This is a genomic window from Alistipes sp. An31A (genome assembly GCF_002159425.1).
Taxonomy (GTDB): Bacteria; Bacteroidota; Bacteroidia; order Bacteroidales; family Rikenellaceae; genus Alistipes; species Alistipes excrementigallinarum.
Genome location: NZ_NFIO01000013.1, coordinates 1 through 45,817 on the forward strand (window position 1 = coordinate 1; position 45,817 = coordinate 45,817).

35 protein-coding genes and 3 pseudogenes are annotated in these 45,817 nt (G+C 65.1%); 21 read left to right on the forward strand and 17 right to left on the reverse strand.

Annotation, left to right across the window (positions count from 1 at the left end):
- The first annotated feature begins 576 nt into the window (after positions 1 to 576).
- A complete protein-coding gene (locus B5F90_RS11240; protein ID WP_262481251.1) occupies positions 577 to 708 on the forward strand; it encodes a hypothetical protein in 132 nt (43 codons plus the stop codon).
- Positions 709 to 768: 60 nt separating this feature from the next.
- Positions 769 to 1,056: pseudogene (locus tag B5F90_RS09505) on the forward strand (lipocalin family protein); the annotation flags it as partial.
- Between the two features lie 24 nt (positions 1,057 to 1,080).
- Here the strand turns inward: B5F90_RS09505 and B5F90_RS09510 are convergent.
- The 4 genes from B5F90_RS09510 to B5F90_RS09525 all read right to left on the reverse strand — a co-directional run bounded on the left by B5F90_RS09510 (position 1,081) and on the right by B5F90_RS09525 (position 5,519).
- A complete protein-coding gene (locus tag B5F90_RS09510; RefSeq protein ID WP_087362569.1) occupies positions 1,081 to 2,028 on the reverse strand; it encodes a DMT family transporter in 948 nt (315 codons plus the stop codon).
- Between the two features lie 760 nt (positions 2,029 to 2,788).
- Entirely contained in the window at positions 2,789 to 3,442 is a 654-nt protein-coding gene (upp, locus tag B5F90_RS09515; RefSeq protein WP_087362570.1) for a uracil phosphoribosyltransferase, read from the reverse strand.
- 40 nt (positions 3,443 to 3,482) lie between these two features.
- Entirely contained in the window at positions 3,483 to 4,700 is a 1,218-nt protein-coding gene (gene hflX / locus B5F90_RS09520; RefSeq protein WP_087362571.1) for a GTPase HflX, read from the reverse strand.
- Between the two features lie 135 nt (positions 4,701 to 4,835).
- Entirely contained in the window at positions 4,836 to 5,519 is a 684-nt protein-coding gene (locus B5F90_RS09525; RefSeq protein ID WP_087362572.1) for an energy transducer TonB, read from the reverse strand.
- A 161-nt stretch (positions 5,520 to 5,680) separates the two neighbouring features.
- On the opposite strand from B5F90_RS09525, the gene rlmN reads away from it, so the two are divergent.
- Together rlmN and B5F90_RS09535 are read left to right on the forward strand one after the other, a co-directional pair.
- Positions 5,681 to 6,736 carry a 23S rRNA (adenine(2503)-C(2))-methyltransferase RlmN gene (gene rlmN, locus B5F90_RS09530; protein ID WP_087362573.1) on the forward strand — a complete coding sequence of 352 codons (1,056 nt, stop codon included), beginning with the start codon at positions 5,681 to 5,683 and terminating at the stop codon, positions 6,734 to 6,736.
- Positions 6,737 to 7,146: 410 nt separating this feature from the next.
- Positions 7,147 to 7,575, forward strand: coding sequence for a thioredoxin family protein (locus tag B5F90_RS09535; protein ID WP_087362574.1), 429 nt, complete (start codon positions 7,147 to 7,149; stop codon positions 7,573 to 7,575).
- A 288-nt stretch (positions 7,576 to 7,863) separates the two neighbouring features.
- Here the strand turns inward: B5F90_RS09535 and B5F90_RS09540 are convergent, their stop codons facing one another.
- Together B5F90_RS09540 and B5F90_RS09545 are read right to left on the reverse strand one after the other, a co-directional pair.
- Positions 7,864 to 9,894, reverse strand: a complete 2,031-nt coding sequence (locus B5F90_RS09540; protein ID WP_087362600.1) for a M13 family metallopeptidase — start codon at positions 9,892 to 9,894, stop codon at positions 7,864 to 7,866.
- A 202-nt stretch (positions 9,895 to 10,096) separates the two neighbouring features.
- On the reverse strand, positions 10,097 to 11,359 hold the full coding sequence (locus B5F90_RS09545; RefSeq protein WP_087362575.1) for a phosphoglycerate kinase: 1,263 nt from the start codon (positions 11,357 to 11,359) through the stop codon (positions 10,097 to 10,099).
- An 822-nt stretch (positions 11,360 to 12,181) separates the two neighbouring features.
- Between B5F90_RS09545 and kbl the strand changes: the two genes are divergently transcribed.
- A complete protein-coding gene (gene kbl / locus B5F90_RS09550) occupies positions 12,182 to 13,369 on the forward strand; it encodes a glycine C-acetyltransferase (RefSeq protein WP_087362576.1) in 1,188 nt (395 codons plus the stop codon).
- Between the two features lie 46 nt (positions 13,370 to 13,415).
- Positions 13,416 to 13,889, forward strand: coding sequence for an Lrp/AsnC ligand binding domain-containing protein (locus tag B5F90_RS09555; RefSeq protein ID WP_087362577.1), 474 nt, complete (start codon positions 13,416 to 13,418; stop codon positions 13,887 to 13,889).
- A 290-nt stretch (positions 13,890 to 14,179) separates the two neighbouring features.
- Here the strand turns inward: B5F90_RS09555 and B5F90_RS09560 are convergent, their stop codons facing one another.
- The 4 genes from B5F90_RS09560 to B5F90_RS09575 form a co-directional block, all read right to left on the reverse strand.
- Positions 14,180 to 14,734 carry an HXXEE domain-containing protein gene (locus B5F90_RS09560; RefSeq protein ID WP_162607775.1) on the reverse strand — a complete coding sequence of 185 codons (555 nt, stop codon included), beginning with the start codon at positions 14,732 to 14,734 and terminating at the stop codon, positions 14,180 to 14,182.
- Positions 14,735 to 14,751: 17 nt separating this feature from the next.
- Entirely contained in the window at positions 14,752 to 15,375 is a 624-nt protein-coding gene (rsmG, locus tag B5F90_RS09565) for a 16S rRNA (guanine(527)-N(7))-methyltransferase RsmG (protein ID WP_087362579.1), read from the reverse strand.
- Between the two features lie 301 nt (positions 15,376 to 15,676).
- Positions 15,677 to 16,234 (reverse strand): RNA polymerase sigma factor, encoded by a 558-nt coding sequence (locus B5F90_RS09570; RefSeq protein WP_087362580.1) that lies wholly within the window; start codon positions 16,232 to 16,234, stop codon positions 15,677 to 15,679.
- Positions 16,225 to 17,379, reverse strand: a complete 1,155-nt coding sequence (locus tag B5F90_RS09575) for a glycosyltransferase (protein WP_087362581.1) — start codon at positions 17,377 to 17,379, stop codon at positions 16,225 to 16,227. The genes B5F90_RS09570 and B5F90_RS09575 overlap by 10 nt, the downstream gene beginning before the upstream one ends.
- Before the next feature lie 363 nt (positions 17,380 to 17,742).
- Here B5F90_RS09575 and tgt point away from each other — a divergent pair, with 363 nt between their 5' ends.
- The 6 genes and pseudogenes from tgt to B5F90_RS09605 all read left to right on the forward strand — a co-directional run bounded on the left by tgt (position 17,743) and on the right by B5F90_RS09605 (position 25,357).
- Positions 17,743 to 18,873 carry a tRNA guanosine(34) transglycosylase Tgt gene (gene tgt / locus B5F90_RS09580; RefSeq protein WP_087362601.1) on the forward strand — a complete coding sequence of 377 codons (1,131 nt, stop codon included), beginning with the start codon at positions 17,743 to 17,745 and terminating at the stop codon, positions 18,871 to 18,873.
- Between the two features lie 71 nt (positions 18,874 to 18,944).
- Positions 18,945 to 20,048: an LptF/LptG family permease gene (locus tag B5F90_RS09585; protein ID WP_087362582.1), complete on the forward strand. Its 1,104-nt coding sequence runs from the start codon at positions 18,945 to 18,947 to the stop codon at positions 20,046 to 20,048.
- A gap of 13 nt (positions 20,049 to 20,061) precedes the next feature.
- Entirely contained in the window at positions 20,062 to 21,015 is a 954-nt protein-coding gene (locus B5F90_RS09590; RefSeq protein ID WP_087362583.1) for a PASTA domain-containing protein, read from the forward strand.
- A 371-nt stretch (positions 21,016 to 21,386) separates the two neighbouring features.
- A pseudogene (locus tag B5F90_RS09595) lies at positions 21,387 to 22,430 on the forward strand (RluA family pseudouridine synthase); the annotation flags it as partial.
- Between the two features lie 231 nt (positions 22,431 to 22,661).
- A pseudogene (locus B5F90_RS09600) lies at positions 22,662 to 24,353 on the forward strand (YgiQ family radical SAM protein); the annotation flags it as partial.
- A 434-nt stretch (positions 24,354 to 24,787) separates the two neighbouring features.
- Positions 24,788 to 25,357, forward strand: coding sequence for a GNAT family N-acetyltransferase (locus B5F90_RS09605; protein ID WP_087362584.1), 570 nt, complete (start codon positions 24,788 to 24,790; stop codon positions 25,355 to 25,357).
- A gap of 242 nt (positions 25,358 to 25,599) precedes the next feature.
- Here the strand turns inward: B5F90_RS09605 and B5F90_RS09610 are convergent, their stop codons facing one another.
- The 4 genes from B5F90_RS09610 to B5F90_RS09625 form a co-directional block, all read right to left on the reverse strand.
- Positions 25,600 to 26,313: an HAD family hydrolase gene (locus tag B5F90_RS09610; RefSeq protein WP_162607776.1), complete on the reverse strand. Its 714-nt coding sequence runs from the start codon at positions 26,311 to 26,313 to the stop codon at positions 25,600 to 25,602.
- 19 nt (positions 26,314 to 26,332) lie between these two features.
- A complete protein-coding gene (locus B5F90_RS09615; protein ID WP_087362586.1) occupies positions 26,333 to 27,424 on the reverse strand; it encodes a porin in 1,092 nt (363 codons plus the stop codon).
- A 1,275-nt stretch (positions 27,425 to 28,699) separates the two neighbouring features.
- Positions 28,700 to 29,698, reverse strand: a complete 999-nt coding sequence (locus B5F90_RS09620) for a GNAT family N-acetyltransferase (RefSeq protein ID WP_199792091.1) — start codon at positions 29,696 to 29,698, stop codon at positions 28,700 to 28,702.
- A 75-nt stretch (positions 29,699 to 29,773) separates the two neighbouring features.
- The gene (locus tag B5F90_RS09625) at positions 29,774 to 30,607 is read right to left on the reverse strand and encodes a 1-acyl-sn-glycerol-3-phosphate acyltransferase (protein WP_087362588.1); all 834 of its coding nucleotides are present in this window, start codon (positions 30,605 to 30,607) and stop codon (positions 29,774 to 29,776) included.
- 153 nt (positions 30,608 to 30,760) lie between these two features.
- Between B5F90_RS09625 and rsmH the strand changes: the two genes are divergently transcribed.
- The 9 genes from rsmH (at position 30,761) to B5F90_RS09670 (ending at position 42,014) form a co-directional block, all read left to right on the forward strand.
- Positions 30,761 to 31,711, forward strand: coding sequence for a 16S rRNA (cytosine(1402)-N(4))-methyltransferase RsmH (rsmH, locus tag B5F90_RS09630; RefSeq protein ID WP_087362589.1), 951 nt, complete (start codon positions 30,761 to 30,763; stop codon positions 31,709 to 31,711).
- A gap of 186 nt (positions 31,712 to 31,897) precedes the next feature.
- Positions 31,898 to 32,410, forward strand: a complete 513-nt coding sequence (locus tag B5F90_RS09635; protein WP_087362590.1) for an FtsL-like putative cell division protein — start codon at positions 31,898 to 31,900, stop codon at positions 32,408 to 32,410.
- Positions 32,411 to 32,416: 6 nt separating this feature from the next.
- On the forward strand, positions 32,417 to 34,678 hold the full coding sequence (locus B5F90_RS09640; RefSeq protein WP_087362591.1) for a penicillin-binding transpeptidase domain-containing protein: 2,262 nt from the start codon (positions 32,417 to 32,419) through the stop codon (positions 34,676 to 34,678).
- A gap of 333 nt (positions 34,679 to 35,011) precedes the next feature.
- Positions 35,012 to 36,481, forward strand: a complete 1,470-nt coding sequence (locus B5F90_RS09645) for a UDP-N-acetylmuramoyl-L-alanyl-D-glutamate--2,6-diaminopimelate ligase (RefSeq protein WP_087362592.1) — start codon at positions 35,012 to 35,014, stop codon at positions 36,479 to 36,481.
- Between the two features lie 118 nt (positions 36,482 to 36,599).
- On the forward strand, positions 36,600 to 37,844 hold the full coding sequence (mraY, locus tag B5F90_RS09650; RefSeq protein WP_087362593.1) for a phospho-N-acetylmuramoyl-pentapeptide-transferase: 1,245 nt from the start codon (positions 36,600 to 36,602) through the stop codon (positions 37,842 to 37,844).
- Positions 37,845 to 37,870: 26 nt separating this feature from the next.
- Positions 37,871 to 38,584: a hypothetical protein gene (locus B5F90_RS09655; RefSeq protein WP_087362594.1), complete on the forward strand. Its 714-nt coding sequence runs from the start codon at positions 37,871 to 37,873 to the stop codon at positions 38,582 to 38,584.
- Positions 38,581 to 39,930, forward strand: a complete 1,350-nt coding sequence (murD, locus tag B5F90_RS09660) for a UDP-N-acetylmuramoyl-L-alanine--D-glutamate ligase (RefSeq protein ID WP_087362595.1) — start codon at positions 38,581 to 38,583, stop codon at positions 39,928 to 39,930. Before B5F90_RS09655 ends, murD begins: the two co-directional genes overlap by 4 nt.
- 22 nt (positions 39,931 to 39,952) lie before the next feature.
- Positions 39,953 to 41,404 carry an FtsW/RodA/SpoVE family cell cycle protein gene (locus tag B5F90_RS09665; protein ID WP_239307788.1) on the forward strand — a complete coding sequence of 484 codons (1,452 nt, stop codon included), beginning with the start codon at positions 39,953 to 39,955 and terminating at the stop codon, positions 41,402 to 41,404.
- Positions 41,405 to 41,618: 214 nt separating this feature from the next.
- Positions 41,619 to 42,014: an RNA-binding S4 domain-containing protein gene (locus tag B5F90_RS09670; RefSeq protein WP_087362596.1), complete on the forward strand. Its 396-nt coding sequence runs from the start codon at positions 41,619 to 41,621 to the stop codon at positions 42,012 to 42,014.
- Between the two features lie 224 nt (positions 42,015 to 42,238).
- Here B5F90_RS09670 and B5F90_RS09675 read toward each other — a convergent pair whose 3' ends face one another.
- The 3 genes from B5F90_RS09675 to B5F90_RS09685 all read right to left on the reverse strand — a co-directional run bounded on the left by B5F90_RS09675 (position 42,239) and on the right by B5F90_RS09685 (position 45,258).
- Positions 42,239 to 43,744 carry a fibronectin type III domain-containing protein gene (locus B5F90_RS09675; RefSeq protein WP_143256157.1) on the reverse strand — a complete coding sequence of 502 codons (1,506 nt, stop codon included), beginning with the start codon at positions 43,742 to 43,744 and terminating at the stop codon, positions 42,239 to 42,241.
- Between the two features lie 368 nt (positions 43,745 to 44,112).
- A complete protein-coding gene (pth, locus tag B5F90_RS09680; protein WP_087362598.1) occupies positions 44,113 to 44,676 on the reverse strand; it encodes an aminoacyl-tRNA hydrolase in 564 nt (187 codons plus the stop codon).
- A gap of 12 nt (positions 44,677 to 44,688) precedes the next feature.
- A complete protein-coding gene (locus B5F90_RS09685) occupies positions 44,689 to 45,258 on the reverse strand; it encodes a 50S ribosomal protein L25/general stress protein Ctc (RefSeq protein WP_087362599.1) in 570 nt (189 codons plus the stop codon).
- Positions 45,259 to 45,817 lie beyond the last annotated feature (559 nt).

Genomic DNA, 45,817 nt, shown 5'->3' on the forward strand with positions numbered 1-45,817 from the left:
TGGTCAGAAAAAGAGCTGAAGAGGGGCCGGGAGTTTATACTCCGACAAGAGGCGAATGCCCCGGAGGCATCCCGGCGGCCCGCAACTCCGCAACACACATCAGCCGGCCGCACGACGCACCGGCGAACACATGGTCTGCCCCAAATCAGGACCAGCCAGCCTGGAAAACGACCGAACAAATCAGACATCGTAGCTCCGCCTCCGGACAAAAATTCTGTTACTCAGAGGCTGTCCCAACAAGACAGAACAGTCACAACGCCCGAATATGGGCCGGAAGTTTTGCATTCTTCTCCGAATGTGCTACTTTTGCAATAACTCAATGATTACACGGAAAGTGTAGCTTGTTCTCGTTGAACGAACGTAGGAAATTCGATTATAGCGGAGAATAGGCAGACATTTTGCCGCGTCATATCCATTCGTGGGTATAGGCGTGGGGCTGTTGCTTATTTATGCTATAAGGTTTCCTACGACCTGTTCAACCAAAATAAGTTTTCGGCACCACGCTTTCTGTTTTTTGAACCCCAACCTTTAACCGCCGTGCAGGTGCCGGCACGACAACCCAAACTTATTGCAACGATGAAAAAGTTGTTTTTTCTTGCAGCCGCCCTCTTTGCGGCCTGCTCGCTTTCAGCCTGCTCCGACGAAGAGGAGAACAGCACCCTTAACCCCGACCAAATCATCGGGACGTGGCAGATAACTCTTGACTAGGGCTGGGCAACCTACGCAGACGGGACGCGGGATGACTGGTCGGTCACCTACCCCGACGCTTCGGACGGCAACTACTATTGGACCTATACGTTCCGGGAGGAGGGAACCTGCGTGCGCGAAAGCCATGCCGACTATTACAACCCCGGCGAGAATCATACGGACGAATACTCCTACACCATCGCGGGCAACCGGCTTACGATGAAGTGCACGACGGACAGCGACCTCGACTTTGCCTGCGCGATTCAGAGCCTTTCGTCGGAGCAGCTGGTTCTCTACACCCACGACACGGAGGCCAGCATATCCCACGAGGAGTTTGAACAGACGGAAACCTACAAGAGGGTGAAATAGCCTCCTCTGCCCGTTGCGCCGCCTCTACTGCCGGCGGCGGTGGAGGTGCGGCAGCGGAATGCGGGGGAAGAGCTTGCGGAAGCGCACCAGCGTCGCCGAGATGCGGTTGCCCGCCACAATCAGGCTCACGGCCACGATGATGAGCAGCATGCCGCAGAGGATGCGCGGCGTGAGCTGCTCGCCGAAGATGGTCACCCCGAAGAAGACCGCCGTCACGGGCTCCAGCGCCCCGAGAATCGCCGTGGGCGTCGAGCCGATGTACTGAATCGCGCTCGTGGTGCAGAGGAACGAGATGGCCGTCGGGAAGAGGGCCAGCGCTACGAGGTTGCCCCACAGGTACCACCGTCCGGGAAGGGTGACCGCACTGCCGAAGTCGAGCCGCACCAGAAAGAGCGAGAGTCCGAAGAGGAGCACGTAGAAGGTCACCTTGAGCGTCGGCAGCTCGCGGAGCGAGGGTCGGTTGACCCCGACGATGTAGATGGCATAGGAGAGCGACGAGGTCATGACGAGCAGCGTTCCCGTGAGGCTCAGCGTCGCGCCGTCACCCGCGCGGTAGAGCAGGCCGATGCCCGCGACGGCCAGCAGGATGCAGAGCGCCGTCTGCAGCGTGAGCCGTTCGTGGAAGCCCACGGCCATGATGAGCGCCACCATGATGGGATAGACGAAGAGGAGTGTCGAGGCGATGCCGGCGTCCATGTAGTTGTAGCTCAGGAAGAGCGCCAGCGACGAGAGCGAGAGCAGAAGCCCCAGCACCACAAGGGCGGGAATCTGGCGCGCCCGGAGGCCGAAGTCCCAGCCGCGGCGGACGCGGAGCATGGCGCCGACGAGCGGGATGGCAAAGAGGTAGCGGAAGAAGAGGACCGAATCGGGGTCCATGCCCTCCTTGTAGAGCGGGAGGGCGAAGAGGGGGTTCATGCCGTAGGTTGCGGCGGCGACCGCACCCAGCAGGTAGCCTTTGGCTTTGGTGTTCATGCCTCGTCTCGAATTTCGCAGACAAAAATAGCATTTATTTCTCCCCGCTATTGCTTCCCGCCGCATCTTTTTCCCGAAAAATCAGCGTCCGACGGTACCCGAAGCTCCGAAAAAAACGGTGTCCTCGGGCGCATGTCGGGAGCAGAGGCGGAACGGCCGCCCAGCACACATACCGAAGAGGGGGCCTCCCCCACACCCCTCCAAGAGCTCCACGAGGCGGGGCTGCACTCTCCCCTGCGCACTACAAAAAAAGGGCGGCAACCGGTCGGTCCGGTTGTCGCCCTGTTGTTTCGGGATAATTCAGAGGTCCCGCCCCGGCGTGTGTCCCGACAGAGAGGGGCAGTATAGTCGCCCGGCCGTTTCGGAAAAGGCTCGGCCGGCACACCTCTGCCCGCCCTGCTACGCATGCGCCCCGAAGAAGAGGCCAAAGGAACCCTCCGGCCGTTTCGGGAAAACATCGGCCGACGGGCCTCTCCTGCCCCACGGGCTCCGGGAAAAAGTCCGGCGCAGGGAGAGACTCGGGAGGTGACTCGGAGGTCAACCCAAAAGCCAACTTAGAGTCTGCCCGGCAGGTCAATTCAGCGTCCAGCCCGGGGTCAATTCAAAGTCCGACCCGAAGGTCTGCCCGGCAGGCCAACTCTCAGCCCGGCAGGCCAATTCTGCTCCAGGCCCGGAATCAACGCTCGGCCTGGCCCGGGGGCTATTCAGCGTCCGGCCCGGGAACTGGCCCGGCTGGTCGGCCCGGGGCCGGCCGGCGCACTCAGATTTTCGAGCCGTAGGCCAAATCGCCCGCATCGCCGATGCCCGGCACGATGTAGGCGCGCGAGGTGAGCTCCTCGTCAACGGCCGAGGCCCAGATGGTGGTCGTCTGGCGCGGCATGTTCTTCTCGACGTAGTCGACACCCTGCTCGCTGGCGATGACCGCCGCCACGTGGGTATGCTTCGGCACGCCGCCCCGCTCGCAGAGCGCATTGTAGGCCAGCACGAGCGACGAACCCGTCGCCAGCATCGGGTCGACCAGCAACAGCACCTTGCCCTCCAGCTCGCCGCACGAGATGTACTCGACCTTCACCTTGAACTTGCCGTCCTTCGTACTCTTGCGATAGGCCGAGACAAAGGCGTTCTCCGCATCGTCGAAGTAGTTGAGAAAGCCCTGGTGGAAGGGAAGGCCCGCACGGAGGATGGTCGCCACCACCACGCGGTCGTCAATCGTCTGGACGGTAGCCTCGCCCAGCGGCGTCTCGACCACGCGCGGTACATACTCCAGCGTCTTCGAAATCTCGTAGGCCGTCACCTCGCCGATACGCTCCAGATTGCGGCGGAAGCGCATCGAGTCCTGCTGGACGGACTTGTCGCGGATTTGCGCGATGAACTTGTTGAGCACGGTGTTCTGCTCGCTCAGGATATGCAACATAGAATCGGGGTTTGATGTTCGGTTTGTCGGTGTGCGCGGTTCAATAGAGGAAGTTGTTGAACGGGTAGCGGCCGGCATGAATCTCGCGGACCATGCCGTAGAGGTCCGAGCGGAACTTCTCGATGTTGCTCCGCGTGAGGGCCGAGAGGAAGATGCAGGGGGTGTTGGCCCGGGCTATCCAGCTCCGGCGCAGGTCGTCGAGCGAGAGGTTCTCGCGCGTGGCCGGCGTGAGGTCGTCCTCCTCCTTCTTTACATAGGTATAGGCGTCGACCTTGTTGAAGACCAGGTAGACGGGTTTGTCGCCCGCACCAATCTCCTGCAGCGTCTGCTTGACCACCGCAATCTGCTCCTCGAACTGCGGGTGCGAGATATCGACCACGTGAATCAGCAGGTCGGCCTCGCGCACCTCGTCGAGCGTCGACTTGAAGGACTCGATGAGCTCGGTGGGGAGCTTGCGGATGAAGCCCACGGTATCGGAGAGCAGGAAGGGGAGGTTGTCGAAGACCACCTTGCGCACCGTTGTGTCGAGCGTGGCGAAGAGCTTGTTCTCAGCGAAGACGTCGCTCTTCGAGATGAGGTTCATGAGCGTCGACTTGCCGACGTTGGTGTAGCCCACCAGCGCCACGCGCACGAGCGACCCGCGGTTGGAGCGCTGGACGGCCATCTGGCGGTCAATCTTCTTGAGGTCCTCCTTGAGCTTGGCAATGCGGTTGCGGATGATGCGTCGGTCGGTCTCGATTTCGCGCTCGCCCGCACCGCCGCGCGTACCCGTACCGCCGCGCTGCCGCTCGAGGTGGGTCCAGAGGCCCGACAGCCGCGGCAGCATGTATTCGTAGTTGGCCAGCTGGACCTGCGTCTTGGCGTAGGCCGTCTGGGCGCGCGAGAGGAAGATGTCGAGAATCAGGCGCGTGCGGTCGAGGATGCGGCACGGCAGCGCCTTCTCGATGTTGCGGGTCTGCGACGGCGAGAGCTCGTCGTCGAAAATCACCACGTCGATTTCATGCTCGCCGCAATACTGGGCAATCTCCTCGAGCTTGCCCGGTCCCACGTAGATGCGCGCCGAGGGCTGCGGCAGGCGCTGCATGAAGCGGCGCACGCTCTCGATGTCGGCCGTCTCGGCCAGAAACTCCAGCTCGTCGAGGTACTCCTCGGCCTGGCGGACCTCCTGTCCTTCGCGGACGACGGAGACCAGCACGGCGCGCTCACGGCGCTGCTCCTCGACGGCGGGTTGCGTCTTGTTGTTGCTCTTTTCAGCCAAAATAAATCTCCTTTCCGAGCGGACCGGTTCCGCGGCGGAGCCCTTGCGCCCCGTCGTCCGGCACCGACCCGATGCTACAAATATAGGGTATCTGCACAATGCGGATACCCTATGGGATGAAACTCAGCTCCGGAATCAGTTCTGCACGCGGAAGTCTACCGGAAGCGTGTACTTGACACGTACCACCTGGTTGCGCTGCTTGCCGGGGCTCCACTTCGGCGACTTGCTCAGCACGCGGATGGCCTCGTCGGAGAGCGAGCGGTCGGGCGACTGCAGCACCTGGATATTGGTCAGACGGCCGTCCTTCTCGATGACGAACGAGAGAACCACGCGGCCCTGGATGCCGTTCTCGAGGGCAATCTGCGGGAAGCGGATATTCTGCTGAACCCAGGTGCGGAACTTGTTCAGGTCACCGCCCTGGAACGAAGGCATCGTCTCGGCAATCAGGAAGGGCTGGTCGTCCTCGATGACCTCCTCCTTGACCTCGACCTGCTGAATCACCTCGGTGTTCTCGTCAAACTCGGCGAAGTCGACATCCGTCGTAATCTTCGTATCGTTGGTCACCACCTCGAGCATGTCGGTAATCACCTTCACCTCCACCTTCTTGGGAGCCTCGGGCGGTTTCTGGTCCTGACGCGTCACCTCGGTAATCTCCTCCTCGACGGGCGCCACGTACTCCGTAGCTATCTCGATACGATACTCCTTGGGCGTGTAGGCGAAGGCGGCAATGACCAGCAGCAGCGACACGACCAGTCCGATTTCAAGCAGAAGACCTCGCTTGTTGTTGAGGTCCGCTTTGGGCGATTTCTTAAGTTCCATTTATCCGTAATTTTTAATTGTTTCAACCGGAGTACCCGCAGAACGGGTACGCTATGCACCACAAATATACGCACAAAAATCCAAAAAAGCGCAATTCCCCGCAAAAATATGCGGATTTTCCTTAATTTTGTCCCACAAACTCCCTTCGGGGGAGGCTTCGCATGACTGAAAACGAGACTTTGTTCGGGATGGACCTCGCACAGCTGACCGCGCTGTGCAACGAGCTGGGAATGCCGCGCTTCGCCGCACGGCAGCTCACCCGCTGGCTCTATGCGCGCCGCACGGAGGAGCCCGCGCTCATGAGCGACATCGCGCAGCGCTTCCGCGAGCAGCTGGCCACGCGCTTCACCACCGCCCTCACGCCGCCCCGGCGGGTCGACCGCTCGGCCGACGGCACGAAGAAGTACCTCTTCGCCACGGCGCAGGGGGCCTACATCGAGTCGGCCTACATCCCCGACGGCGAGCGGGCGACGCTCTGCGTCTCCTCGCAGGCGGGGTGCCGCATGGGGTGCGCCTTCTGCGCCACGGGGCGGCAGGGGCTCGTGCACTCGCTCTCGACGGCCGAAATCCTCAACCAGGTGGTCTCAATCCCCGAGTTCGAACGGCTCACGAACCTCGTCTTCATGGGGATGGGCGAGCCGCTCGACAACGCCGACAACGTACTGCGGGCGCTCGACATCCTGACCGCCGAGTGGGGCTTCGGGTGGTCGCCCACGCGCATCACCCTCTCGACGGCGGGCGTCGCGCCGCAGCTGCCGCGGCTGCTCGACCAGACGAAGGTCCATCTGGCGGTGAGCCTCCACAACCCCTTCCCGGAGGAGCGGGCGCAGATTATGCCCGTCGAGCGGGCATGGCCCATCCGCAGCGTGGTCGACATCCTGCGCCGCTACGACTTCACCCACCAGCGGCGCGTCTCGTTCGAATACATCGTGCTGAGCGGCATGAACGACTCGCCGCGCCACATCCGCGAGCTGGTGCGGCTGCTCAACGGCATCAAGTGCCGCATCAACCTCATCCGTTTCCACCGCATCCCCTCGTCGCCCTTCTTCTCGCCCGACGAGGAGACGATGCTCCGCTTCCGCGACGCGCTGACGGCCCGCGGCATCCACACCACCATCCGCGCCTCGCGCGGCGAGGACATCCAGGCCGCCTGCGGACTGCTGAGCACCGCCGAGCAGATGGCGCGCAGCGGGCTCTCCGCGCCGAAGGAGGAGTAGCGGGACGGAAGGACCGGCGGCGCGAAAGGACCGGCGGGGCAAAAAGAACCGGCGAGGCAAAAGAACCGGCGGCGCGAAAGGACCGGCGGGGCAAAAGAACCGGCGGGGCAAGAGAACCGGCGAGGCAAGAGAACCGGCGGGGCAAGAGAACCGGCAGAACGGAAGAACAGCCGCACTCCATTTCAGAGCGGCTTCCGCACGGTTCGAAACGATTTTGGAGCGATTCGGAGCGATTCCGCAGTGATTCCGGAGCAAATCCGGAGTGATTTTTGCCGATTGAGCTCCGCAACAGCAGAATATCGCCGCCTCCGGAACGGTGCAAACGCGGCAGGCGCCACGGCCTCAACTACATCTGAAACCGCAATCCTTATCACATCCGCAACCATTAACCACCCTAAAACACCACCTCCATGAAACGCATCCTTTTACTCTTCCTGCTGCTGCTCGGCGCCGTCGGGGCCGAAGCCCAGGTCCGCTTCATGACCCGCTCGACCGACGGCGTGCGCCGTCAGGCCGTCGAGCAGAACAAACTGGTCTTCATCGACCTCTTCGCCACCTGGTGCCCGCCCTGCCAAATGATGGAGCGCGAGGTCTTCTCGCGCAGCGACGTCGGCGCATTCATGGAGCAGCACTTCGTCTGCGCCAAGTACGACATCGACAAGACGACGGGCCGCGAGCTGCTGAAGCGCTACGGTAACCGCAGGGTGCCGCTCTATCTAATTTTCAATACCGAGGGCGAGCTGCTCGGCCGCATCCGCGGAGCCACCGACCCCGAGCGGTTCATGGCCGAGGTAAAGCGCATCCTCGACACCCTGCCCGCGGAGCCGGAGCAGCAATAGCCGCCGCGCACTTTCCCGCGCCATTGTCCGCTCCGCGCCTTCCACCGGCACGCCACACACAAAAAAGATTCCCGAACCCCTCATGAGGGATTCGGGAATCTTTCGTTTATGACGCTCGGGGCGGGATGCAAATGATGACCGGGATGCGGGCCAGAATCCCGGACCGAAGTCTCAGGCCGGAAATGCAGGCCGAAGTGCGGGCTGGAGTACGGACTGGAGTACGGGTCTAAAAACAGACTGTAATGCAGCCCCGACCGCTCTGCTCCGCCCCGGGTCGCGTTACCCGCGCTACCAGATAATCACGCGCTCGGACTCGGGCAGGAACATCGGGCCGTCGGTGATGCCGAAGGCGTCGTAGAAGCTCTGCAGGTTGCGCAGCGTGGCGTTGACGCGCCACTTGCCCAGCGAGTGCACGTCGAGCTTCGTCAGACGGGCAATCTCCTCGTCGCGGATGTTCTGTCCCCACAGCGTCGCATAGGCCAGGTAGAAGCGCTGGTCGGCCGTGAAGCCGTCGATGGGCGCCGGAGCCTCCTTGCCCTCGAGCGAGTTGTGGAAGGCCGTCCAGGCCACGCGCAGACCGCCCTGGTCGGCGATGTTCTCACCCAGGCAGAGCGAACCGTTGGCCATCAGTGCCGGCTGGCCGTCCTTGGCCGGAAGCACCTCGATGGCGTCGAACTGCTTGACCAGCACGGCGGCCTTCTCGTTGAAGGCGGCCGTATCCTCCTCGGTCCACCAGTTGTTCATGTTGCCGTCCTTGTCGAACTGACGGCCCTGGTCGTCGAATCCGTGGGTCATCTCGTGGCCGATTACCACGCCGATGGCGCCGTAGTTGACCGCATCATCCGCATCGGGATTGTAGAACGGCGGCTGAAGAATGGCGGCCGGGAAGCAGATTTCGTTGGTCGTCGGGTTGTAGTAGGCGTTGACCGTCTGCGGCGTCATGTGCCACTCGTCGCGGTCGACCGGCTTGCCCAGCTTCGTGATGTTGTCGGCCGTATACCAGGCGCTGGCGTTGACGATGTTCTCCCAGTAGCTCTTCGAGGGGTCAATCTCGAGCGTCGTGTAGTCCTTCCACTTGTCGGGGTAGCCGATTTTCACGGTGAAGGTCGAGAGCTTCTCCTGAGCCTTGGCCTTCGTGGCGTCGGACATCCAGTCGAGGGCGGCGATGTGCTCCGAGAGGGCCGTCTGGAGGTTCTTCACCAGTGCGAGCATGCGCTCCTTCTCCTTGGCCGGGAAGTAGCGGGCCACGTACATCTCGCCCACGGCCTCACCCAGCGTGTTGTTGGGCACCGACATGGCGCGCTTCCAGCGGGGCTTCATCTCCTGCTGGCCCGACATCACCTTGCCGAAGAAGTCGAACGACGCCTGCTGGAAATCGTCGCTCAGGTAGGGAGCGGCCGCCGTGACGTACTGCGCGGCCAGGTAGTAGCGCAGCTCGTCGAGCGTGGCGCTCTTGAGCAGCTCGTTGACGTTGGCGATGGCCGACGGCGTGGTCACGATGACCGTGTCGAAGGCGCCGACGCCCATCTTCTCGTAGTAGGCCGGCCAGTCGATGGCGTCGTAAGTCTTCTCGAAGTCGGCCTTCGACATGGGGTTGTACTGTGCGACGATGTTGCGCAGCTCGACGTTCGACCACATCTTCTCGGCCAGGCGCGTCTCGAGCGAGACGACGTCGGCTGCGGCCTGCTCGGCCTGCTCGAGGCCCGCCAGCTGGAACAGACGGGCGAGCATCTCACCGTAGGCCTTCTTGATGCCGGCATTCGACTCGTCGACGTAGTAGTCGCGCGTGCCCATGCCCAGACCGCTCTGCGAGACGTAGAGGGCGTTGACGTTGCTGTTCATCAGGTCGGCCTCGACGCCCATCGAGAAGAAGGGGTTGCCCACCGAACGGTGCAGGTCGGCAATGGCCCCCGTCAGCTGTGCGCGGTCCGTGATGGCGAGCAGCTCGCCGAGCTTGCTCTGGATGGGGGCGGCACCCTCGGCGTTGAGCCGTGCGGAGTCAAGTCCCATCTTGTAGAGGTCCGAGATTTTCTGCTCGACGCTCCCCTTGGCCGCCTCCATCTTCGTCATCTCCTGGAAGAGGTCGTTGATGCGCTTCTGGTTGTTCTCGCCGATTACGTCGAAGGCACCGTAGCGCGAATATTCGGGTTTGAGCGGGTTCTTGGCCTGCCACCCGCCGGTGGCGTACTGATAGAAGTCGACGTTGGGAGCCACCGTGAGGTCCATGTTCGACACGTCGATGGCCGGCGTCTTGGGCGCATTGTTCTGGCAGGCGGAAGCCATACAAGCCATAGCTGCAAGGAAAATGATTTTCTTCATGTGTTGGTTTTTGTTGTGCGGCATGCGGGCGGTCGCAGCTGCGGGCGGCGGGCGGTGGTGCACCCTGCCTCGGGCAGCAGAGGCGGAGGCATCCCCTTGCGGGGAGGCGCCGTTCCGGAGGCGGCCCGTGCCGTCGGGTTCCGAAGTTTTGAGGTCGGGGTAAAATCAAACAGGGGGCCGTCTCTTGCGGCCCCCTGCTTGTTTAGTCACGGATGGCCGCTACACCCGGCAGGTCACCGAACTCGATGTACTCGAGCAGCGCGCCGCCGCCCGTCGAGATGTAGGAAACCTGGTCGGCCAGACCGAACTTGTTGATGCAGGCAACCGAGTCGCCGCCGCCGATGAGCGAGTAGGCGCCCTTCTTGGTAGCCTCGGCGATGGCGAGCGCCACCTCCTTCGAACCCGTTGCGAACTTGTCGATTTCGAAGACACCCACGGGGCCGTTCCACAGAATGGTCTTGCAGCCGAGGATGTGCTCGCGGAAAATCTTCTTGCCCTCGTCGGCGATGTCGACGCCTTCCCATCCGTCGGGGATGTTGTTGGCGGGGGCCGTCGAGGTGTTGGCGTCGGCCGAGAAGGCGTCGGCAATCAGGGCGTCGGGCGACATGACGAGCTTGACACCCTTCTGCTTGGCCAGCTCGAGAATCTCGAGGGCCACGGGGAACATGTCGGGCTCGCAAATCGAGTTGCCGACCTTGCCGCCCTGGGCTGCGGCGAAGGTGTAGGTCATACCGCCGCCGATGACAATCGAATCAACCTTCTCGATGAGCGACTTGATGACGCCAATCTTGGTCGAAACCTTCGAACCTCCGATGATGGCGCAGAAGGGGTGTGCCGGGTGCTCCATGAGCGACGAGATGGCCTTGACCTCCTTCTCCATCAGGTAGCCGAACATCTTGTCATTGGGGAAGTACTTGGCAATCAGATAGGTCGAAGCGTGCTTGCGGTGAGCCGTACCGAAGGCGTCGTTGATGTAGCAGTCGGCATACGAAGCCAGCTTCTTGACGAACTCCTTCTGGGGACCCTCCTTGAGGGCCTTCTTGGCGGCATCCTTCTCCTCCTTGGTGGCATCCTCGGCCAGGCCGCGGGGCTTGCCCTCCTCCTCGGCGTAGAAGCGGAGGTTCTCGAGCAGTACGACTTCGCCCGGCTTAATCTCCTTGCACATCCGGGCAGCCTTCTCACCCATGCAGTCACCGGCGAACTGGACCTTCACGCCCAGGTTCTTCTCGATGGCGGGGATAATCTGCTCGAGCGAATATTTGGGGTCGGGATTCTTCTTGGGACGGCCCATGTGCGACATCAGAATCACGGCGCCGCCTTCGGCGAGCACCTTCTTGATGGTGGGGATGGCGGCACGGATGCGGGTATCGTCCGTCACCTCGCCCTTCTCGTTGAGGGGCACGTTGAAATCCACGCGGATAATCGCGCGTTTGCCTTTGAAATCGTAGTTGTCAATCGAAATCATAGCTGTTGATTTTTAAGTATTTTAGTTGAAACCTATTGCTTTGCGGATTTTTCCGTGACAAATTTACGGAAATATTTCGGATTCCGTTAGTCCGATAACAGAAAAATATGTTGCGAGGAGGCGGAAACGGGGCGCGGAAGGGGCACGGGCAAGGCGCGAGAGGGAAGAGGCGCGAGAGGGAAGAGGCGCGAGAGGGAAGAGGCGCGAGAGGGAAGAGGCGCGAGAGGGAAGAGGCGCGGGAGGGAAGAGGCGCGAGAGGGAAGAGGCGCGAGAGGGAAGAGGCGCGGGAGGGAAGAGGCGCGGGAGGGAAGAGGCGCGGGAGGGAAGAGGCGCGGGCGAGGCGAAGGACAGAACACGGAACGGCGCCGTTCCCGGAAGGGCGCACTTCGGAAGGGCGCACAATAATTATAATGAGCCGGAGCGGGAGGGCGCGCGGAAAAAGGGAAGAGGGGACGGCGGAGAAGACAGGAGGAGCGGTCGGCGGGGAAGACAGGAGGAGCGGTCGGCGGGGAAGACGGGAGGAGCGGACGGCGGGGAAGACAGGAGGAGCGGACGGCGGGGAAGGCGGGACGAAACGGCAAAAAAACGACAGAAAACGACAAAAAACGGCAGGATGCGGCCCGACAACCCGTAGGGCTTGCAACGTCTGGTTTACAGCGCATTACGCCCGAAAAACCGGCGTTTCCGCCCCGGCGGATAACAGATTGTAACCGCAAAAATGAAAATATTTCACCGAAAATACCTCTTTTCCAGAAAAATACCTATCTTTGCTAACAGATTGTCACCCCAAACAAGCCAAAAACCTTAAAACCATAACGAATCATGTACGGAAAAATCAAAGCCCATCTGCAACAGGAGCTCGCCGACATCAAGGCCGCGGGCCTCTACAAGAACGAACGCATCATCTGTTCGCCCCAGCGCGCCGAAATCGAGGTCGGCGGTCGCAAGGTACTGAATTTCTGTGCAAACAACTACCTCGGCCTCTCGGACAACCCCCGTCTGATTGAGGCGGCCAAGCGCGCGATGGACGCCCGCGGCTTCGGCATGTCCTCCGTCCGCTTCATCTGCGGCTGCCAGGACATCCACAAGGAGCTCGAAAAGGCCATCTCCGACTTCTTCGGCACCGAGGATACGATTCTCTACGCCGCCTGCTTCGACGCCAACGGCGGTGTCTTCGAGCCGCTCTTCACCGAGCAGGACGCCATCATCTCCGACGCCCTCAACCACGCCTCCATCATCGACGGCGTGCGTCTGTGCAAGGCCGTGCGCTACCGCTACGCCAACGCCGACATGGCCGAACTGGAGGAGTGCCTCAAGCGCGCCCAGGCGCAGCGCTTCCGCATCATCGTCACCGACGGCGTCTTCTCGATGGACGGCAACGCCGCTCCGCTCGACAAAATCTGCGCCCTGGCCGAGAAGTACGACGCGCTGGTGATGGTCGACGAGTGCCACTCGGCCGGCGTGCTGGGCAAGACGGGCCGCGGCATTACAGAGCTCTTCAACCTGCGCGGCCAGGTCGACATCCTCACCGGCACGCTGGGCAAGGCCTTCGGCGGCGCCGTGGGCGGCTTCACGACGGGCCGCCGCGAAATCATCGACCTGCTGCGCCAGCGCTCGCGTCCCTACCTCTTCTCCAACTCGCTGCCCCCCGCCGTGGTGGGTGCCGGCATCGAGCTCTTCCGCATGCTGGCCGAGAGCGACGAGATTCACGACCGTCTGGTGGCCAACGTCGAGCACTTCCGCAAGGGGATGATGGCTGCCGGATTCGACATCAAGCCCACGCAGTCGGCCATCTGCGCCGTGATGCTCTACGACGCCAAGCTCTCGCAGGACTTTGCCGCACGTCTGCAGGACGAAGGCATCTTCGTGACGGGCTTCTACTACCCCGTCGTGCCGAAGGGCCAGGCCCGCATCCGCGTGCAGGTATCGGCCGGACACACCTTCGAGCAGCTCGACCGCTGCATCGCAGCCTTCATCAAGGTGGGCAAGGAGCTCAACATCCTCAAGTAGGCTCCGCTGCCCCAATCCGTTCAACCTTAACCAACACGACACAGCCATGCCGAAAATCGCACTGGACGCCATCGACCGGAAAATTCTGAAGTTCCTGATTAAGAACGCCCGCATGCCGTTCCTCGAGATTGCCCGCGAATGCGGCATTTCGGGGGCCGCCATCCATCAGCGCATCCGCAAGCTGGACGAATCGGGGGTCATTCTGGGCAGCCGCCTCATCGTCGACCCCAAGATGCTGGGATTCGACGTGTGTGCCCACATCGGCATCATCATCAAGGACCCGCAGCAGCTCATGCAGACGATGGAGAAGCTGCGCGACGTGCCCGAGATTGTGGAGTGTCACTTCATCACGGGCAGCTACAACATCCTGGCAAAGCTCTACTGTCTGGACAACGAGCATCTGATGCGCACGATTTTCGACGGGATTCTCCGCATTCCGGGCGTCTCCACCACCGAGACCTTCATCTCGCTCCAGGAGGCGTTCCAGCGTCAGGTGAACGTCGACTTCATCGAGGAGTAGCACCCGGGGAGGGGCGATTGAGGGGCCGAAGAGACGAGGAACTTAGGAACCGAGGGGCCGGGAGCGTGCCGAGGAGCCGGAGAGCCGGAGAGCCGGAGGAGCTGAAGGGTCAGAGGCTGAGAAGCTGGAGGACCAAGGAGCCGAAGGCCAGCAACACCCGGACACGAGTCGCGGGCCCACGGACTGCAACACCCGGCCGCACGCTGCGGACCGCATCGACCCCCATTGACAGAGAGGGGCGGAAGCACAAATGCTTCCGCCCCTGCTGTTTTCATCCGGCAGGACTTCCCTCACCGGCACGATTTGCCGCGCCCCGCCCTTCGGTCTGCCGCTGCATGTTCCGCCAGACGATGCATCACCGCCAGATTAAATCCGGCAAAGAGCGCTCCGCCGATGCTCCAGCAGAACACCTCCCCAACGGACAAGCCGCTGCGCGCAACCGCCACGCCCCAAATCAGGGCGCCCGCCGGCAAAGCCACGACTGCCGAGACCATTCCGGGAAACATGCACCCTACGACGAGCGCTTGAAGTCCGTGAAGAAGCAGATGCAGCAGAAAAGCCGCAAACAGAGCCAGCCAGGGGCGCAAATCACACGAAAGGGTCGCAGCAACCACCAAAAGGCTCTCTTCGAGCGCAATGGCCGCAAACCAGCCTCGGGAAATCCGCCCCAATCGGGCAAAGAGCGCCCCCAGACGGGGATGACGGGCCGTCAACATCCTGCGGTTCCGGAGCGTCCATTCGGGAAGTCCGCCGCCACGGCCCAAAAGACCGAAACACTCCTCGGCCTCGTGCAGCAGAAAGCAGCAGGGAAAGAGCCAGAGCAGCCACCCCGCCGGCAAGAGCATCGAAGGGGCCGCAGACATCACACCTTGGGGGTATAGACCACGCGCTTGGTGGCGAAGAACTCCTCGTCGAAGAAGTCGGAGATGTTGAAAAGCTGCCACTTGAGGTGCGTGGCGGCCAGCTCCTCGGCCAGGTCGCCCCCCTTCAGGTAGAGGATTCCGTTGGGCAGCGTGCCGTGCTGTCCCCGCTCGATGCGGTTCCAAATCCACCCCACGAAGGTCGCCATCTCGGTCACGGCGCGCGAAACGACGTAGTCGAAGCGCTCGGTGAGCTGCTCGACCCGCACGCAGCGCGCCTCGAGGTTGGTCAGTCCGAGCGACGAGCGGACCCCCTCGACCACCGTGATTTTCTTGCGGATGGAGTCGGCCGCCACGAAGTGCGCCTCGGGGAAGAGGACCGCCAGCGGCACCGACGGGAAGCCGCCGCCGCACCCCACGTCGAGGATGCGCGCCCCGGCATCGAAGCGGCAGACCCGCGCGATGGCCAGCGAGTGGAGCACGTGGCGCAGGTAGAGCTGGTCGAAGTCCTTGCGCGAGACGACGTTGATTTTGGCGTTCCAGTCGGCGTAGAGGTCGTACATGGCGGCAAAGCGGTCGCACTGCTCGGGGCTCAGGTCGGGAAAGTATTTCAGTATCAGTTCCATGGCCGGGATATGTTTCGGTGTGTGGTTCGGTTGCGTGGTGTCCGGGCTCTATGTTCGCATTTTTCCGGGGTCTTCCGGGGATTTTCCAGAATTTTCCAGATATTCGGGGGTTATCCGGTTTTTCGGGGATTCGGGCGCTGTTTCGCGGCGGGTTCCGTGGCAGTCGGCGGCCGAAGCAGGCTTTCCGGTTTTTTCGGGCTCTGTCTCGTTGCAGGTTGTCGCGGCAGTCGGCGGCCGAAGCTGGTTTTCCAACTGCCCGCGTCCCCGGATTATTTGCTCCCCCGAACGGCTCGCGCCCCGCCTACTCGCCCCGGGCGATAAGACGGCACATCTGCTCGCGGGCGCGGTGAATCTGCGTCTTGACCGTCCCGAGCGGGAGCCCCAGCTTGGTGGCTATCTCCTCGTAGGAGTACTCGTCGAAGAAGCGCATCCGTATCAGCTCGCGGTAGCGCGGCGTAAGCTGCTCAAGGTAGTGTTCGAGCTGCGTCCGCTGCTGCAGGTTGATGAAGCGCTCCTCGGGGGTCGGCGTCGGCGACGGCGGCGAGGCGAAGCGCTCGTCGATGGGGAGCTCCTCCTGACGCTTGCGCACGTAGTCGATGAAGGTGTTGCGGGCGATGGTGTAGAGCCACTGCCCGAAGGTGTAGTCGGGACGGTAGCGGTGGAGGTTGATGTAGACCTTGATGAAGGTCTCCTGCAGCAGGTCGTCGGCGCCGTCGGTGCCTCCGAGCCGCTGCACGAAGAGGCGGTGGATGGCCTCGCGGTAGCGGTCGAAGAGGTATTCGAAGGCGACGTCGTCCCCTCCGAGCGCCAGCCGCACCAGTTCGCGGTCCTCGGCAACGATGTAGTCGGCTATCTCCATACGCGTTCGTCTTTGCGGCGGAGCATGAGGCTCAGCACCGCGGCATAGAAGGGGCTCAGCAGGTCATAGAGGAAGTAGGTGCGCACCAGTCCCTCCTCGCCCAGACGCCGGGCGATGCGCCGCACCTCGAGCGCCACGACCACGTAGCGAGCGAGGAGCAGGAAGACCACCGCCAGCTTGTATTCGAGCGGCATGAGCACCAGCGCCGCAACGGCCGCCACCCAGAAGAGCAGCCGCGAGAGGAGCTCGAAGCGGATGAAGCGCTTGACCGCACCCGGGTAGAAGCGGAACGACGAGCCGTAGTAGCGCAGCTGGCTCATCCACCACCCCATGCCGCCCCACGCCTTCTGGCTGAGGGTGGCGCGCGGCGAGAGGACGACGCTCACGTTGTCGCGCGTCATCACCTGCTGCATGAAGAGGTCGTCCTCGCCGATGTTCATGTTGAGGTGGTTGAAGCCGTTGGCGTCGAAGTAGATTTTCTTGGTGAAGCCGAAGTTGTGGAAGATGCCCTTGTAGGGGCGGCGGGCGATGGCCCGCGCCAGCCAGTCGGCGGCGTGCATCATCCGCCAGCAGCGCATGAAGTAGTTGGCCAGACCCCGTCCGCGCTCCATGCCGCAGTAGCCGATGACGATGTCGCCCGTGAGGAAGCCCTTGGCCATGAGCGAGAGCCAGCGGTCGCTGCGCGGCATGGCGTCGGTCGAGGTGAGGACCAGATGCTCGTAGTGGGCCGACTTGATGCCGACGTTGAGCGCCATCTTGCGCGAAATCGGGAAGCGTGGGTCGAGCAGAATCTTGGTGGTCGTGATGCGCGGGAAGGAGCTGCCCAGACGGCGCAGCTCGGCGTAGAAGTCGTTGTCCTGACCCACGTAGACAATCACCACCTCGAAATCGGGGTAGCTCTGGGCCAGAATGAGCGAGAGGCGCTCCTCGACGAAGGCGTAATCCTCCGAAAACATGGGAATTACCACCGAGATGGGAGGCTCGTGGTCGAGCACCCGACGGCGGCGGCTGTTCTTGTAGCCGGGGATGCGGCCGTAGGCGACGAGGTAGTAGTAGAGCTGGATGCCGAGCATGAGCAGCAGCACCGCAGCGAGGGCCACGCCCGTCCAGCCGCAATAGGAGAGAACCGTATCGATGAATTGCATATGTTCGAACCGTTCGGAAACAGGGGCAAAGGTACGAAACAATTCAGACATTCGGGCGTTCGGGACGGGAATAAATTTCACGGCAGCGCGGGGCGGGGCCCCGGGAGCGCGAAGGGGGTGCGAAGAGGACGGCGAAGAGGCGGCAAAGAGGCGGCAAAGAGGCGGCGAAGAGGGCGAACAGGGGGGCCGGAGCAGGGGGCCGGAGCAGGGAGCCGGAGCAGGCCACTTCACGGGAGCCGGAGCGGGCGGTCGCACCCCGGCGCGGACGGCAACACGGGCGGCAACACGGGCGGCGGGCAACAAATCGCGGCGCAAAATTCATAATTCGCATTATTTTCCCTACTTTTGCGGGACAGTATGAGCATGCAATTTACCCTTCAGTACCGGGACCCCGCTTCGCGGGCCCGTGCCGGCGAGCTCACGACCGACCACGGCGTGATTCGCACGCCGATTTTCATGCCCGTCGGTACGGCCGCCACCGTCAAGGGGCTCTTCCACCGCGATGTGCGCGACGAGGCTCACGCCCAGATTATTCTGGCCAACACCTACCACCTCTACCTGCGTCCCGGCATGGAGATTATCGAACAGGCGGGCGGCGTGCACCGCTTCTCGACCTGGGAGGGGCCGATGCTCACCGACAGCGGCGGCTTCCAGGTCTTCTCGCTGGCCGCCTGCCGCAAGCTGCGCGAGGAGGGGTGCCACTTCCGCTCGCACATCGACGGCTCGAAGCACCTGTTCACCCCCGAGAGCGTCATCGACACCGAGCGCACCATCGGCGCCGACATCATGATGGCCTTCGACGAGTGCCCGCCGGGCGACTCGCCGCGCGACTACGCCGCCAAGTCGCTGGCGCTCACCCAGCGCTGGCTCGAACGCTGCTTCAACCGCTACCACCAGACGGCGCCCCGCTACGGCCACTACCAGGCGCTCTTCCCCATCGTGCAGGGGTGCACCTACCCCGACCTGCGCATCGCCGCGGCCGAGGATGCCATGCGCTACGACGCCGACGGATACGCCATCGGCGGCCTGGCCGTGGGCGAACCTGCCGAGAAGATGTACGAGATGCTCGAGGTGGTCGACGCCGTGCTGCCCGAGGGGCGCCCCCGCTACCTGATGGGGGTCGGCACGCCGGTCAACATCCTCGAGGGCATCGCCCGCGGCGTGGACATGTTCGACTGCGTGATGCCGACGCGCAACGGCCGCAACGGACAGCTCTTCACGGCCGAGGGCATCATCAACATCCGCAACAAGAAGTGGGAGGCAGACTTCTCGCCCATCGACCCCGAAGGGACGGCCTTCGTCGACAGGCTCTACTCGAAGGCCTACCTGCACCACCTCTGCGTCTGCGGCGAGATGCTGGCCGCCGAGATTGCCTCGCTGCACAACATCGCCTTCTACCTGCGGCTGGTGGGGATGGCCCGCGAGCACATCGCCGCAGGGGACTTCGCCGCCTGGAAGGAGCTGATGATACCCCGCCTCTCGCGCCGCCTCTGACCCGGCGCCGCCGAAGGCATGCACGCTGCAGGATGAACGTAACAAGACCATAACTTCAACGGAACGAGGAGATGAAATTCAAATTCCCGGGGTTCAAGATTCTGGACCGCTACATACTGGGGAAGTTCCTTTCGACCTACTTCTTCGCCATCGCCATGATTATCATCGTGGTGGTGCTCTTCGACTATGTCGAGAAGCTCGACAACTTCACCGAGCTGAAGGCCCCGTTCAAGAAAATCATCTTCCAGTACTACCTCAACTTCATCCCCTTCTTCATCAACCAGTTCAGCGGTCTGTTCACCTTCATCGCCTGCATCTTCTTCACCTCGAAGATGGCCTACCAGACCGAAATCGTCGCCATGCTCTCGGGAGGCATGTCCTTCCGGCGGCTCATGTGGCCCTACTTCCTGGGGGCCTTCATCATCGGCTCGCTCTCGCTGGTGCTCAACCTCTGGCTCATCCCCATCTCGCAGAAGGAGATTGTCGACTTCGAGTCGCAGTACGTCAAGCGCAAGCGCAACGCCCAGTTCGACCGCCACATCTACCGCCAGATTGAGCCCGGCACCTTCGCCTACATCCGCGGCTACTCCGAGAGCAACAACAAGGCCTCGTTCTTCGCGCTGGAGCACTACGCCGACGGCACGATGACCCAGTCGCTCGAGGCGGCCGACGTCACCTTCGACCCCGACACCCACCGCTGGACGGCGCTGCGCTACACCACCCGCAGCTTCGACTCGCTGGGCGTCGAGCAGTTCCGCCAGCACCGCAACCTCGACACGCTCATCAACCTCGAGGTGACCGAGCTGGGGCGCATCAACGAGCTGATTCAGACGATGAACATCTCGAAGCTCAACGAGTTCCTCGACCAGCAGAAGGCCAAGGGCTCCGACTCCATCAACATCATCGAGGTGGAGAAGCACGCCCGTTACGCCTATCCGCTCTCGACCTTCATCCTGACGCTCATCGGCGTCTCGCTCTCGTCGCGCAAGGTGCGCGGCGGCACGGGGCTCCACATCGGCATCGGCACGGCGCTCTGCTTCTCCTACATCCTCTTCAACCGCTTCTTCGAGGAGTTCGCCAAGAGCGGCTCGCTGCCGCCCGGTCTGGCCGTATGGCTCCCCAACATCATCTACCTCGGCATAGCCCTCTACCTCTACCGGAAGGCGCCGAAATAAACCGTACAAGGTCATGGAAAACTACTGGAAACGTCTCAAGGCCCACCCCGTGGCCTACAACCTGACGCTCATCGTCCTGACGATGCTGGCGCTGGCGCTCGTCGCCCACTTCGCCATGCAGGCGGGCACGCGCCACGGCGCACGCCGCACGGTGCCCGACTTCGCGGGCATCCCGCTCGACGAAGCGCAGCGCCTGGCCCGGAGCCACGACCTCGAACTGCAGGTCAACGACTCGCTCTTCGTGCCGGCCTACGAGGGGGGCATCGTCCTCGACCAGCTGCCGGCCGGCGGCGTCGAGGTGAAGCCCGGACGCACCGTCTACGTCACCATCAACTCCTTCCGCCAGAAGAGCGTGCCGGTGCCCTACGTGGCGGGCCGCTCGCTGCGCCAGGCCAAGAACATGCTCGAGATTGCCGGGCTGGAGATTGAGGAGCTCATCTACCGCCCCGACATGGCGACCAACTACGTGCTCGAGGAGTACTGCGACGGACGTCCCGTTCTGGAGACGAGCCGCATTGAGGCCGAAATCGGCTCGGGCGTGACGCTCTACGTGGGCGTCGCGGAGGGTTCGGGCACGACGCCCGTCCCGATGGTGACCGGCTACGGGCTGCGTCAGGCCAAGAGCCGCCTGTGGGAGCTGGGCATCAACGTCGGGCGCGTCACCTTCGACGAGGGCATCAACCTGCTCAACCAGAAGCAGACGCGCGTCTACCGACAGAGCCCCTCGGCCGAGCAGAGCATCGCCCTGGGCCAGCGCGTGGACCTCTGGCTGACGCTCGACACGAAGAAGGTCTCCGAGCAGCGCGCCGCAGCCGAGAAGGAGGCGGCCCGCACGGCCCGCGAGCGCGCCGAGCGCGAGCAGAATGTCGCCGACTCGCTGGCGCTCCTGCGCTTCGAGCAGGCGACGGGCAGCGCCGCGGAGGAGACGAGCAGCGCGGAGGACGGTGACGAAGGATTTTTCGATTGACCGACAGCATGGCATACTCCGAACACAAAGCGACGGGCCCCCTCGGGGAGCTCCGCACCCATACCGCCCCGGACGGCAGCGCACCTGCGGCCACCGGGGGCTGCATCGCCACGCCGGCCGGAGGCGACGGGGAGTCCATATCCGACAACGGAGAGCCGGCAACCGACAGCGGGAAGCCGCTGACCGGCAAAACGGCTCCGCAGCCCGGCGACCCGGCCCCGGAAGCCGGAGACACGGCTCCGCAGCCCGCCTCCGCAACCACTCCGGCCCCGGAAACCGGCAACACGACCCCTCAGCCTGCCGGCACAACCCCGAAAGCCAAGGGGGAGCCGCTCGCGGAGGAGGAGGCGGATGATGATGACGGCGACGACGACGGTGACGACGATGAGGGCAGCGGGCAGGGGCTCTACGAACACTTCTCCATCACGGCCGACAAGGGGCAGACGCTCATCCGGCTGGACAAGTACCTCACCTGCCGCATGGAGAAGTGCTCGCGCAACCGCATCCAGGCGGCGGCCGACAGCGGCAACATCCTCGTCAACGGCAAGCCCGCCAAGTCGAGCTACAAGGTCAAGCCGCTGGACCGCATCTCGCTGGTGATGCCCTACCCGCGCCGCGAGGTGGAGATTATCCCCGAGAACATCCCGCTCGACATCGTCTACGAGGACGACGACCTGCTGATTGTCAACAAGGCGGCCGGCATGGTGGTCCACCCGGGCCACGGCAACTACCAGGGGACGCTGGTCAACGCCCTGACCTACCACCTGCGCACGCTGCCGATGTTCCGCGAAGGGGACATGCGCGCCGGACTGGTCCACCGCATCGACAAGGATACCTCGGGACTGCTCGTCATCGCCAAGAACGAGCTGGCACACGCCCGGCTGGCCAAGCAGTTCTTCGACCATACGATTCACCGCCGTTACGTGGCCCTCGTCTGGGGCAACTTCGAAGAGGACGAGGGGACCATCACGGGCAACATCGGCCGCGACCCCAGGGACCGGCTCAAGATGCACGTCTTCGCCGACGGCTCGGAGGGCAAGCATGCCGTCACACACTGGTGCGTGCTCCGGCGCTACGGCTACGTGACGCTGGTCGAGTGCCGCCTCGAGACGGGGCGCACGCACCAGATTCGCGTCCACATGGCCTGGCAGGGCCACCCGCTCTTCAACGACGCGCGCTACGGCGGCGACCGCATCCTCAAGGGGACGACCTTTGCCAAGTACCGGCAGTTCATCGAGAACTGCTTTGCGCTGATGCCGCGCCAGGCACTCCACGCCCGCTCGCTGGGCTTCGTCCACCCGACGACGCACCGCGAGGTCTGCTTCGAGAGCGAGCTTCCGGAGGATTTCCGCGCCGTTCTGGCCAAGTGGGACACCTACGTGGCGGCCGGCCGCACCGACGAGGAGACGCTCTGAGTTCCAATCGAGGGGGGGGGTGAGCAGGCCGGGGGAGGGCAACCTCCGGGCCGCACCGCAACACCGGACCGCAATACGACAAAAAATGCCGGGGCTGCACCCGCACCGCAACACCTGCCCCTCCCGGAAGCGCGACGCCCGCCGCACACACACCTCCGGGACCGCAACGCGACACCGCGACGCCCGCCCGCGGCCGCCGCACCCATATTATCCGTTACCGAACAAACCGCCATGTTTCTGCCGACAACCGTCAAAGAGGTCCGCGAACGCGGATGGGATTACCTCGACGTCATTCTCTTCACGGGCGACGCCTACATCGACCACCCGGCCTTCGGCGCCGCGGTCATCGGCCGCCTGCTCGAGGCCGAGGGCTACCGCGTCGCCATCGTCCCCCAGCCCAACTGGCAGGACGACCTGCGCGACTTCACCAAGCTCGGTGCGCCGCGCCTCTTCTTCGGCATCTCGGCCGGAGCGATGGACTCGATGGTCAACCACTACACGGCCAACCTCAGGCTGCGCCACGACGACGCCTATACGCCCGGCGGCCGCGCGGGCTTCCGCCCCGACTACGCCGTGACGGTCTACACGCGCATCCTCAAGCGCCTCTTCCCCCATGTGCCGGTGGTCGTGGGGGGCATCGAGGCCTCGCTGCGGCGGCTGACCCACTACGACTACTGGAGCGACGCGCTGCGCCCCTCGGTGCTCGTCGAGTCGGGCGCCGACCTGCTCATCTACGGCATGGGCGAGCGGGTGGTGCAGCAGGTCGCACGCGCCATGCACAACGGCTACAACGCCAAGCTGCTGCGCCGCATCCGCCAGGTGGCCTTCCTGGCCGACGACGACTACGTCGCGCGGCTCGACCCCGCGACGACCATCCGCCTCCACTCCTTCGAGGAGTGCCGGGCCGACAAGCGCGCCTTCGGCGAGAACTTCACCGTCATCGAGACGCAGAGCAACCTGATGGAGCCCGTTGCGACGCTCGTCGAGCGGACGGGCGACCGCTGGGTGGTGGTCACACCCCCCAACACCACGCTCTCGACCGAGGAACTCGACCACTCGTTCGACCTCCCCTACGAGCGGGCGCCCCACCCGCGCTACCGCGGCAAGGGGGAGATTCCGGCCTGGGAGATGATTAAGTTCTCGCTCAACATCCACCGGGGCTGCTTCGGCGGCTGCTCCTTCTGCACCATCTCGGCCCACCAGGGCAAGTTCGTACACTCGCGCAGCGAGCGGTCGATTCTCGCCGAGGTGGAGCGTATCGTCCGCATGCCCGGCTTCAAGGGCTACCTCTCGGACATCGGGGCCCCCTCGGCCAACATGTACCGCATGGGGGGCCGCGACCGGACGCTCTGCGCCCGCTGCCGGCGCCCCTCGTGCCTCCATCCGCAGCGTTGCCCCAACCTCGACAACGACCACCGGCCGTTGCTGGCCCTCTACGAGAAAATCCGCGCCGTGAAGGGCATCCGCAAGGCCTTCATCGGCAGCGGCATCCGCTACGACCTCTTCGACGATTCGCCCTACCTCGAGACGGTGCTCCGCCACCACACCTCGGGGCGGCTCAAGGTGGCCCCCGAGCACACCGAGGAGCATGTGCTGCGGCTGATGCGCAAGCCCCCCTTCGCCCTCTTCGAGCAGCTCAACGAGTCGTTCCACGCCATCTGCCGCCGCGAGGGGCTCCCCTACCAGCTCATCCCCTACTTCATCTCGTCGCACCCCGGCTGTACGGAGCACGACATGCGCGAACTGGCGCGCAAGGTGCTCGGACGGCTCCACTTCACCCTCGAGCAGGTGCAGGACCTCACCCCCACGCCGATGACCCTCTCGTCGGTGATGTTCTACACGGGCGAGAACCCCTACACCCACGAGCCGGTCTACGTCGCCCGCACGCAGGAGGAGAAGCGCCGCCAGAAGAGCTACTTCTTCCGCCCGGGACAGGCGGGGGCAGCCCCGGCCCGAAGTGCGGGACGAGGCACAGAGCATGGAACAGGACACGATTCGACCCGGGGCGCGGAACGCGGAGCGGAGCATGGAGCGGAACGGGGAACGACCCGGGGTGAGGAACGCGGACCGGAGCATGATTCGGCGCGCGCTGCGGCCCGGGAGGCAAACCGGGGCGCGAAGCGGGGCTCGGCGGCAGGCTCCGGCAAGTTTTCGGCAAAGGGTTCGGCAAAGGGTTCGGCAAAAAGTTCGGCCCGCGCCGGGCAGACCGGTCGCACCGAGCGATTCGACCGCCCGGGACAATCCGGGCCGTCCGGCCGCTCCGAACGATTCAACCATTCCAACCGCTCCGAGGGGCGGGAGCCGCGTGAAACCACCTCTTCGGAGCGCCGCTCCGGGAGGGCCAAAGGCGGGCGGCGATGAGCGGCGGCTGGACCATCCGCCGGATGAGGCAGTCGGAGTACGCTCTGCTGCCCGAGCTGCTGCTCAAGGCCATCTACCTGCCCGAAGGGACGCCGCCGCCCCCCTTCGAGGCGGTCTTCTCCCCCGAACTGCTCCCCTACACGGTCGGCTTCGGAGCCGGCGCCTACGACCGGGCGCTCTGCGCCGTGGTGCGCGGAACGGTCATCGGCGCCGTCTGGGTGCGGCTGGTCAGGGGGTTCGGCTATCTGGACGACGCGACGCCCGAGCTGGTGCTCGTCGTCGAGGAGCCCTTCCGCGGCCGCGGCATCGGCACGGAGCTGCTCCGCAGGATGCTGCTGCTGGCCGCCGACGAGGGGGTCCAGCACCTCTCGCTCTCGGTGCAGCGCGCCAATCCGGCCCGGAGGCTCTACCTGCGCATGGGCTTCGAGACGGTGCGGAGCCACGGCGGGGAGGATATCATGTGCCGCCCGACGGCGGGTGTGGAGCGCCGGACGGGCGACCGTCTGCGGCGCTGGCTGGAGCCGATTGCAAGGCTCTTCCGCCGCGACGAGGAGCCGGAAGGATAAGGCGCCCGAGGGTCGGAGCACAGAGACAAAGGGTAACCGGGCAGGCGGCAGGAAGCACAGGCCGCGGACAGGTGGCGCAAAGGTCGGGGCAGGCCGGCAGCAAGAAGCACCGACGGCGGGTCGGCGGCACGGAGCGCCGGCGCCCCCTCGGCAACCCACAAAAGATGAGGCGGAGCACTCCCGTGGGGAGTGCTCCGCCTCTTTTTTTGGGCGTGAATAAACGGAAGCGCGGTCTTCGCGGCTCAGCACCCCAGCAGCGGGGCGAGTTCGTCGATGCGCTCCAGCGCGGAAAAGTCGTAGGGTGCGAGCGCCGCGGGGTCGACCTCCTCGTGGCGCCACGTCTCGCCGAAGGGGATGTGGACCGCACGGCCCCCCAGCGCCACCACGGGGAGCACGTCGGAGCGCAGCGAGTTGCCCACCATGAGGAAGGCCCCGGGGGCGACCCCCAGCCGCCGCATCACCTCGCCGTAGGCCGCCTCGTCCTTGTCGGCCATCACCTCGACGGCATCGAAGCAAGGGGCCAGCCCCGAGAGGCGGAGTTTGCGTCGCTGGTCGAGCAAATCCCCCTTGGTGACGACCGCCAGGCGGTAGCGCCCCTGCAGCCGCCGGAGCGTCTCCCGCACGCCGGGCAGCAGCTCGACGGGACGCTGAAGCTGGTCGCGCCCCAGGGCGAGTAGCTCCCCCACGACGGCGGCGGGGAGCCGCTCGCCGCCCAGCTCGAGCGCCGTCTCGACCATCGAGAGGACGCAGGCCTTGACGCCGTAGCCATAGAGCGGCATGTTGGCCACCTCGCGGGCATAGAGCCGCTCGACGGCCTCCCTCGCCCCGGCCCACGGGGCCACAAGGGCGCAGAAGCGACGTTCGCTTTCGCGGAAGAAGGGTTCGTTGACCCACAGCGTGTCGTCGGCATCGAAGGCGACGACCTCAACGGTTCGGTAGTCCGATATTCGGTTCATCTCATCCATTTCAGTATCTTCAGAAGATTCCCGTCAACATGACCGACACCCCGTGGCGGCCGAAGGGGCGGGCCGCCGTCAGCTGACGGGCCCGCTGCGAGGCGCGGTGCTCCTCGTAGGTGTAGTCGAGCTGGAAGCGGAAGAAGCGCCAGGGGGTCCACAACAGCCCCAGCGTGTAGTTGTTCTGGCCGTAGCCGAGCTCCATATCCTCGTCGAAGGAGTCGTAGCGCACGACGGGAAAAAACTTCGCCGAGGCGCGCCACCCGCCCGCAAGGAACCACCCCTGGCTCCGCTGCCGGCGCAGAGGCTGTTCATCCCCGGCGGCGGCCACCTCCGTACGGCCCCAGATATACTCGCCGCGCAGCATGAAGCGCCCCCGGTCGTAGCGGCCCCCCGCACCGTAGCGCACGCGGCCGAGGCTCCGCTCGCCATAGCGGCCCCAGTAGCCCGAGGCGGCAAGGAGCAGCCCCGCCGTCGGGCGGAGGGTCAGCCGCGCCACGACATCCTTCGAGCGGTTGCGGTCGTGCGCATTGATGCCCTCGCCGTTGAGCAGCGCGAGGTTGTAGCCGAGCAGGTGCTCCCCGCCGCGGCGGATGAAGCCACCGTAGAGGTGCCCGCCGAGGCCGCGTCCCGTCGAGGCGTGGCCGCTGATGTCGTTGAAGCCCATCAGGCGGATGAGCACCAGCGGGTAGTCGATTAACTCGACGCTGAAGGGGGGATACTCCGTGTTCTCGATGGAGAAGGGGATTTTGAAGGCCCCCGCCTGGAGGTTGAGCTGTTCGAAGGGGCGGTAGCGCAGGAAGGCGTCGAGCAGCTGGGGATGGGCCAGTTCGATGTGGAAGCGGTAGTCGAGCTGCGGGGCGAGGTCGCCCTGCAGGTCGAGTCGCACGCGCCGGACGAAGAACTCCGAGGTGCCGCGGTCGTGCCATTCGTAGCCCAGCTGCAGGTAGCCCGAGATGCGGGGCAGGCAGGCGCGGAGGCGCTCCAGCCGCGCGATGCGGCGCTCCAGAGCGGCAGGGTCCGCGGCGGAGGCCCGGGCGGAGGCCCGGGCGGAGTCCGGTTCGAGGGCGGCAGGACCTTGGGCGGAGCCCGGCTCCGGAGCGGCAGGCATGGGAGCGGCGGAGGTCGCCGGGTTGCCGGGGGCCGCCGGGGAGGAATCGGCCGGAGGAGCCGGGACCGGAGGAGCCGGGACCGGAGGAGCCGGGACCGGAGCGGCAGCGGGGGCTGTCTTCGGAGCGGCGGCAGGGTCCGGAACTGCGGGTGACTCCGGGGCGCCGGTCGTCTCCGGGGCATCCGGAACTTCCGGGACATCCAGAACTTCCGGGGCCGGCAGTGCCGCCGCGACAGGCAGAGCCACCGGGGCAGCCGCGACAGCCACGGATTCGGCAGCCGGCGAAGCCCCCGCAAGGGGGCGAATCGGCGCATCGGTATGAAGTCGGGAGGGAAGGGGGTTGCCGGGACGGAGCTCATGCGCGAAGCATCCGGCCGGCCGAGCACTGCAACAAACCGCACACGCAAAGAGTGCGAGGAGGTGGTTTTTCATGGTATTGGTGCTTTGAGGTGACAAATGAAGGAAATTCCGCGCAATATTCCAACCGGGACCGGCACTTTCGGCCTCCATTCCGGCCAAAAGGGAGGCAAACGCCCCCTGTCCGCCGCGGCGGGCCGGCAAATGGAGAAACCGGCGGGTCAATGGGAATGGCCGGCGGGAAGAAGAGACCGGCGCAGCAACCGGTCGAAACCGGTGGCCCCGGGAGGCGGCGGGTCGGCGTCGGCGGGGAGGAACTCCCGAGAGGCCGGCGGGAAGGAGCGGCCGGCGCAGCAACCGGCAGAGGCGGCGGCGACCGACGGGGCAACCAGTGGGACGGCGGGTCGGCGTCGGCGGGGAGGAACTCCCGAGAGGCCGGCGGGAAGGAGCGACCGGCGGGGCAACCGGCAGAGGCGGGCGGTCCCGGAAGGCGGCGGGTCGGCGGCGGGTCAGCGGGCGCCGGCAAAAAAGACACCCCGGAGCGGCACTCCGGGGTGTCGACGGACAAGCCGTCTTCAACACAATACTTATGATACTTAAATACTGATTTTTCCAGTCGTCTGCTGCCGCCGGACGCTGCCGGCTGCCGCGCTTTTCCAATTTTCGGGCCGCATTGCTCCAACTCCGGGTCGTTCCCAAATTCGGGCCGCTCCCGACACCGGGATTGGTCGCCACTTTTCCAGTTTTTGGGCCGCCACCCTCCAATCCGGGCCGCCGGCCTCCTTGCGCCGGCCCGGCCAAACTTCGGGCCATCCATCGCGGTCCTGCCAAGTTCCGGACCATCCATGCACCAGCCCCGCCAGGTTCCGGGCGGTCCAGTTCGGCACCCCAATCTCCGGCCCCCGGGCCCCCGCCGCGCTACTCGCCGCTGCGCACCTTGCGGTTGATGCGCTGCAGATGCTCGTGCAGCCGCTCGCGGAACCGCTCGCGACGCTGCTTGAGGTTCGCCTGCCACCCCTGCCAGCGGGTGTAGCGCTCGCGCTTCTCGGGGTAGATGTCGGGAATCGTCACCAGAATGCCCGTCTCCTCCACCCCGCCGAAGTCGGGGTTCGAGACCGTATCGAAGACCCGCATCGTCGGCGAAAGGTTCATGTAGGCGTTGATGAGCGGCGGAATCGTCTCGTCGAACTCGCGGATTTTCTGCAGCAGAATCCGGTAGTTCTCCGCATAGTCGCTCCCCGTGAAGAACTCCTCGTAGTAGGGGTCGTCCAGGTCGAGCTGCAGCGGGTGGATGGCCGTCACCAGATGGTCGCGGTCGGGGAAGTAGCGCCGCAGGAACCAGATGAGGGCGTTGCGTGCCACGGACTTGTAGGTCGTATACATGGTCACCTTGCCGAAGAGGTACTTCGCCTGGGGGTTGAGCACGATGAGGGCGCCCAGTCCGTCCCAGAGGTTGTCGAGCGCGTAGATGCTCTTGCGGTTGGCCCGCGCCTGGTAGGAGCGCTGCACGAACGAGCGCCCCAGCTCGATGGTATAGGGAAGGTAGTCGCGCCGGAACTGCTCGCTGAAGCGGAAGTAGTGCTCGGTCGAGAGGTGGCGCGGATGCTCCGACGTGCAAACGATGAAGCGGTAGCCACCCACTATCTCCTCGGCGTGGGGGTCCCACACGATGAGCTGGTAGTAGCCGTCCGGTGCGAGGTCCTCCTCGTCGATGTCCACCTCGAGCCCCGTGCCGCCGCCGGCGATGCGGAAGGCCTCCTCGCGCAGGCGCCCCACCTCGCGCATCAGCGCCGGACACTCCGAGGCCGCAAAGATGTAGATTTCGTTCGAGGCCTTGTTCGTATCGCGGTACTTGCGTTCGGGGGTCAGCTCGGCCCGCAACAGTGCCCGGTCGACGGGTGGAATAATCGGTTGCATCAGCGTTTGGGATATCGTCCGCCGCGGCCCGCGGGTCGGCGGCGGATTATACTTTACGGCACAAAAATAGGTATTTTATCGCTTTTTCTCCCCTGCGTCGAGGCTATTTTTCAAAAAATAGGTCTTTTTGCGTACGAACTCCACCTGTTCGCGGAGCGACCCCGCCGCCTGGAGCTCCGTCATGCGGAGCGGCTCGCCGAAGCGGATGCGGAAGTGCTTGCCCCCCTGGGAGAACATCTCGTCGGGGAGCCAGAGCATCTCGATGTTGAACTTGATGCCCAGCGCCTTGCGCAGCGAGGCCACGCGGTAGAAGAAGTTCGACAGCTCGCCCTCGACGAAGACCGGAACCACCTGCCGCTGCGAGGCGTAGGCTTTCTTCAGGAAGTTGGGCTTCCACGGAAGGTCGCACACCTGACCCCCGATGCGGCGCGAGCAGAGCCCCGCCGGGAAGGTCAGAATCGGCCGCTCGCCCATGAACTCCTCCTCGTAGCGGCGCGCATAGGCGGCGCTCTGCGCCCCGTGCTTGTTGACGGGAATCCAGAGCGGCCGCAGCGGCTCGAGGTGCATGAGCAGGTCGTTGACCACCACGCGCGCATCGCCGAAGCGGCCAATCAGCTCGTCGGCCAGCATCATGCCGTCCATGCCACCGAAGGGGTGGTTCGAGACGAAGAGGTAGCGCCCCGCGGGGTCGAGCCGTTCGAGCCCCTCGGAGGAGTAGGTGACCCCCCAGGTGCGGAAGCAGGCGTGGATGAACTCCCGCGGAGGGAGCTCCCAGAAGGTGCGCAGGATGTAGTTGATATCCTCCTCGTGGATGGTGCGGCGCAGCCACCGCAGGGCGAAGCCCGGAAGGTGGCGGGCCAGCGAGGGGGCCTTCTCCGCGAGGACGCGGGCTATGTCGATTTCGGCCATTTCGGACTGTTTTTTTCACGCTTCCGCCGTACGGAAGCGGAGCCGCACGGCCGCAGGGCGACCGGCAGCCGGGTCGGAAAAATTTATATCGGCAAAGATAAACATTCTTCGGGAAAAAGTCGCTACCTTTACACCCAAATCGACCATAGCGAAATGGCTGCTCCGCAATACCACGTACCCGTCCTGCTCGAGGAGTCGGTCGGGCTGCTCGACATCGACCCCCGAGGCACCTACGCCGACCTGACCTTCGGCGGCGGAGGGCACTCGCGCCGCATCCTCGCCGCACTGGGGCCCGAAGGGCGGCTCTATGCCTTCGACCAGGACCGCGACACGCGCGCCAACTGCCCCGACGACGGGCGGTTCCACTACGTCGAGAGCAACTTCCGCTTCCTGCGCGGGGCGCTGCGGCTGCGCGGCGTCGTGCAGGTCGACGGCATTCTGGCCGACCTGGGGGTCTCGTCGCACCACTTCGACGACCTCGAGCGGGGCTTCTCGTTCCGCGGCGAGGCGCCGCTCGACATGCGGATGAACCAGCGGGGACACCTGACGGCGGCCGACGTGGTCAACGGCTACACCAACGCCGAGCTGACGCGTCTGCTGCGCGACTGGGGCGAGCTGGAGACCCCCTGGAAGATTGCCAACTGCATCGAGCGGGCACGCGCCGGGGAGCCCATCCGCACCACCGCGCAGCTGGTTGCGGCGGTGCGCCCCTGCACCCCCCGCAAGGAGGAGGCGAAGTTCCTCACCAAGCTCTTTCAGGCGCTCCGCATCGAGGTCAACGGCGAGATGGAGGCGCTCAAGATGGCGCTCGAGCAGAGCCTCAAGGTGCTGCGTCCGGGCGGGCGGCTGGTGGTCATCTCCTACCACTCGCTCGAGGACCGGCTGGTGAAGAACTTCATGCGCAGCGGCAACTTCGAGGGGCGCGTCGAGAAGGACTTCTTCGGGCGGAGCCTCACCCCCTTCGAGCCGCTCACCCGCAAGGCGGTGACCCCCTCGGACGAGGAGCTGGCACGCAACCCCCGTTCGCGTTCGGCCCGGCTGCGGGCGGCCGTCAAGCGGGCGGATATCCCCGGCGAGGCGGCCAGCGAGCAGGAAAGCCGATAGCTGCGAGGCAGCCGGGAAAAGAGAAGAAGGCCGGCAAGCAGGAAGGCCGGTGAAAGAAACGGGCCGGCGCGGCCTATAAAAAAATAATAGAAAACGAGAGGAGGCGGGAGGCGCCCGGCAGAGAGACTGCGGAGCCGCACCCCGCCGACCGCACGAGAGATAAGAGATAAAGAGAGACGACCCGCCATGATGCAGGACCACGAATTCGACCCCGTAACCCCCGAGGAGCTCGCCGAGCGCGAGCGCGAGGCGGAACTTGCACGCAAGATTCGCCGCGAGGTGGTGCGCATCCAGCGGGGCGAGGCCGACGAGGAGCTGCGCGAGGATGCCGAACGCGAAGAGGCCGAGCGCCGCGAACGCGAAGAGGCCGAGGAGCGGGCGCGCAAACGCGCCTCGAGCACCATCCGCCAGCTCATCTCGGGCACCATCCTGCTGCGCAAGGAGGCCTCGGAGGCCTACCCCTACCTGCTCAGCATCGCGGGGATGTTCTTCCTGAGCATCGTGGTGATGTTCTGGTCGCTGCACCTCGACCGCCGCTATTCGCAGCTCGAACGCGAAGTGCAGATGCTGCGCGAGCGCTCGGTGCGCCTCCAGCAGCAGCGCTTCCGCGTGACGACCCATTCGGCCGTCGTCGAACAGCTGCGCCAGCGCGGCATCGAACTCTACGACCCGACGGTTCCGGGCGAAATCATCGAATAAACGGCCATGAAGGAGGTACACTCACCCATCAAGAAGGACATCCTGCTGCGGGTCCGGCTGCTCTACGTGCTCTTCATCGCCGTGGCGGCCGTCGTGCTGCTGCGCCTCATCTGGGTGCAGCTCTTCAGCCGCGAGGTGGCCTACAACGCCGACCGCCTCTCGAGCCGCATCTTCACCGAGGAGGTCATCCCCGCCCAGCGGGGCAGCATCCTGGCCCGCAACGGCGAGCCGCTGGCCACCTCGATTTTCCGCTACCAGGCCGCCTTCGACTTCGGCAGCCCGGGACTCGACTCGCTGAAGAGCTTCCACGAGCAGAGCGACTCGCTGGCCAAGCTGCTCGCCGCCTTCTTCCGCGACAAGCCCGCCTCGGAGTACCGCCGCTTCTTCCGCGCCGAGCATGCCCGCCGCTACCGGCTGGTCAACGCCCGCGAGACCACCTACCTCCGCTCCACGGGCTTTCTGGGGCGGCTCATCGACCGCCTGCGCGGCGAGGAGTACATCACGCGCCGCATCTACGACACGCTGCGCGACCACACCCCCGTCAACATCTTCCCGCGCGAGGTCGACCGCGCCGAGTGGGAGACGCTGCGCCGCTACCCGCTGCTCAACTGGAACATGGGCATGGTCTACAGGCTCGTCGAGCGCGACGAGCGCATCTATCCCCAGGGCGAGCTGGCCCGTCGTACGGTCGGCCTGACGGGTGACCGCGGCAACTACGGCATCGAGGATGCCTACCGCGAGGAGCTGGCCGGACACGACGGCCGTGCCGTGCGGCAGCGCATCGCCCGCGGCTTCTACGGCCGCGTGGCAGGCAAGGGCAACGAGGAGCCGCTCGACGGCGCCGACGTGGTGACGACGCTCGACCTGGACCTTCAGGATGTAGCCGACAAGGCGCTGCGCCAGCAGCTCGAGGCGCAGAACGCCATCTGGGGGACCACCATCGTCATGGAGACGCGCACGGGCGAGATTCTGGCCATGGCCAACCTCGGGCGCGCGGGCGGCGAGGGGAGCTTCGCCGAGCGCGAGAACTACGCCCTGGGGCGCAGCATGGAGCCCGGCTCGACCTTCAAGCTCGCCTCGATGCTGCTGCTGCTCGACGACGCCGGCATGTCGCCCCACAAGGAGTACGACACCCACAACGGCGACCCGGTGACCGTGGGCCCGGCGCGCAACATCCGCGACTCGCACCGCGGCGACCGCGTCATCGACTTCCGCCGCGCGGTGGCCTCGTCGTCGAACGTCTACTTCGCCGAGGCGGTCTGGGAGCACTACGGAGCCACGGGCAAGAAGATGGATTACAGCAACTTCCTCCACGAGCAGCTCCACCTGGGGCAGACCGTCGGGCTGGAGCGGCTGGGCGAGCGCAAGCCCTCCATCACGCGCGACTGGAAGGTGCCCGACCCGGGCGTGATGCTCGTCAAGATGAGCTACGGCTACCGCGTGCGGCTGGTCCCCATCCAGATGCTCACCTTCTACAACGCCATCGCCAACGGCGGCAAGATGATATCGCCGGTGCTGGTGCGCGAGCTGCGGCGCGGCGACGAGGTGGTGCGCCGCTTCGGGAGCGAGACCATCGAGAGCCGCATCTGCTCGCACGAGACGCTGCGCGAGGTGACGCGCGACCTCGAGGAGGTCTGCCGCACGGGTACGGCCAGCCAGTTCTTCCGCGACTCGACGCGCTACCGCGTGGCCGCCAAGACCGGCACGGCGCAGATTACCGACAGCCGCATGGGGGGACGCTACTACCTGGGGTCGATGATTGCCTTCTTCCCCTCCGACGAGCCGCGCTACACGGTGCTGACCACCATCGAGACCCGCGCCCAGCCGGGCAAGGCCTACTACGGCGGGCCGCTGGCCGGGCCGGTGGTCAAGCGGATGGTCGACTACATCTCGAACCGCGAGCAGGAGTGGCACGGCCGCGTGGAGCGGGGCGGCGAGCGGCGCTACCCCGAGCACATCAAGGGGGGCAGCATCGAACAGCTCCGTGAAGTGGCGGGCGAGCTCTCGCGCAACGTCCGCAGCGAGAGCCGCCACGGCTGGGGCCGCGCCACGGTCGACAGCACCGCGCGCGTCCACATCGCGGAGCTCGAGACGCAGCGCAGCGTCATGCCCGACGTGCGGGGCATGGGGCTCAAGGATGCCCTCTTCCTGCTCGAGTCGCAGGGGCTGCGCGTCGCCTTTACGGGCGAGGGTTCGGTGCGCCGCCAGAGCATCCCGCCCGGGACGCACGTTGCGCCGGGGGCGACGGTCTCCATCGCGCTGCAGTAGCGGCCGGGGAGGGAGACAAGGAGCCGAGAGGGCTTGATGGGGGGCCGACCGGAGCCGGCACGATAAAAGGAAGCGCCGGGGCCGGGCCCAATAAAGAAACCGGACGGAGCCGAGTGGCACAACCCGGACGCCGGGGCCGGAGAGGACCGAAAAAAAACGCCGGGCCGGGTGCGGGACAAAGACCGCCACCACCGGGTGCGGAGAAGAATACCCCACCGCCGGGGCCGAGAGGACCGGAAAAAACGCCGGGCCGGGTGCAGGACAAAGACTGCAGCCACCCCGGGGCGGCGGATTGAAACGAACGATTGTCAGTAAAAACTGAAGCAACATACGATGAAACCATTGGAAGAACTTTTGCACGGCATTCCCGTCGAGGAGCTTGCGGGCCCCCGCGACGCCGCCATCGAGGCACTCGCCTTCGATTCGCGTGCCGTGCGGCCGGGAAGCTGCTTTTTCGCCATCCCCGGCACGCAGTGCGACGGGCACGACTTCATCGGGGCGGCGCTGGCCGCCGGAGCCACGGCCGTCGTCTGCGAACGCATGCCCGCCGAGCGGCCCGAAGGGGTCGCCTTCGTCCGCGTGAAGGATGCACACGGCGCCCTGGCCGATGCGGCGACCGCCTTCTACGACCACCCGAGCCGCGCGCTGAAGCTCGTCGGTGTGACGGGCACCAACGGCAAGACGACCACCGCCACGCTGCTCTACGACCTGGTGCGTACGCTCGGCTACCGCGCCGGCCTCATTTCGACGGTGGTCTACCGCATCGACGACGAGCGCATCGAGTCGACCCACACCACGCCCGACCCCGTGCGCCTCAACGCCATGCTGCGCCGCATGGTCGACGCCGGGTGCAGCTACTGCTTCATGGAGTGCTCGTCGCACGCCATCGTCCAGGAGCGGACGCGCGGACTCGACTTCGCCGGAGGGCTCTTCACCAACATCACCCACGACCACCTCGACTACCACAAGACCTTCGCCGAGTACATCCGCGCCAAGAAGCTCTTCTTCGACCGGCTGCCGCAGGGGGCCTTCGCGCTGACCAACGCCGACGACCGCAACGGCGCGGTGATGCTCCAGAACACCGCCGCGCGGCGCTACACCTACTCGCTGCGCTCGATGGCCGACTTCCGGGCCAAAATCCTCGAGATGCACCCCGACGGCATGCTGCTGCGCATCGACGGCAGCGAGGTGTGGGTCGGCTTCCTCGGGCGCTTCAACGCCAGCAACCTGCTGGTCGTCTACGGCACGGCCTGCCTGCTGGGATTCGACCGCGCGGAGGTGCTGCGCGCCATGAGTGCGCTGCACCCCGTGAGCGGACGGCTGGAGTTCATCCGCGCCGCCAACGGCACCACCGCCGTGGTGGACTACGCCCATACGCCCGACGCGCTGGAGAACGTCCTCCAGACGCTCGACGAGGTGCGCCGCCCCGAACAGCGGCTCATCGTCGTCTGCGGCTGCGGCGGCGACCGCGACCGCACCAAGCGCCCCGAGATGGCGCAGATTGCCGTCAAGTACGCCTCGACGGCCATCTTCACCTCGGACAACCCGCGCCACGAGTCGCCCGAGGCGATTCTCGACGAGATGACGGCCGGACTGCAGCCCGGCGACCGCTACCTGCGCATCACCGACCGCGCCGAGGCCATCCGCACGGCCGTGATGCTCTCGGCTCCGGGCGACCTGCTGCTCGTGGCCGGCAAGGGGCACGAGACCTACCAGATTGTGGGCGACAAGCGGCGCCACTTCGACGACCGCGAGGAGCTCCGCCGCGACTTCGCGGCGCTCGACGGCGGGACGGCCCGATAGCCCCCCACCGCAAACCGGACCGGCGCGAACGCCCGCCGCGGCCGCAACACGGCGCGAACCCGCCGGGCGCACGACACAGACACACGACACACGACACAACAAGAGAAACGACCTTACCATGCTTTACCATCTTTTCCAGTACCTCGACCGCACCTACGACCTCCCGGGCTCGGGCATGTTCCAGTACCTCTCCTTCCGGGCGGCGGCGGCCATCATCCTGGCACTGCTCATCGTCATCATCTTCGGACGCCGCATCATCGACCTGCTGCGCCGCCAGCAAATCGGCGAGGAGATTCGCGACCTGGGGCTCGAAGGACAGCTCCAGAAGCGCGGCACCCCGACCATGGGCGGCATCCTCATCCTGCTGGCCATCCTGGTTCCCACGCTGTTGGTGGGCAAGCTCGACAACATCTACATCCAGCTGATGCTCGTCTCGACGCTCTGGCTCGGATTCATCGGCGGCCTGGACGACTACATCAAGGTCTTCCGCCACAACAAGGAGGGGCTCAAGGGGCGCTTCAAGATTGTGGGTCAGGTCGGACTGGGCATCATCGTCGGCACGACGATGTGGCTCTCGCAGGACATCGTCGTCCGCGAGAAGGTCGTCCAGCCGGTCGACACGCTCATCGTCGAGCAGGACGGAACCCCCGTGCAGGGCATCCACCAGAACGTGGTGCTCAGCTCCGAGAGCACGAAGACCACCAAGACGACCATCCCCTTCATCAAGGACAACGAGCTGGACTACGCCTGGCTGACGGGCGGCAACGAGACGGCCGCCTGGCTGCTCTACGTCTTCGTGGCCATCTTCGTCATCACGGCCGTCTCGAACGGCGCCAACCTCACCGACGGTCTGGACGGTCTGGCCACGGGCGTCTCGGCGCCGATTGTCGCCGTGCTGGGCGTGCTGGCCTACCTCTCGGGCCACATCGTCTATGCCGACTACCTCAACATCATGTACATCCCCGGGGCGGGCGAGCTGACGGTCTTCGCCGCCGCCTTCCTCGGCGCACTCATCGGCTTCCTCTGGTACAACTCCTTCCCGGCGCAGATTTTCATGGGCGACACCGGCTCGCTCTCCATCGGCGGCATCATCGCCGTCTTCGCCCTCTGCATCCGCAAGGAGCTGCTGCTGCCGCTGCTCTGCGGCGTATTCCTGGTCGAGAGCCTCTCGGTGATGATGCAGGTCTCCTACTTCAAGTACACCAAGCACCGCTACGGCGAGGGGCGCCGCATCCTGCTCATGGCCCCGCTCCACCACCACTACCAGAAGAAGAACATCTTCGAGACGAAGATTGTCGTCCGCTTCTGGATTATCTCGCTGCTGCTGGCGGCCATCACGCTCGTGACGCTCAAAATCCGATAAACCCAACCCTCAAAAAGTACAACCCCATGCAAAAAACGCTTATTCTGCTCATGCTGCTGGCGGCCGTCTCGTGCGGCGGCGACAGCCAGGCGCCCCGCATCGCGGCGTCGCTCGACGACGCGACGCTCGACGGCGTCGAATACGCCCCGCTGGAGGGCAGCCTCCAGGCCGGCAGCTATACGGCCGCCACGCCGCTCGGCGGCGGGTACGACATCCCCGACCAGGAGCGCGTGGAGTCGGTGCGGCTGCTCTTCACCACGCTCGACGGCTACCCCGAACAGTGGCAGCTGCTCCTCTTCCCGGGCGAGCGGCTCCGCATCGACGGAGTGCTCCACGACGACGAGGGCAATGCCGAGCTCGAAATCCGCGGCAGCGAACCCTACGAGACGCTCGACCGCGAGGAGTACCCCTTCCGCCCCCAAATCCGGCGGCTGACCACCCTCGAACGCATCGTCGATGCGGGCGGACAGCTCGACGAGCAGCAGCAGCTCGAGCTCGACTCGCTCGCCGCCTGGCACCGCGCCTACCGCATCGAGTGCATCCGCACCAACCCCGCATCGGCCGCCACGGCCGTACGGCTCTACGACCTGGCGCTCGAGACGGGGCGCGATTCGCTCTTCAGGGCACTCTGGGCCGAACTGCCGGCCGAGGTGCGCGGCGGAAAATACAAACCCCTCTTCGACCTGCTGCAGCCCGCGGCGGCCGGTGAGGCGACTCCGGAAACCAACAACGCGTTATGAAAAAGATAGTCGTTCTGGGCGGCGGAATCAGCGGTTACGGCTCCGCAATCCTCGCCCGCAAGAAGGGTTTCGACGTATTCCTCTCCGACTCGGGACGAATCGCCGACCGTTACAAAGCCAAACTCGACGAGTGGGAGGTCCCCTACGAGGAGGGGGGCCACACCGAGGAGCGCATCCTCGCCGCCTCGGAGGTCATCAAGTCGCCGGGCATCCCCGAATCGGCCCCCATCGTGCGCAAAATCCGCGAGGCGGGCATCCCCGTCATCTCGGAAATCGAGTTCGGCGGGCGCTACATCGGCCGCGCCCGCTGCATCTGCATCACCGGCTCGAACGGCAAGACGACCACCACGTCGCTCATCTACAAAATCATGCACGACGCCGGGATGAACGTCGCCCTGGGGGGCAACATCGGCGAGAGCTTCGCCTATTCGGTCGCCACGGGCAGCTACGACTGGTATGTGCTCGAACTGAGTTCGTTCCAGCTCGACGGCATGTACCGCTTCCGGGCCCACATCGGCGTGCTGATGAACATCACGCCCGACCATCTGGACCGCTACGACCACTGCTTCCAGAACTACATCGACGCGAAGATGCGCATCACGCAGAACATGACCTCGCGCGACTGGTTCGTCTACTCGGGCGACGACGAGACCATCTGGGCGCAGCTGCCGCACTACGACCTGCGCATGCGCCAGCTCCCCTTCGCGGCCCGCAACGCCGTGGCCAGCAGCGCAGGCGACGCCTTCCTGCTCGACGGCCGCTTCACCGCCACGGCGGGCAAGGCTTCGGTCGAAATCGACACCGCGAAGATGCAGATTAAGGGGCTGCACAACGCCTACAATGCCATGGCCGCGGCGCTGGCGACGCTGGCCGCCGGCGTCGACCCCGAGCAGATACGCCGCTCCATCTACGACTTCGCACCCGTCGAGCACCGGCTCGAACCGGTGGCCGAGCGCGGCGGCGTGCTCTGGCTCAACGACTCGAAGGCGACCAACGTCGACTCGGTGTGGTACGCCCTCGAGGGGATGACGCGCCCCGTGGTCTGGATTGCCGGCGGCACGGACAAGGGCAACGACTACACGCCGCTCAAGAAGTTCGCCCGCGAGAAGGTCCACACGCTCGTCTGCATGGGGCTGGACAACGCCAAGCTGCTGCGCGAGTTCGAGGGGGTGGTGCCCCGCATCATCTCGACCGACTCGCTCGACGCGGCGATGCGTGCCGCACGCGAGGCGGCGCGTCCGGGCGACGTGGTGCTCCTCTCGCCGGCGTGCGCCAGCTTCGACCTCTTCAAGAACTACGAGAACCGCGGCGAGCTCTTCAAGCAGTGGGTGCTGAAGAACGCCTGACGATGAATCCCGCAACGGCACGATGGAACGCACGACGATGAACAACGACGACACGACACCCCGCAGCGGGGCCGCAGGCGACGACGGGGCGCAGGCCGCATCGGAGCGGACGCGCCGCACGCGCGCGGAGCGCAGCACCGGAGGGCGGACCGGAGGTTCGGGCGACGCAGGCAGCTCAAGCGGCGCGGGCTCGGGTGCCGGTGCCGCGGCGGCAGCCGACGGCGGGGCTCCGGAGGGTCGTGGACTGCATCTGGGGCGGCTCTTCAACGGCGACCGCGTGCTCTGGATTATCATCGCGGCGCTGGCCGTGATTTCGATTCTGGTGGTCTACTCGTCGACGGCCAAGATGGCCTACGACGCCCACACGGCACGCACGACCTACCACTTCCTGCGGCAGCAGGTCATGGTGCTCATCCTGAGCCTCGGGGCGATGGTTGCCGTGCAGAAAATCGACAGCCGCGTCTACCGCGCCCTGGCCAAGCCGGCCTACATCCTCAGCGTGCTGCTCACGCTGCTGGCCTACTTCATCGGCCGCACGACCAACGGAGCCGCCCGCTGGATTCCCCTCGGATTCTTCGACCTGCAGCCCTCCGAGGCGCTGAAGGTGGCCACGGTGCTCTTCCTGGCCCGCCAGCTGGGCAGCCGCCAGAGCCGCATCGACAAGATACGGATTGTCCCCTCACTCAAGTTCTGGACCTGGCGCCGCTCGCGCGAGCAGCGCCGCATCTGGCGCGAGGGTACGTGGCCCATCCTGATGCCGGTGGCCGTCTCGGCGCTGGTCATCTTCCCGGCCCACACCTCGTCGGCCGTGCTGGTCTGCATGGCCTCGTGGGTGATGATGCTCATCGGGCGGGTCAACTTCCGCGAGCTGATGAAGCTGGTGTGGCTGGGCGTTGCGGCCGTGCTGCTGGTCTGGATGCTCAACCTGGGGCGCAGCGAGACGGCCGAGGGGCGCGTCGGCACGTGGCTCCACCTCTGGACCACGTCGCAGACCGAGAAGCCCATCGAGCATCTGACCGACACCGAGCGCTCGATGATTGCCATCCACAACGGCGGACTGCTGGGCGAGGGGGCCGGGCAGAGCGCCATGCGCGTGGAGATGATTCACCCCGAGAGCGACTACGCCTACGCCTTCTTCGTCGAGGAGTACGGCATCGTGCTGGCCGTGGTGCTGCTGATGCTCTACCTGTGGATTTTCTTCCGCGCCATCGAGATTTTCCGCCGCTGCGGCACCGCCTTCCCGGGGCTCATGGTGCTGGGGCTGGCGCTGCTCATCACCTGCCAGGCGCTGCTGCACGTGATGGTGACCGTCAACCTGATTCCCGAGACGGGGCAGACGCTGCCGCTCATCTCGCGCGGCGGTTCGTCGGTGCTCTTCACCACCATCGCGCTGGGGATGATTCTGAGCGTCAGCCGCCAGAACGACGAGCAGTCGCACGACCGGCCCCGCGGCGAGACGATGTACGAAAAATAGCCCCCCGAAGGGAGGGGGCCGGGCGGAACCGGAGCGCAAAGCCGGAGACGGGGACGGACCGGAGACAGGGACCGGGCGGGCCGGGACCACTGTCGGAAGACCGGGCGAGACGGGATGAATGCCGGGGACCGGGGCAAACCGGGCCTGCCGGAGCAAACCGGAGCAAACGCCGGGGCAAACCGGGGCCATCCGCAACCCAAAAACAAGAGACGAAATGGAGGATATCAGACTCGACAAATATCTGTGGGCCGTGCGGGTCTTCAAGACCCGGAGCGATGCGGCCGATGCCATCCGCACCAACAAGGTGACGGTCAACGGCGCCTATGCCAAGCCTTCGCGCGAGGTGAAAATCGGCGACCTGATAGCCGTGCGCAAGCAGCAGGTGACCTATTCGTACAAGGTGCTCGACCTGGTGTCGAGCCGCCAGCCGGCGAAGAACGTGCCGCTCTACTGCCTCGACGTCACGCCGCAGGAGGAGCGCGACAAGCTCAACATCCCGCGCGAGACGGTCTTCGTCTTCCGCGAGCGCGGCACGGGACGCCCCACCAAGAAGGAGCGGCGCGAGCTGGACACGCTGATGGACGAAATCTACTACGACGACGAGGAGTAGCCCCGTCAGCGGGGGCAGGGGAAGGCCCGCTGCGAAAACATACTGGCCCTTCAGCCGCCGGGAATGCCGGCCCTCTTGCCGGAACATACTGGAAAAGGCTCCGACGCCGGAGATATATTGGAAAAAACCTCTGCCGCACGCGTGCGGCAGAGGTTTTTTCATTCGGGCAGCCAACCCCGGTCGGGGCGGCACGGGGCGCACCGATTAACGTCGGTTAGCACCGGTTAGCGCCGGAGCAGGCCGAGCGTACGGACGCCCACCGAGGAGCCCTCGGCTGCCGGCGTACGGAGCACCACCTTGCAGAGCTTCGTCGTCGCCTTGAACTCGGTGTCGCTCAGTCCGTAGGCAAAGGCGATGTACTCCGTGTCGGGGTCGAGCGGCATGTAGCGCGTCATGGTGAAGCTCTCGTTCAGGAGCATCATCGAGTAGTAGTCGCCGTAGTCGTTCCAGAGCTTCTCCATATCCTTGGCCAGAATCTCCTCGTCGCTCAGGCCGGCGAAGTCGGCCAGCTTGGTCAGCTCGCACCGGTAGGGAACCGCCTCGGAGGTGGGGATGAACTTGATTTGCGCATTCTCGATGCCCCACGACACCACCTCGATGCGAATCGGGTCGTCGCCGCCGGCGGCATCCTTCAGCATGAAGGGCTCGGTGGTGAACAGACGGGTCGTCGCCGCGGCGCGCAGACCGTGCTGGCCCACACCGAAGGCGAAGCCCACGTACTCGGTATTGGCCGCGAACTCGGCATAGGAGAAGGTGTAGTTTCCCTTGTGGCACTGCTCGGCCACCACCGTAGCGTAGTCCGAGCTGGAGATGTGCTCGTTCAGGTCGTCGAGGCAGAGGTTGATGATGCCCTCCTCGCCCAGCGCGTCGAGGTTTTCACGCAGCACGAAGAAGCAGTAGTAGTATTCGTCGGCGGTCGAGGGGGTCACCTGCAGCCGGGCGCTCACGTCGGTCAGGTCGACCACTTCGAGCCCAAGAGTCATCGACGAGGGCTGCACCGTAGGTTCGGGCTTGGTGCGGAACGAGGCGCTGACCAACTCGGAGGTCGCCTTGCCCGAGTAGTCGAGGCCGAAGACATACTCGACATACTCCGTATCGCCCGCCAGCTCCTCGGCCGTCACGAAGCTCTGCGTGCCGGTGAAGAGGAGCCCCATCGAGCGGCAGAACTCCTCGAAGCTCATGGCGTTGAGCTCGGCGGCGCCGGTAATCTGGGCTATCTGGGCGTCGATGAGCTCCTTCTCCGAGGGGAAGGCGTCGAACTCGGCGCGCGGCAGGACGTTGCAGAAGTAGGTCATCGAGGGGTCGGCCGGCGTGACGGTCACCTCGGCACTGTAGAAGGTCACCTCACCGAGCGTGATGGCGAAGGGCGGCTGGGGCGTTTCTCCTGTTGTGGCGCTCGTCGAGGACCACTCGGAGTCACTCCAGCGCGTGAGGTCGCCCGAGACGGCCTTCACCCGGAAGGCGTACTGCGTCGAGGGGGTCAGCCCTTCGAAGCGGACCGAGGTCTCGTTCGTGTAGACCTCCTCGCCCTCGTTGAAGCGGTAGGCATAGCATTTGGCCTCGGAGACGGCCTCCCACGTGAAGGTGAGCGAGACGTCGTCGCCCGTCGAAGCGAGCGATGCGGGGGCGGGAAGCTGTGAGACGGGTTCCGGCGAGTCGGAGTCATTGCCGCACGACACAAGGAGGGGGAGCAGTGCTGTCAGCACGCAAAACAGACGGAATTTTTTCATAAGGTATCATTTAGTTAAGGGTGTGTTTTGAGGATGGGTTTTTCCTGTTTTTTAGGGATGGGTTTTACAAAGATAGAGATTGTTTTGAAAAAAGCAAGCGTTTCGGCCGCTCTCCCCCACACTTTTAGCGCGCACCCTGCCCGACCCCGCTCCGAACGGCGCCCGGGCAACTGCGGCCACTCATACAAAAAAGAGCGGTGCCTCCCGCCCCACCGCACGCAAAAAAGGTGCGCCGCCCCACGCAAAGGGAGCAGCGACCCCTACACCCGCACGTTTCGTCGGGCGCCCTCACCGCGCAAAAAAGGAGCGGCGACCCTCCACGGGTCACCGCTCCCTCGTTCGGGCGCTCCGCCGCACCGGGCAGAGCCTCACTTCTTGTTGTAGGCGTTCATCGTCAGCGAGACGCCGACCGAGACGAACGACACAATCGCCTCGCCGAAGAGCTTCAGCCGCTCGGGCAGCGCCGCACGCTCCTCGGCCGTCCACTCGCCCAGCACGTAGTCGACCTGGTGGCCGCGCGGGAAGTCGCCCCCCACGCCGAAGCGCATGCGGGCATACTCCTCCGTACCGAGCAGCTCGGCGATGTTCTTCAGCCCGTTGTGGCCGCCGGCACTCCCCTTGGGACGCATGCGCAGCGTACCGAAGGGCAGCGCGATGTCGTCCGAGACGACCAGCAGGTTCTCGAGCGGAATCTTCTCGGCCTCGAGCCAGTAGCGCACCGCCTTGCCCGAGAGGTTCATGTAGGTCGAGGGCTTGAGCAGCAGCACCGTCCGCCCGCGCACCTTCATCTCGGCCACGGCGCCGTAACGGGCCGTCGTAAAAACAACGTTGGACGCCTCTGCGAGCGCGTCCAACACTTTGAAACCGATGTTGTGGCGGGTTTCGGCGTACTCGGCGCCGATGTTCCCCAGCCCAACAATGAGGTATTTCATACTCCGTCAGGATTAGGCCTGAGCAGCGGCACCGCGCGATGCACGCGTTACGCGTACGGCGCAGACAGCCGTCGTAGCCGGCGTCACGAACTTGAGGTTCTCGAACTTGAGGTCGCCGACGAAAATCGTCTTGCCGACACCCAGGTTCGTAACATCCACCACGATTTCGTCGGGCAGGTTCTCAACCAGGGCGCTCACGGTGAGCTTGCGGGCCGAGAGAACCAGCTTACCGCCGACCTTCACACCCTCGGCGTTACCCGACAGGCGGACGGGAATGGCAATCGATACGGGCTTGCCGTCGGCGATGCGGAAGAAGTCCAGGTGGAGAATCTCCTCGCGTACGGGGTGGAACTGAGCCTCACGCAGTACGGCGAGCTCCTTCTTGCCGTCGAAGTCGAACTCTACAATGTAGGAGTTGGGGGTGTAAATCAGGGGCTTTACCTCGCGGGGGTCAACCGAGAAGGTGACCGTCTCGCCGTTGCCGCACAGCACGCAGGGGACCATGCCCTCGCGACGGATTGCCTTGGCAGCCTTCTTGCCGTACTCTTCACGCTTTACGGCCTTGATGGAAATGGTTTTCATAGCTAAAATTTTGAATGTTAAAGTGTTACCTTGGGCGGTTCTCAGTGCGGCGACGCGGCGTCGCACCCCACTACCGCTTGCATTGGGCCACAAAGATACGAAAAATCCGGGAAATCAACACTTTTCGGCACTATTTCTCGCCCCGCGGCCCGAAAAAGTGCGCGGCAGCGAAGTGGGCGCAGGGGCGGAACGCGACCGCGATGCGGGCAGGAGGGGCAGGCGGACGGGCGACGGGACAGCGACGGGCGGGCACACGAGCCGGGCAGGACGCACGAGCCGGCGGGGCACACGAGCCGGCGGGCACACGACGGAGGGCGGCGGACCGGACGGAGGGGTGGATGGGTGGACCGGCAGCCAGGTTCAGCAGCCGGTTCAGCAGCCGGCTCAGCGCCCAACATGCTGCTCGAGCCACTCGCGCAGGGCGTCGCCCCGTAAATCGACCGCCACGACCCGGCGCTCACCATCCAGCAGCAGGTTGTGCGGGATGGTCCGGATGTCGAAGCGGGCGACCAGCTCCGCGAACGAGGCGTCGCTGCGGTCGAGGCGGAGGTTGAGCAGC

What these genes read in the sequence shown, in the direction of transcription:
- B5F90_RS09585 (WP_087362582.1), top strand. Translation starts at nt 18,945, where the DNA reads ATGAAATTCAAATTCCCGGGGTTCAAGATTCTGGACCGCTACATACTG.
- B5F90_RS09575 (WP_087362581.1), bottom strand. Translation starts at nt 17,379, where the DNA reads ATGCAATTCATCGATACGGTTCTCTCCTATTGCGGCTGGACGGGCGTG.
- B5F90_RS09525 (WP_087362572.1), bottom strand. Translation starts at nt 5,519, where the DNA reads ATGGAACTTAAGAAATCGCCCAAAGCGGACCTCAACAACAAGCGAGGT.
- B5F90_RS09545 (WP_087362575.1), bottom strand. Translation starts at nt 11,359, where the DNA reads ATGATTTCGATTGACAACTACGATTTCAAAGGCAAACGCGCGATTATC.
- B5F90_RS11240 (WP_262481251.1), top strand. Translation starts at nt 577, where the DNA reads ATGAAAAAGTTGTTTTTTCTTGCAGCCGCCCTCTTTGCGGCCTGCTCG.
- B5F90_RS09535 (WP_087362574.1), top strand. Translation starts at nt 7,147, where the DNA reads ATGAAACGCATCCTTTTACTCTTCCTGCTGCTGCTCGGCGCCGTCGGG.
- B5F90_RS09560 (WP_162607775.1), bottom strand. Translation starts at nt 14,734, where the DNA reads ATGCTCTTGCCGGCGGGGTGGCTGCTCTGGCTCTTTCCCTGCTGCTTT.
- B5F90_RS09665 (WP_239307788.1), top strand. Translation starts at nt 39,953, where the DNA reads ATGGAACGCACGACGATGAACAACGACGACACGACACCCCGCAGCGGG.
- B5F90_RS09620 (WP_199792091.1), bottom strand. Translation starts at nt 29,698, where the DNA reads ATGCAACCGATTATTCCACCCGTCGACCGGGCACTGTTGCGGGCCGAG.
- B5F90_RS09670 (WP_087362596.1), top strand. Translation starts at nt 41,619, where the DNA reads ATGGAGGATATCAGACTCGACAAATATCTGTGGGCCGTGCGGGTCTTC.
- tgt (WP_087362601.1), top strand. Translation starts at nt 17,743, where the DNA reads ATGCAATTTACCCTTCAGTACCGGGACCCCGCTTCGCGGGCCCGTGCC.
- kbl (WP_087362576.1), top strand. Translation starts at nt 12,182, where the DNA reads ATGTACGGAAAAATCAAAGCCCATCTGCAACAGGAGCTCGCCGACATC.
- B5F90_RS09615 (WP_087362586.1), bottom strand. Translation starts at nt 27,424, where the DNA reads ATGCCTGCCGCTCCGGAGCCGGGCTCCGCCCAAGGTCCTGCCGCCCTC.
- B5F90_RS09635 (WP_087362590.1), top strand. Translation starts at nt 31,898, where the DNA reads ATGATGCAGGACCACGAATTCGACCCCGTAACCCCCGAGGAGCTCGCC.
- B5F90_RS09610 (WP_162607776.1), bottom strand. Translation starts at nt 26,313, where the DNA reads ATGAACCGAATATCGGACTACCGAACCGTTGAGGTCGTCGCCTTCGAT.
- B5F90_RS09685 (WP_087362599.1), bottom strand. Translation starts at nt 45,258, where the DNA reads ATGAAAACCATTTCCATCAAGGCCGTAAAGCGTGAAGAGTACGGCAAG.
- B5F90_RS09645 (WP_087362592.1), top strand. Translation starts at nt 35,012, where the DNA reads ATGAAACCATTGGAAGAACTTTTGCACGGCATTCCCGTCGAGGAGCTT.
- murD (WP_087362595.1), top strand. Translation starts at nt 38,581, where the DNA reads ATGAAAAAGATAGTCGTTCTGGGCGGCGGAATCAGCGGTTACGGCTCC.
- B5F90_RS09590 (WP_087362583.1), top strand. Translation starts at nt 20,062, where the DNA reads ATGGAAAACTACTGGAAACGTCTCAAGGCCCACCCCGTGGCCTACAAC.
- B5F90_RS09605 (WP_087362584.1), top strand. Translation starts at nt 24,788, where the DNA reads ATGAGCGGCGGCTGGACCATCCGCCGGATGAGGCAGTCGGAGTACGCT.
- rsmH (WP_087362589.1), top strand. Translation starts at nt 30,761, where the DNA reads ATGGCTGCTCCGCAATACCACGTACCCGTCCTGCTCGAGGAGTCGGTC.
- pth (WP_087362598.1), bottom strand. Translation starts at nt 44,676, where the DNA reads ATGAAATACCTCATTGTTGGGCTGGGGAACATCGGCGCCGAGTACGCC.
- B5F90_RS09625 (WP_087362588.1), bottom strand. Translation starts at nt 30,607, where the DNA reads ATGGCCGAAATCGACATAGCCCGCGTCCTCGCGGAGAAGGCCCCCTCG.
- rlmN (WP_087362573.1), top strand. Translation starts at nt 5,681, where the DNA reads ATGACTGAAAACGAGACTTTGTTCGGGATGGACCTCGCACAGCTGACC.
- upp (WP_087362570.1), bottom strand. Translation starts at nt 3,442, where the DNA reads ATGTTGCATATCCTGAGCGAGCAGAACACCGTGCTCAACAAGTTCATC.
- B5F90_RS09510 (WP_087362569.1), bottom strand. Translation starts at nt 2,028, where the DNA reads ATGAACACCAAAGCCAAAGGCTACCTGCTGGGTGCGGTCGCCGCCGCA.
- B5F90_RS09555 (WP_087362577.1), top strand. Translation starts at nt 13,416, where the DNA reads ATGCCGAAAATCGCACTGGACGCCATCGACCGGAAAATTCTGAAGTTC.
- B5F90_RS09640 (WP_087362591.1), top strand. Translation starts at nt 32,417, where the DNA reads ATGAAGGAGGTACACTCACCCATCAAGAAGGACATCCTGCTGCGGGTC.
- B5F90_RS09540 (WP_087362600.1), bottom strand. Translation starts at nt 9,894, where the DNA reads ATGAAGAAAATCATTTTCCTTGCAGCTATGGCTTGTATGGCTTCCGCC.
- rsmG (WP_087362579.1), bottom strand. Translation starts at nt 15,375, where the DNA reads ATGGAACTGATACTGAAATACTTTCCCGACCTGAGCCCCGAGCAGTGC.
- mraY (WP_087362593.1), top strand. Translation starts at nt 36,600, where the DNA reads ATGCTTTACCATCTTTTCCAGTACCTCGACCGCACCTACGACCTCCCG.
- B5F90_RS09655 (WP_087362594.1), top strand. Translation starts at nt 37,871, where the DNA reads ATGCAAAAAACGCTTATTCTGCTCATGCTGCTGGCGGCCGTCTCGTGC.
- B5F90_RS09570 (WP_087362580.1), bottom strand. Translation starts at nt 16,234, where the DNA reads ATGGAGATAGCCGACTACATCGTTGCCGAGGACCGCGAACTGGTGCGG.
- B5F90_RS09675 (WP_143256157.1), bottom strand. Translation starts at nt 43,744, where the DNA reads ATGAAAAAATTCCGTCTGTTTTGCGTGCTGACAGCACTGCTCCCCCTC.